Below are 53177 nucleotides of genomic sequence, written 5' to 3' on the forward strand. Positions count from 1 at the left end.
AAAGTAGGCTTAAAGCCTTGTACTATAAGGCTTTAAGCCTACTTTTAGCAACAAATTTGTCTATTACACCTTTTTGTTTGTCTGGATAAGTCAGTGAGAAAGGCTTCGATTGGTAAGGCAGTTCGTCATAACTTTGTTGTGTTTTTTGAATGTTAGTTTCGGTATTCATAAAAAATCCTTGTAATAATGATAGTTATGTTTTGTTACTTACGATCATCCACTCCAATTAATAAATAATGACCATTAATATCGCTCAAACTACGGAAACCAATATTGAAAATCTGATATGGACGAACTCTCCCTTTAAGTTGGCTATAATCGAAATTATCATGATGATGGCCGTGAAAGATTTTTTGTACTCCCATACTTTCTGCTAATTGATTAATCACTGCAAAACCAGAGGGATGTGGCTTAGGTGCTTCATGGCAGATCAAAATATCGGCTTGTTGTGTAGCAAGCGTATCGAAGTCAGATGGGAAAATTGAAGTACGATGGCGCAATGGTAAACCACCTCGCCAAATTTTATCTTGTGTGCAATATTGGCAGTAATGAATAGGATCTAGGAATAATGGTTTGTTTGGCGGCATCCAAATTTGTCCACGGAAAACACCTCCTAAACCAGCAATTTTTACCCCTTCAATTTCAACTACACGACTATGCAAATTTCGTTGCTGCCATTCGCTACCCCATATTGCTTCAAATGCAGCAACGGTTTTACTATCATGATTACCATGGATAAACCAAAGATCACAATATTGCGCCAGTTTATCAAGTTCTTTGCAGTCAGTGAGTTGTAAATCCCCAAGAATAATCAATGATATGGATTGATTATTCTGGATAAAGGGATACAGATGTTCAAAGTATCCGTGAGGATCTCCAGCAAAAAGCAGCATGAATTATTTATTTCTCCTTATCCTTATCGTCAATTATTGCTTCATGAACGGATTCATCATTCAATACTCGTTCTACAATTTTCTTCACTTGAATATAACGTTCTAAATAGCTTGGTGATTCAATTTCAATATAAGGAATATTGTATTTCTCTAATAATTTCTTGAGGAGTTGCTGAAAACGCTGGCGTTGTTGTTGTGAACTTAAGCTGCGTAAACCATCATCCACCCAAGCAGTATTGTTGTTTAATAAGATTGTGACATCAAAAGGATATTCTTTGATCATAGAATCCAAGAAAGGATGTGCTTTCCCTTCATATTGAATACAGAATGCTTGTGTTGTAATAAAATCAGTATCAATAAATGCGACTTTATGAGCGTGACGTAAAGCATAATCAACATAACGTTGATGACCTAACGCCATTAATGGGTAGTCAGAATATTGCATAGCTTGCTCATTACCACCCAATTTTTCAAATACAAATTCGCGACCATATTCCCAAGCAGAAGTCGTATTAAATACTGCAGAGAGTTTGTTTACCAACATAGTTTTACCACTACTTTCTCCGCCAAGAATAGCAATGGTTTTGGCAAAGAATGGACGAACTTCTTTTGGAATAAATTTCCAATATTGGAAAGGATGATTACGAATTTTGGTAGCAGATACATTAAAGAATGCACGTTCAGGATCGACGAGAACTACATCAAGATGTAAATATTTTTCGTATGGTTCTTTATCTTGTGGTTCACTTGAAAATACCACACTTGGTGAGAAATGTTTCTCTTTAAAGAGGTTTTTGACTCGATCTGACCAATCCACCCAACCATTTGGATAAGCAGCAATTCCATCCTCAACTAAATGATGGATAAAAATTTGTTTTTGTTGATATTTAAAAATTTGCTGCATCCAACGTAAGCGATCTTGTACGGTTGGCATTTTTTTCATTTTACTGTCATAAAACAGTTTTAAATCACGTTCTGTGTCAGTACAAACAATCACATGCAACTCATCTACTTTACTAAAGGCTTCATAAATCATATTGATATGCCCAGTATGTACTGGATAGAATTTGCCAAAAATGACACCGACTTGCTTATTTGGCATATTAGAAATTTGCAAAGCATGATGGATGGCATTGAGCTTTTTCGCACTTGGATTCTGAATTTTACCGCCCACAAGCTGGTTGTAATAAGCACGAGTGATTTGAGCTCTTTCGCAGACTTCTGCAACCTTCATACCTAATTGTTTACGTTTTTGCTGTAAATAAAGAAAATCAGTCATATTATGCTCCTTTGATGGGGAGCATAATACGCAACAATTTAGATATTGTCATTAGTCTTATGTTATCTATATAAGCTATATTGGAAATTAATTTTGAAATGAACGTCTTTTATATGCTACGTTTTTGGCGATTCATCTTTTTGTTGTAATAACGCATCAACACGCGCTTCTAATGCAGTGAGTTTTTCACGAGTACGTAATAAAACTTGTGTTTGTACATCAAATTCTTCACGTGTTACCACATCTAATTTAGTGAGTTGAGCTTGTAAAACTTGTTTAATTTTGTTTTCAACATCACTACCAAGATCTTGTAATCCTTTTGGCAGATTATTTTGTACTTGTTGAATAATTTCTTCGATTTTTTTCGGATTTAACATAAGCACCTCATTATTTTTCGCGACCACATTGTATGAGAAAAACCTGAAATTTACTAGGCAACAGAAACTTTTTCTTTTATACTGCACAACGCATTCTCAGGGCGGGGTGAAATTCCCCACCGGTGGTAAGCGTCAGTAAGCCCACGAGCGTTCGTATTTGATACGAAGTCAGCAGATTTGGTGAAAATCCAAAGCCGACAGTGATAGTCTGGATGGTAGAGAATCGCGGTATCTCTAAGATAGAAAACATGATTTATTTTGGTTGAGTGATCAGATAAGCCAGATATAAATCGTGCCATAATGCATTCCTAAATGATAGAAAATGCGTTATCAATATTCTCAGCCTATATTGATTGCATTGGTCGTAATCGCAGGGAATTCATTATATTTTCTTGTCTGCCGTATTTCCCTTAATCGCCCTGATTCTGGTACTAACAATTAACTAAGGATAAATTACCATGAGTCAGTCAATTCTTTCTCAATTTGGCAATGCCGAACAACGAGTGCTTAATGCGATTGCAGCATTACAGCAAGGCAAAGGTGTATTAGTATTGGACGATGAGGATCGCGAAAATGAAGGCGATTTAATCTATCCAGCAGAAACCATTACCCCAACACAAATGGCAAAACTTATTCGTTATGGTAGCGGAATTGTTTGCCTCTGCATTACTGATGAGCTTTGTCAAAAATTAGAACTCCCTCCAATGGTAGAAAATAATACCAGTGTCAATCGTACTGCCTTTACTGTGACGATTGAAGCGGCACAAGGTGTATCTACTGGGGTATCAGCACAAGATCGTGTTACGACTGTTAAAGCAGCAGTTGCAGATAATGCGAAACCAAGTGATTTACACCGTCCGGGGCATATTTTCCCTCTACGTGCTAATGATAGAGGTGTATTAGGTCGTCGTGGACATACAGAGGCATCTGTGGATTTAGCGGAATTAGCTGGTTTTAAACGTGCAGGTGTGATTTGTGAAATTACCAATGATGATGGCTCGATGGCACGAGCACCAGAAATCGTAAAATTCGCTTTAGCACAAGGCTATCCAGTCGTTACTATTGAGGATTTAGTGGCGTATAAGTTATCGCATTGATAAAAAAGCCTGCTTTAATATCATTGTTTTAAAGCAGGTTTTTTTGGTAATTAGTTTAATAATCTCTCTATTTCACAACTGTTTCCATTTTGGAAAATTAATTTATTGTCATAAGAATACCTATCATAAGATAAAATTGCTTCTTCTCCATAAGCATATTCATAACAATATTTAGTTTTAATATAAAAGCCTTCTCTTGTCTTATATAAATTCGATTGCTCTCGTCTGATTTCAATTTTATAAAAATCAGCGTTTACTAAAAGAGGGAGACTTAAACCAAAAATGCATAAGATAATACTGTTGTATATTTTATAATTCATCAATTAAATCCTAATATTATATTAGTTGACCCAAGTTCCAAAACGATTGATAAATCCTGTATGACCTTGATAGGTTACTTTGGCTTTACCCTTACTGAATCGTTCAGCATAATCTAATACAGGATTGATCACCCAGTTTCCATATATATCCATGTAACCCCATTTCCCTCCTTCGCAAATATTATTGGATAAATCTCCTCCGTAATAAACACCAGCTAGAGCTTCTTCTTCACTGAACATTCCTACGCATTTATAAAGTGGATATACAATGTAGTTACCAGTCAAATCTATAAATCCCCAGAGATTGTTTGTTGCTGACTGAACTGCTGCCCTACCATGAGAAAAACGTCCTGCATAGCTAAATTTGGCTGGTATAACAATTTGCCCTTGTTGATTAATGTAGCCATATAGATTACCATCTTGAAATACAGCTAACCCATTGTAAAAATTTGAATGCTTAATTTTTTTTTGGTTAGATTCTTTAACGATTGTTACTTCATTATCTTTTTCCTGTGTAAGTTGTCTTTTTTCATTTTCAATATTATTTTGTTGTTTTTGTAGTTCTCCTTTAAATTTAACTAATTCTTTTTTTTCTTTTTCAATATTTTCTAGCTGTTCGAATTTTCTTAATTCCTCAGCTTTTTGACAAGATTGAATATAATCATGTTTACAACTTTCATTATAGTAAAAGGATGCTTTTTCTAGATCTTGCTTAACATATTTTCCAGAACTATATAATTCTGCAATCTTAAAAGAGGCTTCGGGATTTTTTTGATTCCCTGCTTTATACAAATAATTCAATGCTTCCTCAGTTTTATTATCTGCAAGCAGTAAATCTGCAAAAATAATTTGTGATTCAGAGTCTCCTTGTTGGGCTGCTTTTTCACAAAAAGAAAATGCTAACGATTTCTTATTGTTATCTTGGAATAAATTTTTACATTCTTTTGCATTATTATCAAAGCAAGCATTGAGCAAAGTTAATGTTATTGTAATTTGAATAATGTTAATTATTATTTTTTTATTTATGATCATTTTTTAATTCCCTGTCTGTTATTTTTATCTTTAATTAATTTTTTTATTTCATTTATCTGATCATTTAAATCTTCAGTGTTTTTTTCAATAGTATTTTCAATAGAATTTTTCATCTTGCTAATATTTTCATTTTCATCACTAGAGTATGAAAAGTATTGTAATATTAATATTATTATTAATAAAAGTAATGTTAATAATATTGATATATGAGAAAATAAAGAAGTTTTTGGCGGCAATATGATAGGTGAGTGTAAGTTTTTTATAATCTCTTGGAGATTATTAATTTTATTTTCTATCTCATTATTTGCTGTTTGTATACCTGTGATATCTACTCTTTTTAGTAGATCCTGTAGAGTTGCTTGCTTAATACCCTCTTTATTACTTATTGTGTTAATCTTATCTTGTATGTTTAGAGTAACTTCTTTCCCAATCCAGGAAAATATTTCTTCCTGTGCAAGGTATGTTTCTTTTTGCTTTATAAGAGCTTCTTTTTCTGCTAATCTTTCTTTTTCTTGAGAAATCCCTTTTTGAATTTTACTATCCATATCCTTTTTTAATTTTTCAATAATTTCTTTCAGATAATTGATGTTTTGTGTTAAATCGCTACATTTTTTTCTTAAAAAATCGGATTCTTTTTCATAAACTTTTGTAAATATTTTTCTTGAATATAGTTGTTCTGAATTGATAATGGTATAATTTTTATTATTCATTTTATTGATAATATTTTGACTAAATGAAAAATAAATATGGGGGTAATTAAAATAGAGCTTATGTTGTAGAATATTCTTGATAACAGTAATAGTTTCTGTTGGATTTATTATGTGAATGAAGATAACATTTTCATTATTTCTACTTTGAGAAAATGGATTGTTGTTTAATGGTGTTAAACCTTTCCCAATTATTTTTAGCTCATCTAATGGATAGTTAAAATCTTTATTTGTTATTATTTCTTTATAGGATTTAGTATTTTTATCAATAAAATTATTGATTTGAAAGTTATTTAATTCAATTAATCCAGAAAGAATAGCTTTTATTTCTTCATCACCTGCACTAAATTGATAGCCAGAGGTTTCAATAAATGCCCCAAAGTAGCTACCTTGTCGTGTTTGTCCTTGTTCGAAGATAGAACGATATTCTGCAATACCAATAATTTTCTTATCTTGCCGATAGGTAAAATAGTATAATTGGCAATCCCTTGCTGTCTCTTCTCGTGGATCAGGTAAGCAGCTACCAAATTCTTGTGGTAGGTCAAAAATATTATCTAATTCTAGTTGATCATGAATTCCTTGTGCAGAATATTGTCTCCCTTTTGGTGTGCCAACAATTCCCCAGCCTAAATTTAATAATTCATTATTATTCATTTTATTGCCCCTTAAACCATTTGATAAATTTATCCCAACAAGTTTGTTCTTTAATTGGGGATATACCATTTGTTCCAGACATATATAACCATCTAAATAGTTTTTCAGGACTTTCTTTATCAAATTTTGTTAAAATATCTGAGTTTATTGAGAATTCTCCCATATGATAAAAAATAGTTTTATTTTGTTCTGATTCATTAAAAAAACTATTGGCAAAATCTGGAATCTTATTAATGGCATATGTCATTGGATCAAAACCATACTTTTCAACACTAGATATATCATTAGCATAAATAAGATCTGCTTTAGAAAGAAGTAATGCTTTTGGAAAGAACTTTTTATGTAAATTTTGAATATTTTGAATATGTGTAAAAATAGAACTAAGAACATTACTTTGTGGAATGGAGCCTTTTTCGTCAACTAGTGATTGATCATAAACAAAGATTAGTTTCGTTTTTACATTGGATTCTAAAATAGCTGTCAAATAATTAGGTAGTTTACCAGATTTTTTATTCTCTTTTTTCATAAAAGAAAGTTCTGAATGTTCACCTGAAGCATCAATAAATACAATATTTATTGGTGGTTTAGCCGAATCTTTTGGTACAAAAACAATATGAAATTCAAAATACTGTTTAGTATCAGTACTTGTTATTCTTTCAGCATGAACAACATTATTGAAACGATCTTGTAGAATATAAAATAACTCCTCTTCATTTTCCGTCGATTTATTTATATCTAAATATACCGTTCCCTCTAAATAGTTTTTCATATAATGTAAGATACTACCAATTATCCATGTTTTCCCAGAAGCGGGCTGTCCAAAAAGTAAAACATAGTGTTTATTTTCTGAATCTGTATTTAATTCGATTAAACGTTTATGATATTCTTCATCTGTTAACTCTTTTTCAACACTACGTTTTAAAAGTTTATTTGACTTATTTCTAAGATTATACTTTTCTTCATTGCTTGACGTTACTTCTACTTCAGTGTCCATTGTATATGAAGCCTCTAAATAATCTTGTTCCGTAAGTTTTTCTTTTGTTACTGTTGATGAATTTTGATCATTATAAGAAGAAATTGAATTAATTTCTGGTTCTTTATCTTTTTTATATGGATTATGTAGCATATTACGCCTCTATTTACATTTGATGTTTTGATTTAGTAATTTTTTGTGGCTCTTTTTCATTTTTACCAAAAAATACTAATAAACTTAGCACTACTGCCCAATCAATAAAGAAACAGAGAATAGTAAATAATATACCAACTAATAAATGTGTCCCGAATGCAGATTTAAATGAGAATGCAATTTTACCAATTTCTTGGCTTTCAAAAGGTACTTTCGTAAATTTAAAAATAGAGTCTTCATTAATAAACTCTTGGATACTTGAGCCAATTTCATTAATCGTATTTACAGCTTTTAAATTAGTTTCAAAGCCATATTGTTTAACTAATACTGTAGTTTGCAAAATATTATCAATAAGACGATTTGTTTCTTTTGCTTTTTTATGAATATTTTCTCGAATATCCTCTACTTTATCATAATCATTACTGGTCAATTTTCTTTTTGCAATTTGTTCAATATTCTCTTGATAACGTTGTGCAAGAGTATTCCAATCATTACCCTTAACACCAAAATCTGTCAGTTTTTCACCCAACACAGTTTCAATTTCTCTAATCAGTTCCTGTGCTCTTTGGCCAACTCCAGGTCTAGCAGGATCTGTAATTTGACGTACTAATTGCTGAGTTAAAGTTTCAATACGAGTACGTTTTTCTGTAATATCTGGACTAAAATTATTTAATACTTTATCTGCTGCATTGATAACATCGTGTAATTGTTGTTTATGTTTTAGTAATTCATCTCTAAATAATTGTTCTTTTTGATAAGAAGTATAAATAGCATTAAAATTTCCAGTAAAGGAGAATAATGAGAAGAAAAAATAAGTGATTAAAAATCCGCTTATAGGGAGATGATTGAGTTGTCTAAAACCGATAAGAAGAGTGAATCCATACATTAATATTGTAATAGATAATGAAAATGCCCAAGCAAATTCTTTACCAAATAAATCTGAAAAACCTAATGCAGTTTGAATAAAACTAATTGACATGAAAACAAGTAAAGGAAGGTGTACCCAACCAGGTAGTTTACGGGATTGTATTTGCATTTGATATTCCTAAATAAAATATTAATTCAATAAGTTTTTAAATAATAAATATGTTTGAAAGATTAAACCAGCAACAAAAAAGCCAGAAAAATACCTAATTTGTTATGATAAAAAGCATAGTTTTTGACTAAATTTGTAGTGTTATTACTAACTTGATTTTATTGCAGCATCGTATTAAGACTACATAAAATAACTATGCTTTTATCATAAATAGGTGGTAGACTTTTCTCATTTGTTGAACGAATAACAAACAGGTTAGAAAAATAGCCTTTTTGTTACAATAAAAACACGAATAGGTTAAGTATGGAAATCTATGATAAAGTGAGAGTAATGAGAGAAATTCGCCAATGGTCACAAGAAGATATGGCTGAAAAAATGGGTATGTCAGTTACAGGGTATGCGAAGATAGAAAGAGGACAATCTAAGTTGCACTATGATAAATTAGAGAGAATTGCGCGAATTTTTAATATTAGTGTACTGGATCTAGTAACTGTTGATGAGAAGAAACCTATGTGGTATTTCTCAGAACACTCTAATCATAATACTGCAAATTATTATGCTTCAGATGATGCTTTAATTTTAGAAATTGAAAAATTAAAAGTTACTATTGATAGTTTACAAAATACAATTCAATTAAAGAATGAGTTGCTATTACAAAAAGATAAAGAAATTAATGCTTTAAAAGAAATTATTGATTTATTGAAGAAGTAATTTTTATTTTTCTTTCACAATACTTATACACCTATAATAGGTATATAGGACAAAAAATTAAACTTTTTGTCTTATATACCCAGAAATACCTATTCTATTTAGCAAAGTTGATAAGCTCAAATAAGAGACTTGTTTAAAATATTTTTAATAACAATCTTTATTGAGATTCACTGTTTAGTTTTAAGATTAAATCACATGCTTGTTGCATATCATCTTTACACGCTTGCTGTAAATATTGTGTAGCAACAGTAATATTTTTAGTTACACCTTCCCCAGAATAATACATTACACCAAGAATCGCTTTAGCATGGGGGCTACCTTGATTAGATGCTTTTTGAAACCATTGAAAAGCCTGTTGATAATCTTGTTTAAGACCTAATCCTAAATAATACATTTCTCCAAGAAATAATTGTGCAGACATAGATTTCTGTGCTGCAGCTTTTTGAAACCATTGAAAGGCTTGTTGATAATCTTGTTTAATGCTAGATCCTTCTTTATAGAGTATTCCAAGAGAGACTTGAGCGTCTGCTAGGCCTTGTTCTGCCGCTTTTTTATACCATTTGATTGCTTCTTTATAATTCTGTTTATCTAGGTAGAGATAACCTGTATAAAATTGGGCCAGTGCATTTCCCTTTTCAGCCTGATATTGCATCTCCGCTGGTGTTAAGGTAATTGTTTCTTCAGGAGACTTCGTACTTAATTTCAATTTAAATAAGAGAATACCTATTATGATAATAAGGATAAATAAATATTTTTTATTCATATATGTTATCGTTCTAAATGTATTTCTATACTTGCTTTACCGCCAAGTCCAGATCCGTTTATTGTAAGATTGATTAAAATGATCTTTAGCGGTAGATTTGTTTTTCCTTACGTCTAGCCTGTTATAATATAGATTGCCAGAAGCAAGATGTGTATCGCTAAGGTTTTTTCAGTCGCTTTTGTGAACCACAGTGTCGAGCTAACTTAATAAATTATTCATTTCCCTTTCTTAATCCAATATTGATAAGGTGTTGTTGCTGTTTCACTTTGCAATAAGGTATGTTCCATAAATTGGCAAAAACCAGGGATATCACGGGTGGTGGCAGGATCATCTGCTAAAATAAAAAGAATCTCACCATTTTGCATTTCACGAATTTTTTTTCGCACTAACATTACAGGTTCTGGGCAGCGTAATCCTTGAGTATCCAAGGTTTGATTAATTTTCCATTCAGTCATATGATTGTTGCTTATTATGAATAAAGTAGTAATGATACTGCATTTTGGAACAAGATGGGATAGTGAGGAAAAGATGAACCTATTATTTGCAACACATTTAGCTCATATTCAAGAATTGGTGCGTGAGGCATTATCTTGCTGTCGTTTAGATGGCGTTTGGATTCACGCAGGACAAGCGACTCACTATTTTTTAGATGATCAAACCAAACCTTTTCGTATTAATCCTTATTTCAATTATGTTGTACCTATGCCACAGGCCGAGGGGAGTTGGGTCTTTTTAGATGGTTATAGCAAGCCACAACTCTATTTTTATCAACCAAAAGATTATTGGTATTTTGTTGAGGCATTACCAGATGATTTTTGGTGTGATCAGTTTGATTGGCATATTTTTACTAATACAGAGCAAGTAGCTACCTTTATTAATAATCGTAAAAATTGTGCCTTTATTGGGGAAGATGAAGCATTAGCAAAAGCGTTAGGCTTTTTCGCTATTAATGATCGTAAGTTATTGAATATTCTTAATTATTATCGAGCATATAAAACTGAATATGAAATCACTTGCATCTTTCAGGCACAAAAGCCTGCTTTATTGGGGCATCAAGCAGCGAAACAGGCTTTTGATGAGGGAAAAAGTGAGTTTGCGATTAATGCTGCTTACTTACAAGCTAGTGAACAATCAGATTTAAATGTACCTTATGGCAATATCGTGGCATTAAATCAACACGGATCCGTATTACATTACAATCGTTTAGATAAACAGGCTCCGACTGAAACCAAGAGTTTTCTGATTGATGCAGGGGCAACTTATTATGGTTATGCGTCTGATATTACTCGTACTTATCAACGTGCGGAACATTCACTATTTAGTCAGTTATTGCAAGGAATGGAAAAAATTAAGCAAGATATTATTACTGATTTGCAAATTGGCTATAACTATTTAACTTATCATACGCAAATGCAACAACGTGTGGCACAACTGCTGCACGATACTGAATTAGTGAAATTGCCAGCAGAACACATTTTTGATCTTGGGATTAATCGGGCGTTTTTACCACACGGTTTAGGGCATTTTTTAGGTTTACAGGTTCATGATATTGGTGGTTGGCAACAAAATAAACGAGGTGCGATTAAGCGTCCACCAGAAGTGTATCCGAGTTTACGTTGTACTCGTGAATTAGCCGAAGGTATGGTGTTAACCGTTGAGCCAGGACTTTATTTTATTGAACTATTATTAGCGCCATGGCGTACTCACGAATGTGCGAATAAAATTGATTGGCAAGCGATTGAATCCTTAAAAGCATTTGGGGGGATTCGAACCGAAGATAACATTGTGATGCGTGCTAATGGAGCAGAAAATCTTACCGTGAAAATGCAGCAACAACTGCAACAATCATAAGGAACGTTATGCAGTATCCTGTATTACAGCAAGCGGTGAATTTTAGTGAAGAGATTAAAAAAAGCCGCTTTATTACTTATCTCCAGCCAGTAGCAAATTTAGACGAAGCAAAGCAGTTTTGGCAACAGATCAAAGCAGAACATCCTGATGCCCGTCATCATTGTTGGGCAACAGTGGCTGGTGCACCGACTGACTCGCAGCAGTATGGTTTTTCTGATGATGGTGAGCCATCAGGAACGGCAGGTAAACCAATGTTAAATGTCTTGTTAGGTAGTGGAATTGGTGAAATTTGTGCCGTGGTTGTGCGTTATTATGGGGGAATTTTGTTAGGTACGGGCGGGTTAGTGCGAGCTTATGGTAATGGGGTACAACAAGCCTTAAAATTAGCAACCACCATAATCAAAGTAGAGCGACAACAATATCAATTAGTCTGTCAGTATGCACAATGGGCGTGGCTGGAGACGTTGTTGAAACAGTATGATGTGGAAATTGTGCAACAAACTTATACTGATCAAGTTTGTTTAATCCTAGCGATTGCTCCTGAGCAGGTTAGTGAACTGAATACCCAGTTAAATGAACGTTCTGCGGGACAACTTGAATTACAACAATTAGAAACTTGAGAATAACTATGAAAACATTGATTTTATATTTAACCCATGATGGACAGACACGAAAAATTGCGGAAGCTATTTCAGCACAACTTACGGGACAATGTGCGATGGCAAATTTGGCCGAGAATATGGATATTGATCTTACACCGTATGATCGTGTGGTTTTGGGGGCTTCTATTCGTTATGGCAAGTTTAATCCTAAGTTATACGTCTTTATTCGTGAGCATAAACAACAGTTAAAAGCCAAAAAAGGGGCATTATATACGGTGAATCTAACCGCACGTAAAGCGGATAAAAATACGCCACAAACCAATGTTTATACGCGTAAATTATTAGCGAAGATTGCATGGCAACCTCAAGTGGTTCAAGTATTTGCTGGGGCGTTATTTTATCCACGTTATACTTGGTTTGACCGCACAATGATTCGTTTTATTATGAAGTTGACAGGGGGAGAAACTGATCCTCGAAAAGAAGTGGAATATACGGATTGGAAACAGGTTGCAAACTTTGCCCAACAGATTGATCAGTTATAAGAGAGATAATAAAAAAACCGCCAATTTTTGATGGCGGTTTTCTTTTAATTATGTCAAAAAAATCATTAAGCTAATTTTTTGATATGTGCAGATAATTTAGATTTGTGATTTGCTGCTTTGTTTTTGTGGATTAAGCCTTTAGAAGCCATTCTATCCACAACTTTTTGCATTTCAACGAAAGCTGTTTCTGCAACTGCTTTATCGCCAGCGGCTACTGCTGCATAAACTTTTTTGATATAAGTACGCATCATAGAGCGTTGGCTTGCGTTATGTTGACGGCGTTTTTCAGATTGAACCGCACGTTTTTTTGCTGACTTGATATTAGCCAAGGTCAAACTCCCAAAATTTCTAATTAATTACACTAAAAACGAAAGGCGTAAAATATGCCTATTTTTTAAGCCCTTGTCAATCGATTTATTGCCTGATGCCGAAATTTGCTTCGAGAGTAAGCAGTGGCAATGGTGTGCTTGCCTCAGTGAGACACAACCGAAGTAAGCCAAATAAAAGGCGGGCGAAATTTTACCAGTTTTTTCTGGGAGAATATAGCGTAAAAAGTAAAAATCTATACAATGAGCCGTAATTTTTACCACATTAAATAGAAAATGGCAGGTTATTTTGAGTAAAGGATTATTAAAATCGGGCATTGTCGTTAGCAGTATGACGCTGTTATCTCGTATCTTAGGGTTAGTGCGTGATGTTGTGATTGCTAATCTATTAGGTGCAGGCGTAGCGGCAGATGTCTTTTTATTTGCAAACCGTATTCCTAATTTTTTACGCCGTTTATTTGCTGAGGGGGCTTTTTCTCAGGCATTTGTTCCCGTATTAGCCGAATATCAAAAAGATGGTGATTTAGATAAAACAAGAGCATTTATTGCCAAAGTATCAGGAACATTGGGAGGATTGGTAACCATAGTAACGTTATTAGCAATGATTGGCTCACCAGTCGTTACTGCTATTTTTGGTACGGGTTGGTTCTTAGATTGGTTAAATGATGGTGCAGAAGCAGAAAAATTTACGCAAGCCTCACTGTTGCTAAAAATCACTTTTCCTTATTTATGGTTTATTACGTTAGTGGCGTTATCTGGGGCAATTCTGAATTCGATTGGTAAATTTGGTGTGATGTCATTTTCACCCGTGCTGTTGAATATTGCGATGATTGGTTCTGCACTGTTTCTGGCTCCACATTTAGATAATCCCAATCTTGGTTTAGCGATAGGGATTTTTCTTGGTGGATTATTACAGTTCCTGTTTCAAATTCCATTTTTAAAACAAGCAGGACTATTGGTACGACCTCGTTGGGCATGGCATGATGCAGGGGTCAAAAAAATTCGTACTTTAATGATCCCAGCACTTTTCGGCGTTTCTGTTAGTCAGATTAATCTGTTGCTAGATACGTTTATTGCCAGTTTCTTGATGACAGGATCAATTAGCTGGTTATATTATTCTGATCGTTTATTAGAGTTTCCGCTTGGTCTATTTGGTATCGCAATTTCGACTGTGATTTTGCCAACGCTTTCACGCCATCATGTACAAAATAATGATATGCAAAGTAATTTAGCCTTTCGCCAAACTTTGGATTGGGGCGTGCGAATGATTTTATTACTCGGTATTCCTGCTATGGTAGGGATTGCGTTGTTAGCTCAGCCAATGTTATTAGTGTTCTTTATGCGTGGGCATTTTTCTTTAAGTGATGTACAAGCGACATCTTATTCATTATGGGCGTTTAATGCAGGGTTGTTGAGTTATATGTTAATTAAAATCTTGGCAAATGGTTATTATGCTCGTCAGGATACGAAAACCCCTGTGCGTTATGGGATTATTGCAATGGTGAGTAATATGGGCTTTAATTTATTAGCGATCCCATTTAGTTATGTTGGCTTAGCGATTGCTTCGGCGATGTCAGCAACATTAAACGCCTTTTTGTTGTATCGAGGATTAACGAAGCAAGAGGTTTACCATTTTTCCACTAAAAGCCTGCTCTTTTTTGGTAAAGTGGTGTTAGCAGCGGGAATGATGGGGGGCGTATTATTTTATTTCACACCGAGTTTGTCTGAATGGTATGCAATGACCTTTGCTTGGCGCGTGATTTGGCTTGCTGGATTAATTGCCGTTGCTGCGGTTTGTTATTTATGTGTATTACTGATACTAGGTGTGAGAAAGAAAGATTTATTGGCACACTAATATGAATATTTTACAGTCATTGTGGATGGTTTTTGCCAGTGCCACTTTTGCAATTATGGCAGCGTTTATTAAGCTCGCTGCTGAAGATGGAGCAAGCCTAGGAGCAATTATTTTTACTCGAGGATTGCCGTCAGTATTATTAATCTGGCTTTGGGTACTATTCGCTCGCCAACACCGAAGTTTTAAAACACCTCGACTACGTTCTCATCTTACTCGCAGTATCTTTGGGGTACTCTCAATTTGGTGTGGCTTTTATGCGTATGCTCATCTTCCACTGGCGACTGCTGCTAGTTTGAACTATACCACAACCTTGTTTATTACTTTCTGGACAGTGTTAACTACGGTGATGGCACATCGGACAATACAGATTTTAGCAGTTGCTTTAGGATTTTTGGGCGTATTAATCGTTTTAAGGCCAAGTATTAATGCACAAGATTGGTTTGCTATTTTAGTTGGTGTACTTTCTGGATTAAGTGCAACGGGTGCAGTGCTTACAGTAAAACGTCTGGGGCAAGCGGGTGAACCAGTTTGGCGAACAGTGTTCTATTTTTCTGTTTCTGTCACAGTGATTGGCTTTGTTGGGTTTTTGCTCGCCGATAACTATCTCGCGGATATTCACTCCATTTGGTATTTATTAGGGATAGGTATTTTTGGATTGTTAGGACAATTAGGATTAACACGATCATTTAGCTATGGTGCAACGGTACTTACAGCAACATTACAATATACAGCGATTATTTTCTCTGCCTTGTTAAGTTTGTGGCTATGGGATACTTCAATTGATTTACTGAGTTGGTTGGGAATGTTTGTCATCGTAGCATCTGGTGGATTATGTGCCTATGGAACAAGGAAAGAATAATCTTTTTCAAGCGGGTTCAAGTTTTACACCTTTTGACAATCTGCGTATAATACCCGCATTTTTTGTAACCTTTTTGATGAGCTAATAGCAATAATGCAATTAATTCGAGGTCTTTATAATTTACCAACCTTTCCACAAGGTTGTGCGCTGACGATTGGTAATTTTGATGGCGTACATTTAGGGCATCAAACTATCTTACAGCACTTGAAGCAAAAAGCAGACGAATTGTCGTTACCGACTGTGGTGATGTTATTTGAACCTCAAGCAAAAGAATTTTTTCTCAAGGAAAAAGCACCAGCTCGTTTAATGCGCTTACGAGATAAATTGACATATCTTGCTCATTTTGGGGTGGATTATGTTTTTTGTGTTCCTTTTAATGCTACATTCGCCCAACAAACTACAATGGAATTTATCCAACATTATTTAATTGATAAATTGAAAGTTAAATTTCTCAGTGTGGGTGATGATTTTCGCTTTGGTGTTAATCGCAGTGGTAATTTTGCTACATTAAAACAAGCAGGGGAAAAATATGGCTTTCAAGTCGAAAATAATAGCAGTTATTGCTTAGATGACTTGAGAGTAAGTAGTACAGCAATTCGCCAAGCACTTGCTGAAGATAAACTGGATCAGGTCGAACAAATGTTAGGACGACCTTATAGTATTTTAGGGCGAGTGGTACATGGTAATGAATTGGGTAGAACGATTGGTTTCCCAACGGCAAATATTGGATTACATCGTAATGTTAATCCTATCCAAGGAGTATATGCAGTAGAGGTTAGCGATCGGATAGGACATCATTATTATGGCGTTGCGAATGTGGGAAATCGCCCAACTATCAATGGGGTAAAACCATTATTAGAAGTTCATCTATTTGATTTCAATGGTGATCTTTACGGGAAAACCTTAGAAATTTTCTTTAAAGCAAAATTGCGTTCAGAAATTAAATTTCCATCATTTGAGGCTTTACGTGAACAGATTGCACGTGATGCACAAAATGCAAAAACTTACTTTCAACAAAATGATGAAAAATAGTCAATTTTTTTGATAAGTTTATTTGCATAGCGATCCAAAAAAGGCTATAAAAGAACGTTTTCAGGCGAAACTTTTGGTAATAGTCACCTAAAGTTAGCCAATCTAAATTTGATTTAACTTTTATTATTACGGAATAAACTCATGTCTAAAGAAACAACTGATTACAAAAGCACGTTAAACCTGCCTGAAACAGGTTTCCCAATGCGTGGCGACTTGGCAAAACGTGAGCCAGCGATGCTAAAAAATTGGTATGATAAACAGCTTTATCAAAAAATCCGTCAAGCAAGTAAAGGCAAGAAAACATTTATTTTGCATGATGGTCCTCCATATGCGAATGGAACAATTCACATTGGGCATGCCGTAAACAAAATTTTAAAAGATATTATTGTTAAATCAAAAACAGCACTTGGTTATGACTCTCCATATATTCCAGGTTGGGACTGTCATGGCTTACCGATTGAACTAAAAGTAGAGGGCTTGGTTGGTAAACCAAATGAGAAAGTTTCTGCTGCGGAATTCCGTGAAGCGTGTCGTGCGTATGCAAAAGAGCAAGTTGAAGGACAGAAAAAAGATTTTATTCGTTTAGGGGTAATTGGGGATTGGGATAATCCATATCTCACTATGAATTTTGCCACAGAAGCCAATATTATCCGTACCTTAGGCAATGTGATCAAAAATGGTCATCTCTATAAAGGATCTAAACCTGTACATTGGTGTTTAGATTGTGGTTCTGCTTTAGCGGAAGCGGAAGTTGAATATTATGATAAAACTTCCCCATCAATTTATGTGCGTTTTGCTGCAGCAGATGAAGCAGCGGTGTTAGCAAAATTTACTTTAGAAAAGGCTGGAACTGGGAAACTTTCAGCGGTGATTTGGACAACAACTCCTTGGACATTACCGTCTAACCGTGCAATTGCTCTACATCCAGAATTAGAATATCAATTAATTCAAGTGAATGGAGAACGTTTAATCCTCAATACTGAGTTAGTTGAAAGTGTGATGAAAGCGATTGGTGCAGAAGATTATCAAGTGTTAGGTGTAGCGAAAGGGAAAGACCTTGAGTTATTGCAATTCAAACACCCATTCTATGATTACACCGTACCATTTATCCTTGGCGAACACGTAGGTAATGATGCAGGTACTGGTTTAGTCCATACTGCGCCAGATCACGGTCATGACGACTTTGTTGTAGGACAACAATACAATTTACCAATGGCTGGATTAATTGGAAATGATGGTAAATTTAATAGCCAAGCACAATTCTTTGCGGGTGAAAATGTATTTGATGCAAATCCTTTAGTGGTGAAAAAATTGGAGGAAGTGGGGGCATTATTAAAAGTTGAGAAAATTACCCACAGCTATCCACATTGTTGGCGACATAAAACTCCGATTATTTTCCGTGCAACACCACAATGGTTTATCGGTATGGATGTACAGGGATTACGTGCACAAGCATCAAAAGAGATTAAAAGTGTGCGCTGGATTCCAGACTGGGGACAAGCTCGTATTGAATCAATGGTAGCGAATCGTCCAGACTGGTGTATTTCTCGTCAACGTACTTGGGGCGTGCCATTAACTTTATTTATTCATAAAGAAACGGAAGTGTTACACCCACGTACTTTAGAGTTAATTGAAGAAGTTGCGAAACGTGTTGAAGAAAAAGGTATTCAAGCGTGGTGGGATCTCGATATTAATGAAGTATTAGGGGAAGACGCTAAAGAGTACCAAAAAGTACCAGATACCTTAGATGTGTGGTTCGATTCAGGATCAACTTATTCTGCGGTAGCAAAACATCGTCCAGAATTTGGTGGTAATGAAGTAGATATGTATCTCGAAGGATCTGACCAACATCGTGGTTGGTTTATGTCTTCATTAATGTTATCAACAGCCACAGATAATAAATCACCATATAAACAAGTTCTTACTCACGGATTTACCGTTGATGGACAAGGCCGCAAGATGTCAAAATCAATCGGTAATATCGTTACACCACAAGAAGTAATGGATAAATTTGGTGGTGATATTTTACGTTTATGGGTTGGTTCTGCAGACTATACAGGTGAAATTGCGGTATCTGATGAAATTTTCAAACGTGCAGCAGATTCTTATCGCCGTATTCGTAATACCGCACGTTTCTTATTAGCAAACCTTAATGGCTTTGATCCAAAACGTGATATGGTGCCAGCAGATGAAATGATCGTATTAGATCGTTGGGCAGTTGCTTGTGCATTACAGGCACAAGAAGAGATCAAACACGCCTATGATAATTATCAATTCCACGAAGTGGTACAACGTATTATGCGTTTCTGCTCAATCGAAATGGGATCATTCTATTTAGATATTATCAAAGACCGTCAATATACGACCAAAGCGAATAGCCTTGCACGTCGTAGTTGTCAAACAGCGTTGTATCATATTGCAGAAGCGTTAGTACGCTGGATTGCACCAATTCTCTCGTTCACTGCGGATGAAATTTGGCAATATTTACCAGGCGAACGTAGTGAGTTTGTCTTTATGGAAGAGTTCTATAACGGCTTATTTGCATTAGCAGATAATGAAGAGATGAATGATGCGTATTGGCAAGAAGTATTAAAAGTCAGAGCAGAAGTTAACCGTGTATTAGAACAAGCTCGTAATGATAAAGTGATTGGTGCTGCACTTGCTGCAGAAGTAACCTTATACGCAAACCAACATTATGCAGATTTATTAGCAAAATTAGGTGATGAATTGCGTTTTGTATTGATTACCTCAAAAGCAGAAGTGAAAGCATTAGCGGATGCAGATGTGGTAGAAGGTGAATTAAGCGGTTTAGCTGTGAAAGTGGTTGCTTCACAAGCAGAAAAATGCCCTCGTTGTTGGCATTATTCTGCAACTGTTGGACAAAATAGCGAACATCCACACCTCTGTTCTCGTTGTGTTGAGAATGTTGTCGGTGAGGGTGAAAGTCGTCAATTTGCTTAATTAGTGATAGCAATTCTTGAACAATTAATCGTGATCACTGCTAGGTTGATAACTTAGCAGTGATCCTTTTTTATTGTGAATAGGGTAAATAGCTTTTTAACAATGAGTATCGTGATGAAACAAAAGCAAACAAACGGATTAATTTTTCTTTGGTTAAGTGTACTGGCATTTGTAGTTGATTTAGGGACAAAATGGCTAGTAGTAACCCGTTTTGAATTGTACGAAAGTATCAATATTTTACCGATTTTCAATTTAACGTATGTCAGAAATTATGGCGCAGCGTTTAGCTTTTTAGCTGATCATAGTGGTTGGCAAAAATACTTTTTTGTCTTAATTGCATTGGTGATTTCTGGATTGCTGCTGTTTTGGTTATGGCGTTCGCCACGTACAAAAACGTTAGTCAATAGTGCTTATGCGTTGATTATTGGTGGGGCGTTAGCCAATATGGTTGATCGTTTATATCACGGATTTGTGGTGGATTTTCTCGATTTCTATTGGCAGATTTATCATTATCCAGTATTTAATGTGGCAGATATATCAATCTGTGTGGGAGCAGGATTAATGATCCTCGATTATGTAAAGAATGAAAGAAAAGAAACAAAGGAAAGTGAGTGATGAAAATTATTTTAGCCAATCCACGAGGTTTCTGTGCAGGTGTTGATCGAGCGATTAGTATTGTTGAATTAGCGTTAGAGATTCATGGTGCGCCAATTTATGTGCGTCATGAAGTTGTGCATAATCGTTTTGTGGTTGAGGGATTACGTCAACGTGGGGCGATTTTTGTAGAAGAACTTAGTGAAGTACCCGATGGGGCAATTGTGATTTTCTCTGCCCATGGCGTTTCACAAGCTGTTCGTCAGGAAGCCAAAGATCGTAATTTAAAAGTGTTTGATGCTACTTGTCCATTAGTAACAAAAGTCCATATGCAGGTTGCTCGTGCGAGTCGTAAAGGAACAAAAGCGATTTTGATTGGGCATAAAGGGCACCCAGAAGTGGAAGGAACGATGGGGCAATATGATAATCAAGATGGTGGAATTTATTTGATTGAGAATGTGGAAGATATTTTAAAACTCCCTGTATCGAATCAAGATGATTTAACCTTTATGACACAAACAACGTTGTCGATTGATGATACTGTAGAGGTGATTGCAGCACTGAAACAAAAATATCCTGCGATTCAAGGCCCACGCAAAAATGATATTTGCTATGCAACTACTAATCGGCAACACGCCGTGAAAGAGTTAGCTACGCAATCTGATTTAGTCATTGTAGTGGGTTCAAAAAATTCCTCGAATTCCAATCGTTTAGCAGAGTTAGCTTCACGTATGGGCGTAGCAGCAAAATTAATTGATGATGCGGCAGATATTGACCCAACTTGGTTAGAGAATGTGAACGTGATTGGGATTACTGCGGGGGCTTCTGCACCAGAGGTGTTAGTACAATCTGTGGTAAGCCGTTTGTTAGAACTTGGTGCAACAACCGTTGAAGAGTTGGAAGGTTGTGAAGAGAATACTGTTTTTGAAGTACCGAAAGAACTTCGAATTACCGAAGTAGAATAACAAAATCGCACAGCATAGGCTGTGCGATTGTATTTTAGAGGTTTTAAAAAAGGTTAGACATCATAAGTGGTTGATGCGGTATTACCACCATGACCAGTCCAGTTAGTATGGAAATATTCACCACGTGCTTTATCAGTACGTTCATAAGTATGTGCACCAAAGTAATCACGTTGAGCTTGTAATAGATTTGCTGGTAAGCGAGCTGTCGTATAACCATCTAGGAAGGTCAACGCAGACGCCATACAAGGCATTGGTAAACCAATTTCCACTGCTTTAGCAACCACTTTACGCCAAGCCGCTAAACAAACTTTTAAGATGCCATTAAAGTATGGATCTGAACCTAAGAAGATTAAGTCTGGGTTTGCAGTATAAGCATCACGGATATTACCTAAGAATGCACTGCGGATAATACAACCTTCACGCCATAATAGTGCGGTATTACCATAGTTTAGATCCCATTGATAGGTTTCAGATGCTTCACGAATTAACATAAAGCCTTGCGCATAAGAAATGATTTTTGAGGCAAGTAATGCTTTACGCACTGCTTCAATCCACTCTTTTTTATCGCCACTCACAGGTTGAATGGTATTATCAAAGAGTTTTGCTGCCGCTAAACGTTGTTCTTTAAATGAAGAAACACAACGTGCAAATACCGCTTCACTGATTAAGGTTAATGGAATACCAAGATCTAACGCATTAATTCCTGTCCATTTACCTGTCCCTTTTTGTCCAGCAGTATCGAGGATTTTTTCTACTAATGGTTCCCCATCTTCATCTTTATATGCCAAAATATCAGCAGTAATATCAATCAGATAGCTACTTAATTCAGTTTTTTTCCATTCACTGAAAATCTCATGCATTTCATCATAACTTAATCCTAAGCCCTCTTTTAAGAAATGGTAGGCTTCACAGATTAATTGCATATCGCCATATTCGATACCGTTATGTACCATTTTCACGAAATGACCAGCACCATCTTTACCAACCCAATCACAGCAAGGTTCGCCAGCAGGTGTTTTTGCAGAAATGGCTTGTAGAATTGGTTTGACATATGGCCATGCTTCTTCATTACCACCTGGCATAATAGATGGACCACGTCTAGCCCCTTCTTCACCACCAGATACACCAGTTCCGACAAAGCGAATACCTTTTTCTTTTAACGCAGCAACACGGCGATTAGTATCTGGATAATTTGAGTTACCACCATCAATAATGATATCGCCCTCTTCAAGATACGGCACTAAGTTATCAATAAATTGATCAACCACATTTCCCGCACGCACCATTAACATAATTTTGCGAGGTTTTTCGAGTTTATCGACAAGATCTTGTAAAGAATACGCACCAATAATATTGGTACCTTTGGCGGCACCTTGTAAAAATTCATCTACTTTTGCAGTAGTACGGTTATAAGCGACCACTTTGAAACCGTGATCATTCATATTTAAAATTAAATTTTGTCCCATTACCGCTAAACCGATAACGCCAATATCGCCTTTTTGGCTCATATTTTGCTCCTGTATTTTTCCAATATTTAAGTTAACTATATTTGTTGTATAGCTGTGAAACGCTTTATTTTATCCATGCACTTGGATGTTGTGTGAAACCAATATGCGGATAATAATTTATTGCTTGTGGTGCAGAGAGTAAAATAATTTTACATTCTGCATCAACTTTCTCTTGTAGAGTTTGAATTAGTTGTTTGCCAATGCCTTGTTTTTGCCATTGCTCACTTACCGCTAAGTCGCTTAGATAACAACAATATGCAAAATCAGTCACTGCACGGGCAACACCTACTAAATGCTCGCCATTCCAAGCCGTAATTAATAGATCTGAATTTTGTAACATCTTAGTAATTCTATCAATGTCATGAATTGGTCTGCGAGCACCAAGAGTCGTTTGTTTTAATAATTCAATATATTGTTGAGCTGTGAGTTGGATATCTGTTTTATAAACAATCATTGCTTTTATCTCCTAAGTAATAGCGTTTATGGTTGTGAGATATTCTTTTTTCCAGAACATATACCATCATTATTTTTCTCACAATAGGTCACCATTTTAATAATATTACTGCTTGGATAAATCACTAAAGCTCTAAATTGATCATTACCTAAACTGTTAATAAAAATTCTTGCATTGCTTGCTTTCCAGCTTGCTAATTCAATGTTTTTCATTGTTCCGCTAATTAATAAAGACTGATTATTAATATAATGGAATGGCGGTATAAAATATTCTGTACTCTCTATTTTATTAATATAATGATTATCTATGCAATCATACAAATAGTATTGTTTTTCATATTTGTCACGAATTTTTTCAAAAGGTATTTCTGTATAAGTTTCCTTGATTTTATCAAAATTTATCCAGCTCTCTTTTTGATAATAATGGTTATAACATAGGTATTGTTTTTCCCATTTTTGAAATCTAGTTTGTAAAATCAAATCATTTTTACCATATAATATTTTCTGTAATATTATTTGATTTTTTTGATGAATATTCTCAAAAGATCTTGCTGTGGTAATATAAGCATTAATATAAAAAATAACAGCACTTACACCAAAAATTAATAATAAACCAAGAATAAATATGATAAAGGGAATAAATATAATAATTAAAAGTCTAAATATAATTTTACTTGTTTTGTATATTATATTTTTTATCATAAATTAAGATCTTTTGGTTTGAATAACGACACATTTTTTCCCAATAATTTCTTGAAATTTTTGTGATGTAGTTGCCCAATCCACTATATCTACCGTATAAGGTAAATCACTCTCTGAAAATGCCATTTCAACTTGACAGAGGGTCCTTAAATCAAGCGGCTGTTCACTCATCACTACTAAATCTAAATCAGAAAATGTAGTCGCTGTCCCTTTTACTCTTGAACCAAATGCACGCACCTCATAGGTGGGCAAATAAGTTTGTAAAATCTGCTGTACAATCGCTAAGTGTTGAGGCTGAATATCTATCATACTAATTTCGTTGTTTTAGTTGTGTTAGTAATGTTTCTGCAGATTGCAGAAATGTCGAAATATCTTGATAGACTTGTTGTGCTTTATTGTGATCATAGGTATGTGAAGTAATATTACGCATTTTACGATACAGCAACCAATCTTCAACATTCATAATTAATCCTGCTTTTGCACCGAAACGCAAAATATCTCGAAAATCGCTACTATCAATTTCTTCAGGTGTTTCAACTATTTGTTTTAATTGACGTTTGAGCATTTTGATACTTAATTCATAAACAAATTCAAATTTTTGAATAGTTCCTGCAATTAACGTATCTTGAACAATGCTTTCTTGTTGGCTAAACCATTGCTCATCTGCTAATTTTGTAACAGTATCTTGAAGAGAGATAAATGCATTTTCCAATACGGATAGATCGAGTTTTTCCATTGGTTGCTCCTCGCCTAGCTTACAATAACGCAGCTGCCTCTTGATCCAAATACCACTCAGTTATGCCTTGTTGAGATTGAATTTTGGCAGCTGGATACGGTAATGCTTCCGCAGCCGTAGATTGAATCTCTTGCAGAATTTTCGCTTTGCCTGCTCCCGTAACTAAATAAGTAACGCGTTTTGCCTTTTCAATTAAGCAAGCAGTTTTAGAAATACGATACTGCCCACTTTCAGGGTGTTGAGCAATGACTGCTAAATTTGGATTAGCAAAATCAGTATGATGAGGAAATAGTGAAGCGGTATGCCCATCGGCTCCCATACCTAAAATAATCCAATCAAATACAGGCAAGTTATCTTGTTTGCTTGGAATAGTTTGTAAATCTTGTTCGAAGCGTACAAGTGCTTGCTCTGGTGGTAGTTCCCCATAAATGCGATGGATATTTTCACTAGGAATCACAATATGATCGAATAATAAACGTTGCACTTCACCATAATTGCTTTCTGTATCTGTTGGTGGAACACAACGTTCATCTCCCCACCAGAAGTGGAGATTTTGCCATTGAATAGCCGTGTTATACGGTGGCTTAGCTAAGGTTTGGAACAGTAGTTTTGGTGTACTGCCACCAGATAAAGAAATATGAATAGCTTGTCCTAGTTGGCTATAACGTTTAAATTCTTCGGCAATATGATTGACCGCTGCTTGAGCGGTCGCAAAAACTTGATAATTCATTTTATAGCTCACAATAGTTGGTATCAGTTAAGTTTTTACATGGAAAACGCCATTCACGCTGACTCTGGCTCATTAATTTATCTGCTGCTTCAGGTCCCCAAGTACCGCACGCATACCCATGAATTTTTGGTGTGCCAGCTTTGTAATCTAAAATTGGTTGTACAAATTTCCAAGCAGCTTGTACCGCATCACTACGGGTGAATAAGGTAGCATCGCCATTTAATGCATCTAATAACAAGCGTTCATAGGCAGAGAAAAGGTGTCCTTCTGCAATGGAGTCGTAGTGGAAATCCATCGCAACTTCTTTTGCTTTAAAACCTGAACCTGGTTGTTTAAGCCCAAAACTCATCACGATACCCTCATCAGGTTGAATGCGAATAATAAGTTTATTTTCAGGGGCATTCATATTGAATACAGGATGTGGAGTTTTCTTAAAGTGAATAACAATTTCGGTGACTCGTGTCGGCATCCTTTTACCACTGCGGACATAGAAAGGTACACCACTCCAACGCCAGTTATCTATTTTTAAACGTAATGCGACATAAGTTTCAGTTCGAGATTGTGGATCAACTCCTTTCTCCTCACGGTAACCTGGTAACTCTACACCACGTACCATTGAACGAGTATATTGTCCTAAAACAAGATTTTCTTCTAAGGTATCTGGGGTAAGTGGGTGCAGACTTTGTAATACTTTCACCACTTCATCCCGCATTGATTTTGCATTGATCACTGCTGGACTTTCCATTGCCACTAATGCTAATACTTGTAATAAGTGGTTTTGGAACATATCACGCATTGCACCAGAACCATCATAATAACCACCACGCTCTTCAACACCGAGTGCTTCAGCGCCAGTAATTTCAACATAATCAATATAGTTTCTATTCCAAAGTGGTTCAAATAAACCGTTAGAGAAACGTAATACTAATAAATTTTGTACAGTTTCTTTACCTAGATAGTGGTCAATACGATAAATTTGGTGTTCTTCAAATGATTGGTGAATTTTATTATCTAAATCAATAGAAGATTGCAAATCATAACCAAATGGTTTTTCAACAATTAATCGTTTCCACCCCTCAGATTCATCATTTAAGTTATGAGCAGCCAAACACTCAGGAATGACACCATATAAACTTGGTGGCGTAGATAAGTAATAAAGTACATTGTGTTGGCAATTATGGCGGAAATTGAGTTCCGTTAAGCGATTTTTAATTTTGGCATAATCATTGACATTTTGGGTATCAATCGCTTGATAATAGATATGTTGTAAAAAAGCCTCCAAGATACCTTCATTCACTTTTTCATTTTCAATTAAACTTTGGCGAAGTTTATCTCGGAAAGCATTATCGCTGTATTCAGTACGGCTCACGCCTAAAATAGCGAAATCATCTGAAAGTTGTTCATTTTCAAAGAGTTGGTACAATGCAGGGATTAATTTACGATGAGTAAGATCGCCTGACGCACCAAAAATAACAATACTATTATTTTCTGGTTTTTGCATATTTTTTGTTCCTACCTATAACGACATTGAACGTCCTTTTTTGTTATCTATCATCTTACGGATAAATTTCATTATGACTAATCGGTTTTACCTAAAGTAATGATAACTAGGGTCTGTGGATATTTTGTTGTAATAAAATTTGTTGCCAATCCCATTGACGATCACCAACCATAATAAAATGTGGATTGACGAAAGTTTCACGTTGGTTGTATGTAAGAGGTTGTTGTGTCAGAGTAAAAATATCACCACCACTCTCTTGTAAGATTAATTCTGCAGCAGCTGTATCCCATTCACCAGTATCACCTAAACGAATATAACAGTCACATTGCTGGCGTGCAACAAGGGTGCTTTTTAAGCCACTTGAGCCATAAGTGAAAAATTGATAATGAAATTTAGGATTGAGTTGAGCTAATACTTTAGTTTGATTAGTGCTTTTGCCAACAGCAATTGTAATTGGACGAGCGGGATCAAATGAGTGTTGGCTATTAAGTTGAGATACTTGTTGAGCATGACGGAAAAATGCACCATGCCCTTTTACCGCATAAAAAGTTTGTTCTAACACAGGTGCATGAATAATACCAATCACTGGTCGTTGTTGTTCTATTAAGGCAATCAAGACAGAAAATTGATCAGTACGATCAATAAATTGTTGCGTACCATCTAATGGATCTATTAACCAGTAACGTTGCCAATTTTGTCTTTTTACTAAAGGAATGGCACAGTTTTCTTCGGAGAGTACAGGAATACTTGGGTCAATATGAGTTAATGCTTGAGTTAGAAATCGACTCACAGCCAAATCGGCTTCGGTAACAGGTGTATCATCAGCTTTAATTTTAATATTGACCTTTTGTTGATAAAACATTTTTAATTGTTCGCCTGCTTGATAAGCGATTTGTAATGCCTGTTCAAGTAAGGTAGATAGTGGTTGCATATTTACCTCATTAACGTTGAGCCAAATGTTTTTTCAACAAGAATAATGCAGAGAGATTACGAGCTTCATTAAATTTAGGATCATCTAATAGCTCATCAATTTTAGTGATTGGATAACGTACTAATTGTAACGCTTCTGGTTCATCACCTTCTAAACGGCTTGGATAAAGTGATTCTGCAAGCAGAATGTGCATAGGATTATTCATATAACCAGGTGAGCTAATTAATGTTCTTAATAATGTAAACTTTTCTGCACCAAAACCGACTTCTTCTTGTAACTCTCGATTAGCACTTTGTTCTGGTGTTTCTCCTATTTCCATCAAACCTTTTGGAAAGCCCAGTTCGTATTGTTCTGTACCCACTGCATATTCATAGGTTAAGAGTAAATTTTGTTGATCATCCAGTGCTAAGATCATTACTGCACTACGAGAAGCGGGTTTGAAACGTTCATAGGTACGTAATGTTCCATTCGAAAAACGTAAATCAACTGATTGAATTTCAAATAGGCGTGATTTTGCGGCTAATCGGATCGCTAAAATATCGGGTTTTTGCATAAAAAATAACTCCTGCACGATTTTTTGTTGTGATAATTAATGTGCTTTGTTTTACAAAAAACGAGAGTAACGATACCATAATTATTCCAATTATTCGAACGCTTAGTCGGCAAATTTGTGAGAGAGCGGATGAGAAAAGATAAACAACAAGAAGAACAGGAAGCCTATCGCTTGGATAAATGGCTGTGGGCAGCACGATTTTATAAAACACGCACCTTAGCCAGAGAAATGGTTGATGGTGGTAAAGTTCACTATAACGGTCAGCGGACAAAGCCGAGCAAAGAAGTAGAAATTGGTGCGATGATCAAGTTAAGACAAGGTAATGATGAAAAAGAGATAGAAGTATTAGCGTTATCGAATCAACGTAAAGCAGCACCATTAGCTCAACAGCTGTATCGAGAAACAGAAGAGAGTATTAAAAAACGAGAGCAGCTTGCGTGGGCGAGAAAAGCGAATGCGTTATCGATGCCAAATCCAGAAAGACGACCAAATAAAAAAGAACGTCGAGATCTTCTTAAATTTAAATATCAGCAGTAATTAGCTATGGCGAAATCAAATTATATTACTCGAGCTGGCTGGAACAGCTTAGATCAAGAATTGAAATATTTATGGAAAGTAGAGCGTCCCCAAGTTACTCAGGCAGTGTCTGATGCGGCGGCACTAGGCGATCGTAGTGAGAATGCTGAATATATTTATGGTAAACGGCGTTTGCGTGAAATTGATCGGCGCGTACGTTTTTTAACAAAGCGTTTAGAAGTTTTGCAAATTGTGGATTATCATCCTCGCCAAGAGGGGAAAGTATTTTTTGGTGCTTGGGTTGAGTTAGAAACGGAAGAGGGTGAGAGTAAACAATATCGAATTGTGGGCTGTGATGAATTTGATCCTGCTAAAAATTGGATTTCGATTGATTCACCTGTGGCGAGAGCATTAATTGGCAAAAGCGTGGATGATGAAGTTAGCGTTGAAACCCCAGCTGGCAAAGTAATGTTATATGTGAGTAAAATTTGGTATGAGAAGAGTGGCGGATTATAAAATCCGCTCAATCAGATACGGTTGATATTTTTGTTGTTGCTGTAAACGGCGATTAATCAATTTTACGCCCACAAAGGCACAGGCAGTAGAAAAAACAGTAAATAGAATATTTTGCCATTCTTGGGTAAACCAATAATTTCCTACTAATACACTGATAATTAAGACCATTAATGGTAGTGTATAGCCGATCAAGGCCAGTTTTAATAGTGATTGTTCTGGTAAACCAATTTCTACAATTTCACCAATTTGCATTGGACGTGAACAAGAAAAAGTAAACTGGTATCTAGTGGATTTTCCTGTTAATTCAGTCAATGCAGCAGTACCACAACTTGCTTTGGAAGCGCAACCACCACAACCTTGATTAGCTTGGCATTCGACCGTAACCTTGCCATCTTGATAATCAATGACAATGGCTTGTTCTGTTATCATTGTGTCACTCCTTTAAATTTCACATCTTGTACAATGCGACGAGCGGTGGTGAGAGGGATTTGTCCTACAAGCACAACAGTTTTGCCATTAATGACCTCTGCATAAAGCGTATCGATACCTTGGCGCCAGGCTTGGTTAATTGGCATATCATTTTGATCAAGCAAATAAAGAGAAAAAGTAAATAAACCGTCACTATATAATTGGGTTTGTGTGGATGGTGATAAACCATCAGAATGGAATTTAATTAATTTAAATCCTTTGGGTACCCAAGAAGGTTGCCATTGGTAATTCGTTGTATTTGGGCTATAAATTGTAATTGCGGGTGGTTGTCTTAGTTGTTTTGCAGCGTCAATTAACGATTGTGGATTAGTGAGCTCATCTAATGTAATAACTTTAAATTGTGAAAGAATTTCTCCACTACGATCAGTGATTTCGCCTCGTAAAGGTAAATTAGTTTGTTCATCAACCCAAACAGTATATGAGTAACGAAGTTCATCTTTTGGCATCAATTTAATGATATTGGCAATACGATTAGCAATACGATCTTTACCAAAAGGAATAAAGTCATAATACTGGGCGAGTTGGTGGAAATCACTGTAAACAATATTCGGAAGTGAATCGATCATATTGTCACTACGAATACTAAAGGGGGCATAATTTGCCGAAAAGTAACTAATTGTCTCTCCTTTTTGCCAAACTTCTGTTCTAGGTCCATCTAAATAGAGTAATTGTGCATAGTGAGTGTGTTGTTGATCACTTGCGTGCCGATAGTTTAGTGCATAATTATCATTTTCTTCCCCATAGGTAAATGTCATAGAGTAGTTTTGTTGTTGGAATGCGTTTTTCATTTGAATTAAACGCTCCATTGGTTCTGTAATATCTGTATCAGCAAGCGTTGCTAATGAATAACTACTGCTTAGTAGGATAACAAGAGAAAGGAAAAACTTCTTAGACATATCAGAAAACCTATGTGGTTTGGCAACAATAGTGTTTATTAAAACAGATTGTATGATAAAAACAACATCACCACCAAAATAAGGTGGTGATGTTGTCAGAGGGCGAATAAATTATTCTGATTTAGTATCAGAATATAAACGGCGTTGTAATTGATAATTTTGTAAAATTTCATTTAACCGTTTATTTTGTTGTTCAAGCTGTTCTTTGCTTGGCACATTTTTATGCGAAACGTTATAACTTACTTCTTGAACAGATTGAGTAAATGGTAATGTTTGGAGTGCAGGAGAAATAGTGACATCACTATTTTTATCTTTATTTAAATTTTGAATACTAAATACAGCAATTAAACAAACACTTGCTGCCACAGCGGTTTGTAAAATTGGAGCAAAATATTTTTTCGTTTTAGCAAAAAGAGACGATTTAGGACGTTCCACTTTTTCAGGTAATGGTTGTTCTTGTAATTGAATTGTTGGTTCGGCTTCAATTAATTTAGCCATTTTTTCTGTAAAAGATGCATCCAAAATCACATTACTTTCATTACGCATTACCGCACGAGCAATATGTAATGTAGTCCATGTTTTTTGCAATTCTTGGTCTTGGCAAAGATTTTCAACGAAGTCACGTCTGACTTCCTCACCATCCATATAAGCTGAAAGTTGTTCTTTGTGTTGCATAATTTTCCGCCCTTTCATTCAAATCCTAATGTTTCATTAATGGAGCTAATTGGTTTTCAATGAATTCTCGTGCTCTAAAAATTCTAGATCGCACAGTTCCAACAGGACAATCCATTATTTCGGCAATTTCTTCGTAACTCATGCCTTCAAGTTCACGTAATGTAATTGCTGTTTTTAACTCATCAGGGAGAGAATCAATAGTATTAAATACAATATCTTTTAATTCATCTGATAATGTTAAATTTTCAGGGGTATCAATATTACGTAATCTTGAACCTATTTCGTAACTTTCCGCATCTTCCGCTAAAAGATCTTCTGTCGGAGGACGTCTTCCTTGCGACATCAAATAATTTTTAGCGGTATTTACTGCAATGCGATAAACCCATGTATAAAAAGCGCTTTCTCCACGAAACGATTCTAAAGATCGATAGACTTTAATAAACGTTTCTTGAACAACATCAGGAATATCATTTGCTGATACATAACGCGTTAACAAGCCTGCGACTTTATTTTGATAACGAGCGACCAACAAATTAAACGCCTTTTTATCACCTTGCTGTGCTTTCTCAACTAAAATTTGGTCTGTTAGTTCTTCACTCATGTAAGTGAAATCTCCATTAATTCATTTATCTAACAGCTTCCTTGTTGTTACAGCAAGAAGTGCACCGAAGCGTTAGAGTTCGATTTTTTCTAAAAGTTCAAAAAATTTTAATAAATTTTAGCTTATCAAAATGAGGATAATTTTTGTTTTATCAAGTCAACCATTGCTTGTAATGGTTGAGTTGGCGCTTTTTCTTGATTCATTAACCAACGAAAGAGCTGGGGATCAGTATAGGTTAACAGTTCAATAAAGGTGTCTTTTTGTTCATCAGATAAGTGATCAAAAACATTTTTATAAAATGGCATAATCATTTTATCTAACTCTAACATGCCACGCCGACAGTCCCACTCAATTCGTAATTTATTATATTGTTTCATTTTTCATTCTGTTTATTGTTTGAATTACTTGAGCGTTATCTTATCAATTTTTGCTAATAATAATGAAGAAGAATTAGTAGAGAATTATGATTGTTTGTTAAAATAATCTAGTATTTTCAGTGGTTTTAGATAATTAGAGGTGATTTATCGAGAATTGGCAGCGTGGATTTGTATTGCACCGTCGTGAATATAGCGAAACAAGTTTGTTAGTGGATGTATTTACTGAAAATTATGGCTATATTACTTTACTTGCTAAAGGTGCACGAGCAAAACGTTCTCCGTTAAAAAGTTTATTACAACCATTCACACCATTATTATTACGTTGGAGTGGTCGTGGACAATTAAAAATTTTAACCAAAGCCGAAGCAATTTCTGTCACATTACCAATGAAAACAATTGCTTTGTATAGCGGTTTTTATGTGAATGAATTAGTCACGAGAACTTTAGAACACGAAACAGCTTATCCTGAACTATTTGAAGAGTATCTTCGCTGTTTGACTGGCTTAGCTGCTTATGGCGATAACGTTGAAGTGATTTTGCGTCGTTTTGAATTTATGTTACTGAAGTCGCTTGGATATGGGGTTGATTTTGAGCATTGTGCAGGGAGTGGTGAACAAGTAACTGCTCAGATGACCTATCAATATCGTGAAGAAAAAGGCTTTATTGCGTCATTATTACATAATAATTTAACCTTCTATGGTCGAGATTTACTCGCTTTTGCCAAATTAGAATTTACCGACAAAGAAACGCTACAAGCTGCAAAGCGTTTTACTCGTTTGGCATTAAAACCTTATTTAGGTAGTAAACCATTGAAAAGCCGAGAATTATTCCAACAACATTTAACTATTTTATATCCTAATGAATGAATTATGGTTCTGTTTTATAGCACGCCAACAAAGACAACAGTAAAAAGAAAAAAGCACATTGCTACCATTGAGGCACTTGATTATCAAGGGCTTGGTATAGCTAAACTGAATGGTAAAACGTGGTTTATTGAGAATGCGTTACCAGATGAAAATGTACAGTTTGAGATAAAAGAAGAGAAACGCCAATATGGGATCGGCAAAGCAGTAAACTGGCAAAACCGTTCTTCACTTAGACAAGATCCATCTTGTCCGTGGTATGCACAATGTGGTGGTTGTCAGATGCAACATATTCATATTGATACCCAACGTACCGCAAAACAAGAGGCATTATTGCGACAACTACATAAAATTGCCCCAGATTTGCAAATTGAACCAATGATTGCTGATAGTGAATGGGCATATCGCCGTCGTGCAAGAATAAGTTTGGATTTTTCTCGTGAGAGAAAACGCATTCAACTTGGCTTTCGCCAGCAGCAAAGCAATCAATTAGTCGAAATTGATCACTGTGCTGTGTTATTGCCACAATTATCCCAGCTTTTATCGCCATTACGGCAGTTATTTCAACAATGGCAACAACCGAAACAGTTAGGGCATATTGAATTAGTTGCTGCCGATAATGGGGTTGCAATGTTATTGCGTCATTTAGGGGAACTTTCTGCACAGGATATGGCTCAGTTAACGGCGTTTGCAGAAGAATATGAGGTAATGCTGTTTATTAGTACAACAGAAAATGAAGTTACCGCAAAGACAACGCAATTACCTTATTACAAACTGGGTGAAATCAAGCTCTATTTTGATGTGCGAGATTTTATTCAAGTCAATCCAACAATAAATCAACATATGGTTGCAACAGCATTAGAATGGTTGGAATTAACCGCAGCAGATCGGGTATTGGATCTGTTCTGTGGTATGGGCAATTTTAGTTTGCCTTTAGCCAAGCGAGCAGCCTATGTTGTTGGTATTGAAGGTGTGACGGAAATGGTTGCAAAAGCAACGGCCAACGCAGTACAAAATGGTATGCAAAATGTGAGTTTTTACCAAACAGATTTAGCTACATCTTTTGCGGATAAAGCATGGGCAAAAGAAAAATTTAATAAAGTGTTACTCGACCCGCCTCGTGCAGGGGCATTATTTGCCTTAGATCATATCATTGAATTACAACCTGAAAAAATTCTTTATGTTTCTTGCAATCCAGCAACGTTAGTACGGGATGCGACAATTTTGGTTGAAAATGGCTATCGTTTAGTGAAAAGTGCCATGATTGATATGTTTCCACAAACAGGGCATTTGGAATCTATCAGTTTATTTGAAAAAGTGTAGTTACACGATTTGGCGTAACGTAAAAAATTTTTCTCAGCGAAAACATAGATTCAAACCAAGAATTGATATATTTTAGGAAAATAATTTAATCGAATTTTGAGTGATTGAATTAAGACTGTATCAGGGTACAGCAATGCTTTCCGATAAATGAGAGTAGTGTTTTGCTGAAAATTTAGACAGATAATCAAATACAGGAACAGGAAGATGGTTGCAGTAAGAGAAACACATTTAAAAGATTTAAACGGTTTTGTTTTTGATGAATGGCTAAATACATTGGCAATCACGCCGCGTGCTAAAACAGCCTTGACGGAAGCTTGGCAGTACCTCCAGCCGAAAGTCGAACATACAGAATACGCTAAAGATATTCTTTCTAGCAGTGTCGAAATGGTTTCTATCCTGACAGAATTAAATATGGATGATAGTACCTTAGTTGCTGCCTTTTTCTTCCCCTTTGTTGAAAATGAAATTCTCTCCTTAGCAGAACTTGGTGAAACGTTTAATAAAACGATTGAACGTTTAGTGCGGGGCGTATTTGAGATGGACAATATCCGCCAACTGAATACTAATCGAGGGGCGGATAGTGTGCAAATTGATAACATTCGCCGTATGTTGTTGGCGATGGTGGAAGATTTCCGTTGTGTTGTAATTAAGTTAGCTGAGCGAATTACTTTCTTGCGTACCGCTGATAGTCGGGTAAGCGAGGAAGATAAAGTTCTTGCTGCGAAAGAGTGTTCCAATATTTATGCACCGTTGGCAAATCGTTTAGGTATCGGGCAATTAAAATGGGAGCTTGAAGATTACTGTTTCCGTTACTTACACCCAGCACAATACCGTCATATCGCTAATCAATTACATGAACGTCGTTTAGAACGCGAACAATATATCCAAGACTTTGTAAAAGAACTCACAGGTTATTTAAAAGAGAGTATCAGTGAGGTAGAAGTTTATGGGCGACCAAAGCATATTTATAGCATTTGGCGCAAAATGCAGAAGAAAAATTTAGCCTTTGGTGATCTTTATGATATTCGTGCGGTGCGGGTTATTGTTCAGAAATTGCAAGATTGTTATGCCGCATTGGGTATTGTGCATACACATTTTAAACACCTACCTAAAGAATTTGATGATTACATTGCTAATCCAAAACCTAATGGCTATCAATCTATTCATACTGTTGTATTAGGGCAAGGTGGAAAGCCAATTGAAGTACAAATTCGTACGCAAAAAATGCACGATGATGCGGAGTTAGGTGTTGCAGCACACTGGAAATATAAAGAAGGTGCTGCTGCAGGGCGAAGCGGATATGAAGAGAAAATAGCGTGGCTGCGTAAATTGTTAGCGTGGCAAGATGACTTGGCGGATTCAGGTGAAGTATTGGCAGAAATGCGCAGTCAGGTCTTTGATGATCGGGTTTATGTGTTTACACCAAAAGGTGAGGTGATTGACTTGCCAACAGGTTCAACACCATTGGATTTTGCTTATTCGATTCATAGTGAAATTGGGCATCGCTGCATTGGAGCCAAAGTAGCAGGAAGAATTGTGCCATTTACTTATCAATTACAGATGGGTGATCAGATTGAAGTCATTACGCAAAAAAATCCAAATCCAAGTCGAGATTGGCTCAATCCGAATTTAGGCTTTGTGCATACGGCACGGGCAAGAGCGAAGATTCATGCGTGGTTTAAAAAATTAGATCGAGATAAAAATATCCCTGCTGGGCGAGAAATGCTCGAAAGTGAGATGAATCGTATTGGTTTGACACAAAAGCAAATTGAACAATATGCCCTACCTCGTTATAACTTACGTAATTTAGAGGATCTCTATGCGGGGATTGGTGGTGGAGATATTAAGTTAAATCAACTGATTAATTTTCTACAAAGTAAGTTATTAAAACCATCGGTAGAAGAGATTGATGAAGAAATACTAAAACACATCTCGAATAAATCAGCAAATAACAGCCAACAACAAAAAGAGAAGAAAAAAGGGCATGTGGTCGTTGAAGGTGTGGGGAATTTAATGCATCATATCGCGCGTTGTTGTCAGCCAATTCCTGGCGATGATATTGTCGGTTACATTACACAAGGGCGAGGTATTTCTATTCACCGTTCCGATTGTGAACAATTAGCAGATTTACAAGCGGCGAATCCAGAGCGTGTGGTGGAAGCGTTATGGGGTGATAGTTATTCTTGTGGCGTACATGTAGGTATTCGGATTATTTCTAGTGATCGCAATGGCTTATTGCGTGATATTACGACAGTCTTAGCCAATGAAAAAGTGAGTGTCTTAGGGGTAAGTAGTCGCAGTGATACTAAACGACAAATTGCAACAATTGATATGCAGATTGAACTAAACAATGTGCAAATGTTAAGTAAGATTCTCTCAAGATTAGCAAAATTAGATGATGTGATCGAAGCAAAACGGATCACCAATTAAAGGATAGATATGCAGAAATATACTGGGTTAACGCACTTCTTCAAAGCAGCTAAATATTCAATGCAAGGTTTGCGTGCTGCGTTTAAATACGAAGCCGCATTTCGCCATGAAGTTGGTGCGGCAATTATTTTAATTCCGCTCGCATTTTTTCTAGGTAAAAGCAAAATTGAGATTGCCTTAATGGTTGCTTCCGTGCTGATGGTATTTGCGATTGAACTATTGAATAGTGGTTTAGAGGCTATCGTTGATCGTGTGGGCAAGGAGTACCACGAGCTTTCTGGGCGAGCGAAAGATCTGGGGTCTGCGGCAGTGTTTGTGGCGATGGTAACTTGTGGATTAGTCTGGTTGATTATTTTACTTGGATAAGCTATGCGAGATCTTGGTATTAATTTACAGCCGTATCATACTTTTGGCATTGCAGCACAAGCGCAACAAATTCTGCAAATCGATCAAGTTGAGGAACTTTGTCAGGTTTGGCAAGAGAAGAAACAACAGCAAATTCCGCTCTTATTGTTAGGTGAAGGCAGTAACGTTCTCTTTGTTGAAGATTTTGCAGGAGTAGTGTTATTGAATCGTTTGCGAGGTATTGAATATCAACAAGATGATAAATATCACTATTTTCACGTCAAAGCAGGGGAAAATTGGCATCAATTTGTGCAATTTTGTGTTGAACAAAATATTGGTGGACTTGAAAATTTGGCATTAATTCCAGGTTGCGTGGGTTCAGCTCCCGTACAAAATATCGGCGCTTATGGTGTTGAATTAAAAGATATTTGCCAATCTGTTGAGGTGGTGGAATTGGCAACAGGTAAACAGTTTACTTTAAGTCATTCGCAATGTGAGTTTGGGTACCGAGAAAGCATTTTTAAACATCGTTATGCCGAAGGATATGCTGTTGTTGCGGTGAATTTCAGATTTGCTAAGCAGTGGCAACCTGTATTGAGTTATGGCAATTTGTCCCAGCTTGCAGCAGATACTGTTACACCACGGGAAGTTTTTCAAGCAGTATGCCAAACTCGCCAAAGTAAATTACCTGATCCAAAAGAGATTGGTAGTGCAGGCAGTTTCTTTAAAAATCCTGTGATTTCAGCAACAGAGTTTCAATCGTTATTAGCACAATACCCAACGATTTCTCATTATCCACAACCAGATGGCAGTATAAAACTGGCGGCAGGTTGGTTAATCGATCAATGTGGTTTGAAAGGTTATCAGATCGGCGGTGCAGCCGTACACGAAAAACAAGCTTTAGTCATCATTAATAAACAGAATGCCACAGGTAAAGATGTGGTGGCATTAGCACAGTATATTTGTCAATGTGTAGCGGAGAAATTTGCGGTGCAGTTATCTCCAGAAGTCCGTTTTATTGGCAAATATGGGGAAGTAGAATTCAAGAGGGGATGAGGGTTAGGGAATAGCGAACGCTCACAAAAACCTAACTGTATAAATGAATTTTCTATAATTTTGTGAGTAAATCAGAAATGAGAGATTGCAGTGGTTTATATTGTTTGTGAGCTAGAATAGCCTTATTTTCGTCTTGTAATCTTTCAACTAAAGTAGGATCGGTTGATTTTGTAATAGCCATATTGTTTACTTCATAATCTCGACCTAGATAGAGTTCGTTCTGCTTGGCTTTTGACCAGTCTAGTTTGTAGCCGCACTCTTCAGATAATAGACGGGTAAATTCCCTTAATGTTCTGCTATTACCATCAGGAAATGGGTGAATATAATCTAGTTGCTGATATAAGTTAGTAATTTCTTTTGCAAAATCCGCTTTATTTAATCTTTTTAACTTATTTATATCAATACTGTTTAACAGTTTTTCTAATGCGAGAATATCTTCTGTAGTCATTCTGCTGTAAGAAACCAATATTTTCCCAAACCCTTTATAATTACGTTCTTTTTGCCAATGTTTTCCGTGAATGACTTCATCTCTGAATTTTCCCGCAATATCGGAACTATCTTGAAAAATATATGCATTAATCTTTATCAAATGCGTTAAATTAAATTTACCTTTAATCGGAGTATTAGACAATTCACGGATTCTTACAAAAGATCTTATTTCTTTCTTTTTGTGATCAGTATCATATGAATTCATAAATTTAATTACTATCAATGGTTTTTAATAGTTTATTTGTATATTCTTGGCTTGTTAGTTTTCCTTGAATATACTCTTCAGAAATAGCTAAGAGTTGATCAGATAAATAAATTCCCTCTAATTCAACACTTGCTTTCGCATACTCAACCTCGTTACGTCTTTTGATTTTTTCTTGCTCAGTAATCATATTTACTCCAATTATTATTAAAATGATGGCATGACTATCTTTAATATTAATGCGATAACTAGAAAGAATACAGTAAAAGTAGATGATTATCTCTAACTAATCTGCCTTTCGCCTAACAACTCAAGTAAATTTTGCATTAATAGCGATATTTCCCCAGTCATTAACACAAAATCGGCATCAAAACGCTGGGCGACATCTTCTTTCAAAATGTCATCATTTTTTTCTTTGACAACATCAGCAAATTTAACCCGTTTAAATGAGGCATCTTCATTTAGTACAAATGAGAAATGATTTTCCCACTCCAGCGCTAATTTTGTTACTACTTTGCCAGCAGTTAAATGCCCTTGAATATCCTGCTCATAGAGATCCTGATTTTTACAGCGGATACTTGAGCCTGTATCTAAATCTTTAAACTCGCCCTCTTCTAAACAGGTCAGCCATTGTGGCAATTCATCGTTAAGTAACCAGTTGGTCATGGTGATAGGCAACTCTTCTGCAAAAGCAAATGGGATCACAGGCAGCGAACTAAGCGATTTTCTTAATAATGCTAAAACATCTTCTGCTCGCTTGCTGGAAGCGGCATCGACATAAATTAAGTTATTGACAGTATCAATCCATAATGCGGTGCGTTGATGACGACTAAATGCACGGGTTAATAAGGTTGCCACGACATCATCTTTTAACGCTTGTTTTTCGGTTTTCTTGAGTTTGCGTTGTTGTGCGGCTTCTAATTCTTGTACGCGATTATCTAATGCTTCTTTCACCACATTGCTGGGTAAAATTTTCTCTTCCCGATGGGCAACTAACAGAATTTGCCCGCCAACACTAAAATGCAGTAACTCACTTTCGTTCAATGGGGCTTGCCAGCCAAATTTGCTTTGATCACTTGAACCACAAGGCGTAAATTGATGTTGCGCTAGATTATTTTGTAAAGCGTCTAATGACCAATCTAGCTTTTTGGTTAAACGGTAAACCAGAATATTTTTGAACCAGTACATAGGCGTTTCCTTTTGTTTGTATTATTATACGCTGCGGACAGCGGAAGCTATTGTAACTTGATTAAGAGAGAAATCCTATGCAACAGAAAAAGATTGCGTTTATTGGTGGCGGTAATATGGCGAGTGCCATTGTATTCGGTTTATTAGCAAAAGGTTATGTGGCAGAAAATATTCGAGTTTGTGAACATAATCCAGATAAACATCATGCATTTAATGAACGGGGAGTTTTTACCACGTTAACAGCGACAGAAGCGGTACAACATGCAGATGTGATTTTGTTGGCAGTAAAACCACAAAATATGCAGGAAGCTTGCCAAGCATTTAGTCAGCTTGATTTAAATAACAAATGGATTATTTCGATTGCGGCAGGAATTTCGGTAAGTGCGTTGCAGCGTTTTTTACCAACCGCAATCCAATTTGTGCGTGTGATGCCTAATACGCCAGCGTTAATTTCTAAAGGGATGTCAGGATTATTTGCGACAAGTAGCGTAACTGCTGAATTTAAACGCTATGCGTCAGATCTATTTGAAGCAGTTGGGCAAGTATGTTGGGTAGAAGATGAGGCGGATATTAATACGATTATTGCCGCATCAGGCAGTAGTCCAGCCTATTTCTTTTTATTTATGGAAAGTATGCAAAAAGCCTTACTTGATATGGGTTTAACTGAGCAGCAGGCACGTTTATTAGTGCAACAATCTGCTTTAGGTGCAGCCGAAATGGTGATTGCGAATCCACAAACTGAAATTGAAACCTTAAGGCAACAAGTGACTTCAAAAGGTGGTACAACGGCCGCGGCGATTAATGTGTTCCAACAACAAAACCTCGAAGAAACCGTGAAGCAAGCAATGCAAGCAGCGATTAACCGTGCGGAAGAAATGGAGAAATTATTTTGATTAAAATCCGTTCAGAGTATTGGTTGGTTCTGAATTATCTTGGTTATTTTTGTGCTTATGGTGTGTTTATGCCACTGATTCCAGTATGGTTACAAGCACAATCGTATTCTGATGAAAATATTGCCTTATTATTAGCATTTGCTTATTTATTTCGCTTTTTTGGTGGGATCTTTTTTTCGAGTCGTATCAAAGATACTGCCTATCTGCCAACATTATTGCGACATTTGGCCTTTGGTTCAGCGGTAATTATTTTAGCAATGGGAATGAGTGCGACACAGTGGCATTCATTCTTATTAATTTTTATCTTGTTTAGCCTATTTAGTGTACTAAATGGGGCAGGAATGCCTTTACAAGATAGTCTAGCGAGTATTTGGAATCAGCAAATTGGTTTAGATTATGGGCGAGTTAGGCTAACAGGATCATTAGGGTTTGTTGTTGGGGTTGTTTGTTTTGGTAGCCTTATCAGTTACTTAGGGAACCATTCTATTATCTGGGTGTTAGCCGTTTTGCTCGTTGTTTATACATTGTTGCATTTACCTACACCTGCGATTATGCCTAAATCAATAACTTCCCAGACAGAACAACATACGGTTAGTTATCGCACTTTATTAAAAGAATCTAATACTTTGCGTTTATTGGTTTCAGCTTCATTGATTCAGGGATCGCATGGAGCATATTATGCTTATAGTACGATTTATTGGCTCTCACAAGGAATAACCATTCAAACCACTAGTTGGTTATGGGGCATTTCGGTGGTAGCAGAAGTCGCATTATTTTTCTTTGCTTCTAAGTTATTTAAACATTGGAATATTACATCCTTATTTTTATTCAGTACTACTGCAGCCATTATTCGTTGGTGCTGTTTTCCGTTAATGACAGGATTTGTACAACTTGCTATTTTACAGACGTTTCATGCGTTAACTTATGCGGTCGCCCATTTTGCAACAGTGCGTTATATTGCGTCACAACCAGATAGCCATATTGCGAAATTACAAGCCTTATATAATGGGTTAAGCAGTTGTATTGCGGTGGCTTTATTTACCGCTTTATCTGGCACGTTATATGCCTATTCACCAAGTTATGCTTTCTGGGGAATGGCTATTATTGTGGCGTTTGCTCTTCTATTTTTACCGAAATCTCTACCTCGAATTGAGCAAATTGCCCGTTAAAGCGGGTAATTTGCTTGTATCCATATTCAGATTTATCTACCATATAAATGTGTATTTAATATATTTCTTTTATATAGACTTGATTGGAGCCATTTATGTTAGATCAACAGACAATCGATTTGATTAAAGCAACTGTACCTGCATTAGAAATGCACGGCACTACCATTACTAAAACTTTTTATAAAAATATGTTCAATGATCATCCTGAATTATTGAATATTTTTAATAAAACAAACCAAAAACAAGGTAAACAGCCAACAGCATTAGCAACAACAGTGTTAGCTGCGGCGAAACATATTGATAATCTTGGTGCAATTCTTGATCATGTGATTCAAATTGGACATAAACATAGAGCATTACAAATCAAACCAGAACACTATGCGATTGTTGGTAAACATTTATTAATTGCAATCAAAGAAGTATTACAAGATGCGGCTACACCTGAAATTATTGATGCGTGGGCAAAAGCTTATCAAGTGATTGCGGATGCGTTCATTCAAGTAGAGCAAAAAATGTATGATGAGGCAGCTTGGCAAGATTTCCAACCGTTTGAGGTTGTGGCTAAACGCCAAGTAAGTAACGATATCATTGAGTTTACTGTAAAAAATGATGCGATCTTGAATGGTTTAACTGTGCAAGCAGGACAATATATTACTGTTCAAGTACAACCTAAAGCAGATGATAATTTAGCATTAAGACACTATTCAATCTGTTCGGTTGATCTAAGTAATGGATTAAAGTTTGCAGTAAAACGTGAAACAACAGATGGTATTCCAGGTGCGGTATCAAATTATTTACATGATGTTGTTAATGTTGGTGATCAAATTAATTTATCTGCCCCAGCAGGTGATTTCTTATTAGAACAGAATGACCGTCCATTAGTCTTATTGAGTGGTGGTGTTGGTATTACCCCAATCCTTGCGATGTTAGATGCACAAGTTTCGATTAATGCAAAACGTCCGTTAATTTGGATTAATGCAACGAAGAATAGTGAAACAGAAGCATTTAAAGCAGAAGTTGCACAATATTTGGCAAAAGCGAATGTTGTTCATGCAGCAACATTATATAGTGCAGATCAACAACGTATTACTGCAGAATATTTAGCCCAACATTTACCAGAAAATGCAGATGTTTATTTGTGTGGATCGGTGAGATTTATGGAGTCTGTTATTGGCTTATTAGAAGGATTAAATCGTCCGCAGCAAACGATTCATTTTGAGCCATTTGGTCCGAAAATGAGCTTAATTAAAGTTTGATGTTGCTGCAGATGAGGGTGATAGAAATATCACCCTTATTTTTATCCACGAGGATGATAGCGAGCGTGTAATTTTTTCAATCTCTCTTTCGCAACATGAGTATAAATTTGCGTAGTGGAAAGATCGCTATGTCCTAACAACATTTGTACTACCCGTAAATCTGCACCGTGATTAACAAGATGAGTGGCAAAAGCGTGGCGTAATACGTGTGGTGATAATTTGTCGGTATCAATATTGGCACGAATAGCATAATGTTTAATTCGATGCCAAAACGTTTGTCGAGTCATTAATGTGCCACGTCGACTAGGAAATAAAATATCGCTACTTTGTCCAGATAAAAGTGTTGTGCGAGCATACAAAATAAATTGTTGTATCCAATAATTGGCTTCTTCTCCCATTGGGACTAACCGTTCTTTATCTGCTTTCCCAATAATTCTCACCACGCCTTGTTGTAAATTAATATTATCTGTCGTTAAGGTGACTAATTCTGTTACGCGTAATCCTGTTGCATAAAGTAATTCCAACATTGCTTTATCTCGTAATTCTAATGGGTCCTCTGTCGCAGGCGTATTTAATAAATCCGTTACTTGGCTTTCTGTTAAATATTTTGGTAAACGTGCAGGAAGTTTAGGGGAAGAAAGCAAAGCACAAGGATTATCTGCACGATATTTTTCCTGATAAAGATATTGGAATAATTTACGCAATGAACTTAGCATTCGAGCGTAACTGGTCGCTTTATAACCCTGTTCTAAACGTTCACCAAGAAATGATTGAATATCAAGATATTGTACCTGTTGTAAATTGGATTGCTGCTGTTCCAGCCATTGGCTAAAAAATTTTAAATCAGAGCGATAACTCGCAATAGTGTTTTGCGATAAATTCTTGCTTAACCAGAGGTCATCAAGAAAAAGGTTGATCAAAGTACTGTCTTTCATTGTTATTTATTTTAATTCAAGAGTGATCGGGTATAATGTGCCGCAATTTTTTTGGCAAATTCAAAACTCTACTGTTTTTAAAGCATTGCTGCAAGTAAACGCTAATGAAAAAGAGTATATATCACGATTTGTCAGATAAGCATTTTTTTAAAATTTTAAATTTATAATTTTGAGGATTATTTTATGGCGCGTTCACAATGGGGATCTCGCTTGGGCTTTATTTTGGCTTCAGCAGGGTCGGCAATTGGTCTTGGGGCAGTGTGGAAATTTCCCTATGTCACTGCAACTCAAGGTGGTGGAGCATTTTTATTAATTTATCTGTTTATTTGTTTAACATTAGGATTGATCTTGATGTCCACTGAAATGGCGATTGGTCGAGCAACTCATTTGGGGCCGATTGGTGCATTCCGAAAATTAGGTAATAACAAGTGGGCAATTATCGGCATTATGGGCGTATTGGTCGCCTTTTTGATTCTCTCTTTTTATAGTGTGGTAGGCGGATGGACAGTGGCGTATTTAGTAAAATCATTAACAGGGAGTATCGCTAATTCAACTGATCCAACAACCAATGGAAGTTTATTTACTGATTTTATTACCAATCCGTGGCAACCATTAATTTATCATTTTATTTTTGGTTTTCTTACTTTGTTTACTGTCGTTTCTGGCGTTGAGAAAGGGATTGAGCGTATTTCAAAATATTTAATGCCAATTTTATTAATTTTAATGTTGATTTTGATTGCTCGAGCGGTGTCTTTACCTGGTGCGATTGATGGGATTAAATTTTTCCTCTTACCAGATTTTAGTAAAATTACAGGGACAACTTGGTTAGAGGCCTTAGGCTTAGCCTTTTTCTCATTATCATTAGGTATTGGGATTATGATCACCTACGGATCATATGTGGGACCAGAAGCGAAGTTAGTGAGTTCTTCAGTATGGGTAATTTTATTGACGCTATTAACCTGTATTTTATCTGGCTTAATGGTATTACCTGCTGTATTTGCGTTTGGTTTTGAACCTGGTGCAGGACCAGGACTAACGTTCATCACTATGCCAGCTGTATTTGCAAGTATGCCATTTGGGCATTTGTTGGCGAGTTTATTTTTTGCATTATTACTTGTTGCCGCATTAACCTCTTCCATTTCGTTACTTGAAGTATTAGTCAGTTTCTTGATTGATGAGTTTAAACTACATCGTGTGCAAGCTGGAGTGATTTCATTTATTTTATTTTTCTTATTAGGAATCGCAGCATCATTATCTTTGGGAGATTGGAGTAACTATACAATTTTTAGTTATAACATCTTTGATGCGTTAGATAAGTTAACACAAAATATTTTAATGCCATTAGGAGAAATATTCTTAACGTTGTTTGTTGCTTGGTGGCGTTGGGATAAAATCAAATTACAGTTAGGCAGAGAAAACGCAATTTGGCTGACGGGATTGCGTTTCGTGCTAGGTATTGTGATCCCATTGATTATTTTTGCAATCTTTATACAAGGGCTAATGGGATAAAATAATTCCGCTAAAACGGTTGAGTTTTATAGGAATACTCTTTATACTGCCCCTCCAGTGCTTACACTGGAAAGATAAAACATGCAAAGTTATTCAACAAACAGTTTGGAACAAGCAAATTACTCACAGGGAGTAAAATTTAGCCCATTATTGTTTGTTATTTATTTTGAAAATCCTCATTATTGAGGATTTTTTTTTTGCCTACAATTTACCTTCCAGCGTCTGTTGTTACGTGAATTAACTCAAAACTGGAGCAAACTTGATGAACCATATTCGTACGTTTAAAGCCTATGTGCGTGATGAAATTATTAAAAAAGGTGGTTGGGTAAATTCTCATGCACATGCGGATCGTGCATTTACTATGACACCTGAAAAAATGCACATTTATCACAATAGTAATTTGCAGCAAAAATGGGATTTGGTAGATGAAGTGAAACGGAATTCTTCTGTCGAGGATTATTATGCACGTTTTAGCCAAGCGATTGAGTTAATGATTTCACAAGGGGTAACTGCATTCGGTACTTTTGTCGATATTGATCCAATTTGTGAAGATCGAGCGATTATTGCTGCGCATAAAGCACGAGAAGTCTATAAGAATGATATTGTCTTAAAATTTGCTAACCAAACTCTGAAAGGTGTTATTGATCCAGTGGCAAAATATTGGTTTGATCTTGGTTCAGAAATGGTGGATATCATTGGTGGATTGCCATATCGAGATGAATTAGATTATGGCAAAGGATTAGAAGCAATGGATATCTTAATGGATAAGGCGAAATCACTAGGCAAAATGCTACACGTTCATGTCGATCAATTTAATACACCACGCGAAAAAGAAACAGAACAGCTTTGTGATAAATCGATTGAACACGGAATGCAGGGGCGTGTTGTAGCGATTCATGGTATTTCGATTGGTGCCCATTCAAGAGAATATCGTTATCAGCTCTATGAAAAAATGCGACAAGCTAAAATGATGATGATTGCTTGTCCAATGGCGTGGATCGACAGTAATCGTAAAGAAGATTTAATGCCATTCCACAATGCACTTACCCCAGCAGATGAGATGATCCCCGAGGGAATTACTGTTGCGATTGGTACGGATAATATCTGTGATTATATGGTGCCATTATGTGAGGGAGATATGTGGCAAGAGTTGAGTCTATTATCCGCAGGCTGTCGTTTCCCACATTTAGAAGCGATGGTCGATATTGCCAGCGTGAATGGTAGAAAGGTATTAGGATTGGATCCTTATTAAGATTTGGTGGATTAGAAGAGGTTTCTCACAGAAACCTCTCAAACACTCCTCACCTTCCATAAACAAAACAACGCAATTAACGTTAAAATCGAACAAAAATAAAACGTATCATAATAGCTATAAATATCACCAATTAATCCAGCAATAGGCCCACCTAAAATCCAACTACTTTTCGCACTATTAGTAAATAATGTGGTTGCTGAACCGAGTTGTGTTGGCATGAGATCTTGAAAGTAAGTCATTCCGATTGAGGCCAAAATACCAATTAAAATCGCATTGAGCAGTTGTAAACAGAGTAGTCCCCAAGTTGAAGTAACCACTAATAATAGCGGGTAAAATAAAATGCCACAGAGTAATGCGAAGATCATTAACTGTTTTTTCGCAATATAGTTACTTAACCAACCAGCAAGTAGCATAACGGGAATTTCTAATCCAGCAGCTGTTCCCATTAAAAATCCCGCTAAATTTTCAGGTAAGTGGAGTTGAGTCGTAATGTACAGCGGCATATTGATCAAATACATACTGTTGCAACTAAAAATAAACACTAATGTTAAAGAAAGATAAATGACCGATCTTTTATTTTGTTGTGGTGCTTGTGGTAGCGTAGTGGTTTTAATCGTTTTCTTTTGTTCACTGAGTTGCGGTAATAAAAAACGAGCGCAAGCACCACTTAGCAAAAATGTCGCTGCCCCTAGCAAAAATAGAAAGGTAAATCCCTTATTGATAGCTAACCAAAACGCTAATGGCGGACCAATAATCCAAGCTAAGGAAATTTGTGCTCGCATAATGGACATAAACATCACGGTTTGCCGTTGTTTACGGTCGGCATATTCACGTGCAAAAGCAAAAATTTGTGGATTTGAAGCAGAACCTAAACCAAATAGTGTCACTGCTAATGTGATTAATACCCAATAATTACGGCTATATGCAAAAATTACATAACCTCCTGCAGCTAAAAGACAACAGAGTAAAATCAGTAAACGCCGATCAGTTAAACGATCAGAGAAATAACCTAGCGCCTGTCCAAGAACAATTCCAACTAAAGCGTTGGCTGCAAAAAAGATCCCGACTAAGAAAGAAGATACTTGGACTTCCTTAGCTAAAAATAGACTCATTACGGGTAATTGAAATGCAGAGCCAATTCCAGTTAAGAACGCCATAAAGAGAAAGGCAAAGGTAATTCTTTTTAATGAAACTGACGTATTTTTTGCCGTTGAGGACGTATTAATGAATTGCATAATAGGTGAAATAGTAATGATGAAAAAGCCCCTGAAAAACAGGGGCATTCAGATAAACAGAAAGAAGAATTATAGAACGTCTTTACAATTTAAGTCTTTATATGCTTCTTCTAAACGAGCCACCATTGATTCTTCACCTTTACGTAACCAAACGCGTGGGTCATAATATTTTTTATTTGGTGCATCAGGACCTTCAGGGTTACCTAATTGACCTTGTAAGTAGGCTTCGTTTTTCTTGTAGTATTGTAAAATACCATTCCAAGTTGCCCATTGGGTATCAGTATCAATATTCATTTTTACTACACCGTAAGAAACAGCTTCTTGAATTTCTTCGTGAGTTGAACCTGAACCACCGTGGAATACATAAGATACTGGTTTGTCAGTTGTTAAACCGTGTTTTGCTTTGATGTAGTCTTGACCACGTTTAAGGATAACTGGAGTAAGTTTTACATTACCTGGTTTATAAACACCGTGGACGTTACCGAATGCAGCTGCAATGGTGAAACGTGAACTAATTTTTGATAATTCAGTATAAACTAAATCGATCTCTTCTGGTTTTGAGTAAAGATCCATTGGGTCACGATCAGAGTTATCTACACCATCTTCTTCACCACCAGTAATACCTAATTCCATTTCTAAGGTCATACCGATTTTGTCCATACGTGCAAGATATTGCTTACAAATTTCGATATTTTCTTCTAATGGTTCTTCTGAAAGGTCAAGCATATGAGATGAGAATAATGGTTTACCAGTTTCTGCAAAGTGTTTTTCACCTGCTGCAAGTAAGCCATCAATCCAAGGAAGTAATTTTTTCGCTGCATGGTCAGTATGTAGAATAACTGGCACACCGTAATGTTCAGCTAATGCGTGAACGTGTTTTGCACCTGCGATTGCACCAAGTACATCAGCACGTTGTCCTTCAGGTAATTTAATACCTTTACCTGCATAGAAAGAAGCCCCACCGTTTGAGAATTGAATGATAACAGGTGCTTTAACGCGTGCTGCTGTTTCTAATACTGCATTGACAGAGTCTGAGTTTACGCAGTTTACAGCTGGAATCGCAAAATTATTTTCTTTTGCAATAGCGAAAACTTTTTGTACTTCATCACCAGTTAACACGCCTGGTTTTACGAAATCGAAAATTTTAGACATAGTATTTTCCTATTTTAAGTGGAGAAGAAGGGATTGCTCCCTTCTATAAAAAAATGATTAACCTTTCGCTCTTTGTTCAAGAATTTCTACTGCTGGTAATACTTTACCTTCAACAAATTCAAGGAACGCACCACCACCAGTTGAGATGTAAGAAATTTTATCTGCAATACCGAAAAGATCGATAGCAGCTAATGTATCACCACCACCTGCGATAGAGAACGCATCACTTTCTGCAATAGCACGCGCCACGATTTCAGTACCTTTACGGAAGTTAGGGAATTCAAACACACCAACTGGACCATTCCAAAGAATAGTTTTTGCACCACGGATGATTTCAGCAATCGCTTCTGCAGATTCATCACCTAAATCCATAATTTCTTCATCATCTAATACTTCGGTAGCTTTTTTCACAGTTGCTGCTGCAGTTTCTGAGAACTCTTTACCAACACGAACATCAGTTGCAACAGGAATATCGCAAGTTGCCATTAAACGTTGTGCTTCAGGGATTAAATCTTTTTCATAAAGAGAAAGACCAACATTGTTACCTTGTGCAGCAACGAAAGTATTAGAAATACCACCACCAACAACAAGTTTATCAGCGATTTTTGCAAGAGAATCTAATACGGTTAATTTAGTAGAAACTTTTGAACCACCAACTACTGCAACCATTGGACGTTGTGGGTTCTTTAATGCTTTACCTAATGCTTCTAATTCATTAGAGAGTAACGGACCAGCACAAGCAACAGTAGCAAATTTCGCTACACCATGAGTTGAGGCTTGCGCACGATGTGCAGTACCGAAAGCATCCATAACAAATACATCACAAAGTGCTGCATATTTTTGTGCTAAATCATCAGCGTCTTTCTTTTCACCTTTGTTGAAACGCACGTTTTCTAATACCACTAATTCATTTGGAGCAACTTCAACACCATCAAGGTAATCTTTTGCTAAACGCACTGGTACATCAAGAAGGTTATTTAGATAGTCAACAACAGGTTGTAATGAAAACTCTTCGTTGTATTCACCTTCAGTAGGACGACCAAAGTGAGAAGTTACCATCACTTTTGCACCTTGTTGTAATGCTAATTGAATTGTTGGGAGAGATGCTTTGATACGTGCATCGGAGGTGATTTTGCCATCTTTAACAGGAACATTAAGGTCTGCGCGAATAAGAACACGTTTACCTGCAAGATCAAGATCGGTCATTTTAATTACTGACATTTTAAGCCCTCTTCAAAAGTTATAGTAAATTCAAGTCAAACCACTACAGCGTTACACACTTTATATCAGAATGAACACTATGTTTAGCTTGTTGCGTTGTATTGTTCTGAATTTAATTCACTATAAAGGTAGGAATGTGTTTAGATTCAAAAAACGCTCTCATTATAACAGCTCATTTCAATAAATGTGTGGTCTAGATCAAAATTATTTTGAGTAGTTTCTGATTTATTTTAATAGATAAAATAAATTAGCAAAAAAAGCAATTAGAAAAATGTGATGAAGTATGTAAAATAAGCGCTCTTTTGTTTAGCGATTTATGATGAAATTATGGCGTTATTGATTACTGATAAATGTACCAACTGTGATATGTGCGAACCAGAATGCCCTAATCAGGCCATTTCAATGGGGGAGGAGATCTATGTGATCGATCCTGCATTATGCACAGAATGTGTGGGGCATTATGAAACGCCAACTTGCCAAAAAGTTTGCCCAATCACGAATTGCATTACCAAAGATCCTCAACATAATGAAACGCAAGATGAATTATGGGAAAAATTTGTTCTGATTCATCATGCTGAACAGCTCTAATTAGAAAAAATCTAAAAATGTTGTTTATTTTTAGATAAAATCTAACAATCATACTGATAATCCGAAAAAGTATTTTAAAAAAAGAGGCTTTATTGAATAATAAGCGCCGTTACTTTTTTGAAGAGAATTTATTATGAAAAAATCATTTATTTTACAACAACAAGAAATTAGCTTTGTTAAGAATACATTTACTGCAAAATTAGCAGAACATTTGGGATTGGTTGAGGTACAAGGCCCAATCCTTAGCCAAGTAGGCAATGGCATTCAAGATAACCTTTCTGGTAAAGAAAAAGCAGTACAAGTTAAAGTTAAACAAATTGAAGGCGAAGTCTTTGAAGTAGTACATTCTTTAGCAAAATGGAAACGCCACACCTTAGGCCGTTTTGATTTTAAACCGGGTGAAGGTTTATTTGTACATATGAAAGCGTTACGTCCAGATGAAGACTCATTAGATCGTACTCATTCAGTGTATGTCGATCAATGGGACTGGGAACGTGTGATGCCAGAAGGCTTACGTACTTTAGATTATTTAAAAGATACCGTGCGTTCAATTTATCGTACGATTCGTGAAACAGAAGCATTAGTGGAAAAACATTATCATATTCCAGCAACGTTACCGAAAGAGATTACCTTTGTTCACTCAGAAGAGTTAGTACAACGTTTTCCAGGGATGACCGACAAAGAGCGTGAAAATGCGATTTGTAAAGAATATGGTGCGGTCTTTTTAATTGGAATTGGCGGTAAATTATCAGATGGTAAACCGCACGATGTGCGTGCACCAGATTATGACGACTGGACAACTGTATCAGAAGGCGACTACAAAGGCTTAAATGGCGATATTCTGGTGTGGAATGAACAACTTGGTACTGCATTTGAGTTGTCTTCAATGGGAATTCGTGTTAACGAAGAAGCGCTTCGCCGTCAATTAGCGATTACAGGTGATGAAGACCGTTTACAATTTACTTGGCACCAAGATTTAATCAACGGCAAATTGCCACAAACCATTGGTGGTGGAATCGGGCAATCTCGTATGGTGATGTTCTTATTACATAAACAACATATTGGTGAAGTGCAATCCAGTGTATGGCCAAAACACGTGTTAGATGAGTTTGACAATATTCTATAACTTAATTTAGTTATTATTTTTCGTGAAAACCGCTTAATATCTTGTATGATTAAGCGGTTTTTTTCTTGCCTATTGAATAGCAGATTAATATATATTCTGAATATGATCTGACCCCGAAAAGTTGGACGATTATTTTAAGGACTGAATTCTGTATTGAACAGGACTCAGTCCATTTA

At 36.2% G+C, this 53177-nt stretch carries 58 protein-coding genes and 1 riboswitch; of the genes, 25 read left to right on the top strand and 33 right to left on the bottom strand.

Annotated elements, in window-relative coordinates; translation table 11 throughout:
- Positions 1-22: 22 nt before the first annotated feature.
- From ACFFHT_RS07200 to ubiK, 4 genes are all read right to left on the bottom strand, one after another.
- On the bottom strand, positions 23-169 hold the full coding sequence (locus ACFFHT_RS07200; protein ID WP_382374848.1) for a hypothetical protein: 147 nt from the start codon (positions 167-169) through the stop codon (positions 23-25).
- Positions 170-203: 34 nt separating this feature from the next.
- Positions 204-893, bottom strand: coding sequence for a metallophosphoesterase family protein (locus ACFFHT_RS07205; protein ID WP_382374850.1), 690 nt, complete (start codon positions 891-893; stop codon positions 204-206).
- 7 nt (positions 894-900) lie between these two features.
- The gene (gene nadR / locus ACFFHT_RS07210) at positions 901-2172 is read right to left on the bottom strand and encodes a multifunctional transcriptional regulator/nicotinamide-nucleotide adenylyltransferase/ribosylnicotinamide kinase NadR (RefSeq protein WP_382374852.1); all 1272 of its coding nucleotides are present in this window, start codon (positions 2170-2172) and stop codon (positions 901-903) included.
- 116 nt (positions 2173-2288) lie between these two features.
- Complete coding sequence (gene ubiK, locus ACFFHT_RS07215; RefSeq protein WP_382374854.1) at positions 2289-2549, bottom strand: ubiquinone biosynthesis accessory factor UbiK; 261 nt, start codon at positions 2547-2549, stop codon at positions 2289-2291.
- An 88-nt stretch (positions 2550-2637) separates the two neighbouring features.
- A riboswitch (FMN riboswitch) is annotated at positions 2638-2777 on the top strand.
- Positions 2778-3007: 230 nt separating this feature from the next.
- Here ubiK and ribB point away from each other — a divergent pair.
- On the top strand, positions 3008-3646 hold the full coding sequence (ribB, locus tag ACFFHT_RS07220; RefSeq protein ID WP_382374856.1) for a 3,4-dihydroxy-2-butanone-4-phosphate synthase: 639 nt from the start codon (positions 3008-3010) through the stop codon (positions 3644-3646).
- Positions 3647-3696: 50 nt separating this feature from the next.
- On the opposite strand, the gene ACFFHT_RS07225 is transcribed toward ribB, so the two are convergent.
- From ACFFHT_RS07225 to ACFFHT_RS07245, 5 genes are read right to left on the bottom strand one after another with little or no spacing between them, the layout of a single operon-like run.
- Positions 3697-3966 (bottom strand): hypothetical protein, encoded by a 270-nt coding sequence (locus tag ACFFHT_RS07225; protein WP_382374858.1) that lies wholly within the window; start codon positions 3964-3966, stop codon positions 3697-3699.
- 21 nt (positions 3967-3987) lie between these two features.
- Positions 3988-4998, bottom strand: a complete 1011-nt coding sequence (locus tag ACFFHT_RS07230; protein WP_382374860.1) for a WG repeat-containing protein — start codon at positions 4996-4998, stop codon at positions 3988-3990.
- On the bottom strand, positions 4995-6359 hold the full coding sequence (locus ACFFHT_RS07235; protein WP_382374862.1) for a hypothetical protein: 1365 nt from the start codon (positions 6357-6359) through the stop codon (positions 4995-4997). The genes ACFFHT_RS07230 and ACFFHT_RS07235 overlap by 4 nt, the downstream gene beginning before the upstream one ends.
- Position 6360: 1 nt before the next feature.
- The gene (locus tag ACFFHT_RS07240) at positions 6361-7485 is read right to left on the bottom strand and encodes a ribonucleoside-triphosphate reductase (protein WP_382374864.1); all 1125 of its coding nucleotides are present in this window, start codon (positions 7483-7485) and stop codon (positions 6361-6363) included.
- A 13-nt stretch (positions 7486-7498) separates the two neighbouring features.
- Positions 7499-8521, bottom strand: a complete 1023-nt coding sequence (locus tag ACFFHT_RS07245; protein ID WP_382374866.1) for a peptidylprolyl isomerase PrsA family protein — start codon at positions 8519-8521, stop codon at positions 7499-7501.
- A 303-nt stretch (positions 8522-8824) separates the two neighbouring features.
- On the opposite strand from ACFFHT_RS07245, the gene ACFFHT_RS07250 reads away from it, so the two are divergent.
- Complete coding sequence (locus ACFFHT_RS07250) at positions 8825-9232, top strand: helix-turn-helix domain-containing protein (RefSeq protein ID WP_382374868.1); 408 nt, start codon at positions 8825-8827, stop codon at positions 9230-9232.
- Positions 9233-9389: 157 nt separating this feature from the next.
- Here ACFFHT_RS07250 and ACFFHT_RS07255 read toward each other — a convergent pair whose 3' ends face one another.
- Complete coding sequence (locus ACFFHT_RS07255; protein ID WP_382374870.1) at positions 9390-9995, bottom strand: tetratricopeptide repeat protein; 606 nt, start codon at positions 9993-9995, stop codon at positions 9390-9392.
- Positions 9996-10210: 215 nt separating this feature from the next.
- Entirely contained in the window at positions 10211-10450 is a 240-nt protein-coding gene (gene tusA / locus ACFFHT_RS07260) for a sulfurtransferase TusA (protein WP_382374872.1), read from the bottom strand.
- Between the two features lie 73 nt (positions 10451-10523).
- On the opposite strand from tusA, the gene pepQ reads away from it, so the two are divergent.
- The 3 genes from pepQ to hemG are packed head-to-tail and all read left to right on the top strand — an operon-like array spanning position 10524 to position 12990.
- Positions 10524-11846 carry a Xaa-Pro dipeptidase gene (pepQ, locus tag ACFFHT_RS07265; protein WP_382374874.1) on the top strand — a complete coding sequence of 441 codons (1323 nt, stop codon included), beginning with the start codon at positions 10524-10526 and terminating at the stop codon, positions 11844-11846.
- 8 nt (positions 11847-11854) lie between these two features.
- Positions 11855-12466, top strand: a complete 612-nt coding sequence (locus ACFFHT_RS07270; protein WP_382374876.1) for a YigZ family protein — start codon at positions 11855-11857, stop codon at positions 12464-12466.
- Positions 12467-12474: 8 nt separating this feature from the next.
- Positions 12475-12990 carry a menaquinone-dependent protoporphyrinogen IX dehydrogenase gene (hemG, locus tag ACFFHT_RS07275; protein WP_382374877.1) on the top strand — a complete coding sequence of 172 codons (516 nt, stop codon included), beginning with the start codon at positions 12475-12477 and terminating at the stop codon, positions 12988-12990.
- A 65-nt stretch (positions 12991-13055) separates the two neighbouring features.
- On the opposite strand, the gene rpsT is transcribed toward hemG, so the two are convergent.
- Complete coding sequence (gene rpsT, locus ACFFHT_RS07280) at positions 13056-13319, bottom strand: 30S ribosomal protein S20 (protein WP_066107914.1); 264 nt, start codon at positions 13317-13319, stop codon at positions 13056-13058.
- Positions 13320-13605: 286 nt separating this feature from the next.
- On the opposite strand from rpsT, the gene murJ reads away from it, so the two are divergent.
- The 6 genes from murJ (at position 13606) to ispH (ending at position 21582) form a co-directional block, all read left to right on the top strand.
- Positions 13606-15171 (top strand): murein biosynthesis integral membrane protein MurJ, encoded by a 1566-nt coding sequence (gene murJ, locus ACFFHT_RS07285; protein WP_382374879.1) that lies wholly within the window; start codon positions 13606-13608, stop codon positions 15169-15171.
- Between the two features lies 1 nt (position 15172).
- Positions 15173-16030, top strand: coding sequence for a DMT family transporter (locus ACFFHT_RS07290; RefSeq protein ID WP_382374881.1), 858 nt, complete (start codon positions 15173-15175; stop codon positions 16028-16030).
- A gap of 93 nt (positions 16031-16123) precedes the next feature.
- Complete coding sequence (gene ribF / locus ACFFHT_RS07295; protein ID WP_382374883.1) at positions 16124-17062, top strand: bifunctional riboflavin kinase/FAD synthetase; 939 nt, start codon at positions 16124-16126, stop codon at positions 17060-17062.
- A 141-nt stretch (positions 17063-17203) separates the two neighbouring features.
- Positions 17204-20023 carry an isoleucine--tRNA ligase gene (gene ileS, locus ACFFHT_RS07300; protein ID WP_382374885.1) on the top strand — a complete coding sequence of 940 codons (2820 nt, stop codon included), beginning with the start codon at positions 17204-17206 and terminating at the stop codon, positions 20021-20023.
- Positions 20024-20137: 114 nt separating this feature from the next.
- A complete protein-coding gene (gene lspA, locus ACFFHT_RS07305; RefSeq protein ID WP_382374887.1) occupies positions 20138-20638 on the top strand; it encodes a signal peptidase II in 501 nt (166 codons plus the stop codon).
- Entirely contained in the window at positions 20638-21582 is a 945-nt protein-coding gene (ispH, locus tag ACFFHT_RS07310) for a 4-hydroxy-3-methylbut-2-enyl diphosphate reductase (RefSeq protein WP_382374952.1), read from the top strand. The genes lspA and ispH overlap by 1 nt, the downstream gene beginning before the upstream one ends.
- A 53-nt stretch (positions 21583-21635) precedes the next feature.
- Here the strand turns inward: ispH and gnd are convergent, their stop codons facing one another.
- The 9 genes from gnd to nudE all read right to left on the bottom strand — a co-directional run bounded on the left by gnd (position 21636) and on the right by nudE (position 28696).
- Positions 21636-23090, bottom strand: coding sequence for a decarboxylating NADP(+)-dependent phosphogluconate dehydrogenase (gene gnd, locus ACFFHT_RS07315; protein ID WP_382374889.1), 1455 nt, complete (start codon positions 23088-23090; stop codon positions 21636-21638).
- A 64-nt stretch (positions 23091-23154) separates the two neighbouring features.
- Positions 23155-23544: a GNAT family N-acetyltransferase gene (locus tag ACFFHT_RS07320; RefSeq protein ID WP_382374891.1), complete on the bottom strand. Its 390-nt coding sequence runs from the start codon at positions 23542-23544 to the stop codon at positions 23155-23157.
- Between the two features lie 26 nt (positions 23545-23570).
- Positions 23571-24245 (bottom strand): hypothetical protein, encoded by a 675-nt coding sequence (locus ACFFHT_RS07325; RefSeq protein WP_382374893.1) that lies wholly within the window; start codon positions 24243-24245, stop codon positions 23571-23573.
- 3 nt (positions 24246-24248) lie between these two features.
- A complete protein-coding gene (locus ACFFHT_RS07330) occupies positions 24249-24554 on the bottom strand; it encodes a nucleotidyltransferase family protein (protein ID WP_382374895.1) in 306 nt (101 codons plus the stop codon).
- A 1-nt stretch (position 24555) separates the two neighbouring features.
- Positions 24556-24981, bottom strand: coding sequence for a nucleotidyltransferase substrate binding protein (locus tag ACFFHT_RS07335; protein WP_382374897.1), 426 nt, complete (start codon positions 24979-24981; stop codon positions 24556-24558).
- Positions 24982-25000: 19 nt separating this feature from the next.
- Complete coding sequence (pgl, locus tag ACFFHT_RS07340; protein WP_382374899.1) at positions 25001-25711, bottom strand: 6-phosphogluconolactonase; 711 nt, start codon at positions 25709-25711, stop codon at positions 25001-25003.
- A gap of 1 nt (position 25712) precedes the next feature.
- Positions 25713-27212: a glucose-6-phosphate dehydrogenase gene (gene zwf / locus ACFFHT_RS07345; protein ID WP_382374901.1), complete on the bottom strand. Its 1500-nt coding sequence runs from the start codon at positions 27210-27212 to the stop codon at positions 25713-25715.
- Between the two features lie 106 nt (positions 27213-27318).
- Positions 27319-28143 (bottom strand): 3'(2'),5'-bisphosphate nucleotidase CysQ, encoded by an 825-nt coding sequence (cysQ, locus tag ACFFHT_RS07350; RefSeq protein WP_382374903.1) that lies wholly within the window; start codon positions 28141-28143, stop codon positions 27319-27321.
- 10 nt (positions 28144-28153) lie between these two features.
- Positions 28154-28696, bottom strand: coding sequence for an ADP compounds hydrolase NudE (nudE, locus tag ACFFHT_RS07355; RefSeq protein WP_382374905.1), 543 nt, complete (start codon positions 28694-28696; stop codon positions 28154-28156).
- Positions 28697-28825: 129 nt separating this feature from the next.
- On the opposite strand from nudE, the gene hslR reads away from it, so the two are divergent.
- Together hslR and greB are read left to right on the top strand one after the other, a co-directional pair.
- Complete coding sequence (gene hslR, locus ACFFHT_RS07360; RefSeq protein WP_382374907.1) at positions 28826-29233, top strand: ribosome-associated heat shock protein Hsp15; 408 nt, start codon at positions 28826-28828, stop codon at positions 29231-29233.
- A 6-nt stretch (positions 29234-29239) separates the two neighbouring features.
- Positions 29240-29728, top strand: a complete 489-nt coding sequence (gene greB / locus ACFFHT_RS07365) for a transcription elongation factor GreB (RefSeq protein WP_382374909.1) — start codon at positions 29240-29242, stop codon at positions 29726-29728.
- Here greB and ACFFHT_RS07370 read toward each other — a convergent pair.
- The 5 genes from ACFFHT_RS07370 to ACFFHT_RS07390 form a co-directional block, all read right to left on the bottom strand.
- Entirely contained in the window at positions 29723-30157 is a 435-nt protein-coding gene (locus tag ACFFHT_RS07370; protein WP_382374911.1) for a SoxR reducing system RseC family protein, read from the bottom strand. The genes greB and ACFFHT_RS07370 overlap by 6 nt on opposite strands.
- On the bottom strand, positions 30154-31113 hold the full coding sequence (locus ACFFHT_RS07375) for a MucB/RseB C-terminal domain-containing protein (RefSeq protein ID WP_382374913.1): 960 nt from the start codon (positions 31111-31113) through the stop codon (positions 30154-30156). The genes ACFFHT_RS07370 and ACFFHT_RS07375 overlap by 4 nt, the downstream gene beginning before the upstream one ends.
- Before the next feature lie 111 nt (positions 31114-31224).
- Complete coding sequence (locus ACFFHT_RS07380; protein WP_382374915.1) at positions 31225-31788, bottom strand: sigma-E factor negative regulatory protein; 564 nt, start codon at positions 31786-31788, stop codon at positions 31225-31227.
- A gap of 25 nt (positions 31789-31813) precedes the next feature.
- A complete protein-coding gene (rpoE, locus tag ACFFHT_RS07385) occupies positions 31814-32389 on the bottom strand; it encodes an RNA polymerase sigma factor RpoE (RefSeq protein WP_382374916.1) in 576 nt (191 codons plus the stop codon).
- A gap of 125 nt (positions 32390-32514) precedes the next feature.
- Positions 32515-32766 carry an FAD assembly factor SdhE gene (locus tag ACFFHT_RS07390; protein ID WP_382374918.1) on the bottom strand — a complete coding sequence of 84 codons (252 nt, stop codon included), beginning with the start codon at positions 32764-32766 and terminating at the stop codon, positions 32515-32517.
- 146 nt (positions 32767-32912) lie between these two features.
- On the opposite strand from ACFFHT_RS07390, the gene recO reads away from it, so the two are divergent.
- The 5 genes from recO (at position 32913) to murB (ending at position 38783) form a co-directional block, all read left to right on the top strand.
- Positions 32913-33632: a DNA repair protein RecO gene (gene recO / locus ACFFHT_RS07395; protein WP_382374954.1), complete on the top strand. Its 720-nt coding sequence runs from the start codon at positions 32913-32915 to the stop codon at positions 33630-33632.
- Positions 33633-33635: 3 nt separating this feature from the next.
- On the top strand, positions 33636-34952 hold the full coding sequence (gene rlmD / locus ACFFHT_RS07400) for a 23S rRNA (uracil(1939)-C(5))-methyltransferase RlmD (RefSeq protein ID WP_382374920.1): 1317 nt from the start codon (positions 33636-33638) through the stop codon (positions 34950-34952).
- 204 nt (positions 34953-35156) lie between these two features.
- Positions 35157-37382, top strand: a complete 2226-nt coding sequence (gene relA / locus ACFFHT_RS07405; RefSeq protein ID WP_382374922.1) for a GTP diphosphokinase — start codon at positions 35157-35159, stop codon at positions 37380-37382.
- 9 nt (positions 37383-37391) lie between these two features.
- Entirely contained in the window at positions 37392-37748 is a 357-nt protein-coding gene (locus ACFFHT_RS07410; RefSeq protein ID WP_382374924.1) for a diacylglycerol kinase, read from the top strand.
- A 3-nt stretch (positions 37749-37751) separates the two neighbouring features.
- Positions 37752-38783 (top strand): UDP-N-acetylmuramate dehydrogenase, encoded by a 1032-nt coding sequence (gene murB / locus ACFFHT_RS07415; RefSeq protein WP_382374925.1) that lies wholly within the window; start codon positions 37752-37754, stop codon positions 38781-38783.
- 52 nt (positions 38784-38835) lie between these two features.
- Here murB and ACFFHT_RS07420 read toward each other — a convergent pair whose 3' ends face one another.
- From ACFFHT_RS07420 to rdgC, 3 genes are all read right to left on the bottom strand, one after another.
- Positions 38836-39477 (bottom strand): Fic family protein, encoded by a 642-nt coding sequence (locus ACFFHT_RS07420; protein ID WP_382374927.1) that lies wholly within the window; start codon positions 39475-39477, stop codon positions 38836-38838.
- A 4-nt stretch (positions 39478-39481) separates the two neighbouring features.
- Complete coding sequence (locus ACFFHT_RS07425) at positions 39482-39664, bottom strand: antitoxin VbhA family protein (protein ID WP_382374928.1); 183 nt, start codon at positions 39662-39664, stop codon at positions 39482-39484.
- A 92-nt stretch (positions 39665-39756) separates the two neighbouring features.
- Positions 39757-40662 carry a recombination-associated protein RdgC gene (rdgC, locus tag ACFFHT_RS07430; protein ID WP_382374930.1) on the bottom strand — a complete coding sequence of 302 codons (906 nt, stop codon included), beginning with the start codon at positions 40660-40662 and terminating at the stop codon, positions 39757-39759.
- Positions 40663-40739: 77 nt separating this feature from the next.
- Here rdgC and proC point away from each other — a divergent pair, with 77 nt between their 5' ends.
- The 3 genes from proC (at position 40740) to ACFFHT_RS07445 (ending at position 43980) form a co-directional block, all read left to right on the top strand.
- Positions 40740-41555, top strand: coding sequence for a pyrroline-5-carboxylate reductase (gene proC, locus ACFFHT_RS07435; RefSeq protein ID WP_382374932.1), 816 nt, complete (start codon positions 40740-40742; stop codon positions 41553-41555).
- The gene (locus tag ACFFHT_RS07440; protein ID WP_382374956.1) at positions 41555-42724 is read left to right on the top strand and encodes a 3-phenylpropionate MFS transporter; all 1170 of its coding nucleotides are present in this window, start codon (positions 41555-41557) and stop codon (positions 42722-42724) included. The genes proC and ACFFHT_RS07440 overlap by 1 nt, the downstream gene beginning before the upstream one ends.
- A gap of 95 nt (positions 42725-42819) precedes the next feature.
- Entirely contained in the window at positions 42820-43980 is a 1161-nt protein-coding gene (locus ACFFHT_RS07445; RefSeq protein ID WP_382374934.1) for a globin domain-containing protein, read from the top strand.
- 41 nt (positions 43981-44021) lie between these two features.
- On the opposite strand, the gene xerD is transcribed toward ACFFHT_RS07445, so the two are convergent.
- Positions 44022-44915: a site-specific tyrosine recombinase XerD gene (gene xerD, locus ACFFHT_RS07450; protein ID WP_382374936.1), complete on the bottom strand. Its 894-nt coding sequence runs from the start codon at positions 44913-44915 to the stop codon at positions 44022-44024.
- Between the two features lie 183 nt (positions 44916-45098).
- Here xerD and ACFFHT_RS07455 point away from each other — a divergent pair, with 183 nt between their 5' ends.
- Both ACFFHT_RS07455 and ACFFHT_RS07460 read left to right on the top strand, forming a co-directional pair.
- Positions 45099-46424 (top strand): sodium-dependent transporter, encoded by a 1326-nt coding sequence (locus tag ACFFHT_RS07455; protein ID WP_382374938.1) that lies wholly within the window; start codon positions 45099-45101, stop codon positions 46422-46424.
- A gap of 262 nt (positions 46425-46686) precedes the next feature.
- Positions 46687-47676, top strand: a complete 990-nt coding sequence (locus ACFFHT_RS07460) for an amidohydrolase family protein (RefSeq protein ID WP_382374940.1) — start codon at positions 46687-46689, stop codon at positions 47674-47676.
- 38 nt (positions 47677-47714) lie between these two features.
- Here ACFFHT_RS07460 and ACFFHT_RS07465 read toward each other — a convergent pair whose 3' ends face one another.
- From ACFFHT_RS07465 to pgk, 3 genes are all read right to left on the bottom strand, one after another.
- Positions 47715-48914 (bottom strand): sugar efflux transporter, encoded by a 1200-nt coding sequence (locus ACFFHT_RS07465; RefSeq protein ID WP_382374942.1) that lies wholly within the window; start codon positions 48912-48914, stop codon positions 47715-47717.
- Between the two features lie 69 nt (positions 48915-48983).
- Entirely contained in the window at positions 48984-50066 is a 1083-nt protein-coding gene (gene fbaA, locus ACFFHT_RS07470; protein WP_382374944.1) for a class II fructose-bisphosphate aldolase, read from the bottom strand.
- Positions 50067-50123: 57 nt separating this feature from the next.
- Positions 50124-51287: a phosphoglycerate kinase gene (gene pgk / locus ACFFHT_RS07475; protein ID WP_382374946.1), complete on the bottom strand. Its 1164-nt coding sequence runs from the start codon at positions 51285-51287 to the stop codon at positions 50124-50126.
- A gap of 327 nt (positions 51288-51614) precedes the next feature.
- Here pgk and ACFFHT_RS07480 point away from each other — a divergent pair, with 327 nt between their 5' ends.
- Positions 51615-51875 carry a YfhL family 4Fe-4S dicluster ferredoxin gene (locus ACFFHT_RS07480; RefSeq protein WP_382374948.1) on the top strand — a complete coding sequence of 87 codons (261 nt, stop codon included), beginning with the start codon at positions 51615-51617 and terminating at the stop codon, positions 51873-51875.
- 133 nt (positions 51876-52008) lie between these two features.
- Complete coding sequence (gene asnA, locus ACFFHT_RS07485) at positions 52009-53001, top strand: aspartate--ammonia ligase (protein ID WP_382374950.1); 993 nt, start codon at positions 52009-52011, stop codon at positions 52999-53001.
- Positions 53002-53177: the final 176 nt, after the last annotated feature.

It is taken from the genome of Gallibacterium melopsittaci (assembly GCF_042433085.1).
In the GTDB taxonomy this organism is placed as follows: Bacteria; Pseudomonadota; Gammaproteobacteria; order Enterobacterales; family Pasteurellaceae; genus Gallibacterium; species Gallibacterium melopsittaci.

Coding starts and splice junctions, on each gene's coding strand:
- ACFFHT_RS07200 (WP_382374848.1), bottom strand. CDS start 169: ATGAATACCGAAACTAACATTCAAAAAACACAACAAAGTTATGACGAA.
- ACFFHT_RS07205 (WP_382374850.1), bottom strand. CDS start 893: ATGCTGCTTTTTGCTGGAGATCCTCACGGATACTTTGAACATCTGTAT.
- nadR (WP_382374852.1), bottom strand. CDS start 2,172: ATGACTGATTTTCTTTATTTACAGCAAAAACGTAAACAATTAGGTATG.
- ubiK (WP_382374854.1), bottom strand. CDS start 2,549: ATGTTAAATCCGAAAAAAATCGAAGAAATTATTCAACAAGTACAAAAT.
- ribB (WP_382374856.1), top strand. CDS start 3,008: ATGAGTCAGTCAATTCTTTCTCAATTTGGCAATGCCGAACAACGAGTG.
- ACFFHT_RS07225 (WP_382374858.1), bottom strand. CDS start 3,966: ATGAATTATAAAATATACAACAGTATTATCTTATGCATTTTTGGTTTA.
- ACFFHT_RS07230 (WP_382374860.1), bottom strand. CDS start 4,998: ATGATCATAAATAAAAAAATAATAATTAACATTATTCAAATTACAATA.
- ACFFHT_RS07235 (WP_382374862.1), bottom strand. CDS start 6,359: ATGAATAATAATGAATTATTAAATTTAGGCTGGGGAATTGTTGGCACA.
- ACFFHT_RS07240 (WP_382374864.1), bottom strand. CDS start 7,485: ATGCTACATAATCCATATAAAAAAGATAAAGAACCAGAAATTAATTCA.
- ACFFHT_RS07245 (WP_382374866.1), bottom strand. CDS start 8,521: ATGCAAATACAATCCCGTAAACTACCTGGTTGGGTACACCTTCCTTTA.
- ACFFHT_RS07250 (WP_382374868.1), top strand. CDS start 8,825: ATGGAAATCTATGATAAAGTGAGAGTAATGAGAGAAATTCGCCAATGG.
- ACFFHT_RS07255 (WP_382374870.1), bottom strand. CDS start 9,995: ATGAATAAAAAATATTTATTTATCCTTATTATCATAATAGGTATTCTC.
- tusA (WP_382374872.1), bottom strand. CDS start 10,450: ATGACTGAATGGAAAATTAATCAAACCTTGGATACTCAAGGATTACGC.
- pepQ (WP_382374874.1), top strand. CDS start 10,524: ATGAACCTATTATTTGCAACACATTTAGCTCATATTCAAGAATTGGTG.
- ACFFHT_RS07270 (WP_382374876.1), top strand. CDS start 11,855: ATGCAGTATCCTGTATTACAGCAAGCGGTGAATTTTAGTGAAGAGATT.
- hemG (WP_382374877.1), top strand. CDS start 12,475: ATGAAAACATTGATTTTATATTTAACCCATGATGGACAGACACGAAAA.
- ACFFHT_RS07290 (WP_382374881.1), top strand. CDS start 15,173: ATGAATATTTTACAGTCATTGTGGATGGTTTTTGCCAGTGCCACTTTT.
- ribF (WP_382374883.1), top strand. CDS start 16,124: ATGCAATTAATTCGAGGTCTTTATAATTTACCAACCTTTCCACAAGGT.
- ileS (WP_382374885.1), top strand. CDS start 17,204: ATGTCTAAAGAAACAACTGATTACAAAAGCACGTTAAACCTGCCTGAA.
- lspA (WP_382374887.1), top strand. CDS start 20,138: ATGAAACAAAAGCAAACAAACGGATTAATTTTTCTTTGGTTAAGTGTA.
- ispH (WP_382374952.1), top strand. CDS start 20,638: ATGAAAATTATTTTAGCCAATCCACGAGGTTTCTGTGCAGGTGTTGAT.
- gnd (WP_382374889.1), bottom strand. CDS start 23,090: ATGAGCCAAAAAGGCGATATTGGCGTTATCGGTTTAGCGGTAATGGGA.
- ACFFHT_RS07320 (WP_382374891.1), bottom strand. CDS start 23,544: ATGATTGTTTATAAAACAGATATCCAACTCACAGCTCAACAATATATT.
- ACFFHT_RS07325 (WP_382374893.1), bottom strand. CDS start 24,245: ATGATAAAAAATATAATATACAAAACAAGTAAAATTATATTTAGACTT.
- ACFFHT_RS07330 (WP_382374895.1), bottom strand. CDS start 24,554: ATGATAGATATTCAGCCTCAACACTTAGCGATTGTACAGCAGATTTTA.
- ACFFHT_RS07335 (WP_382374897.1), bottom strand. CDS start 24,981: ATGGAAAAACTCGATCTATCCGTATTGGAAAATGCATTTATCTCTCTT.
- pgl (WP_382374899.1), bottom strand. CDS start 25,711: ATGAATTATCAAGTTTTTGCGACCGCTCAAGCAGCGGTCAATCATATT.
- zwf (WP_382374901.1), bottom strand. CDS start 27,212: ATGCAAAAACCAGAAAATAATAGTATTGTTATTTTTGGTGCGTCAGGC.
- cysQ (WP_382374903.1), bottom strand. CDS start 28,143: ATGCAACCACTATCTACCTTACTTGAACAGGCATTACAAATCGCTTAT.
- nudE (WP_382374905.1), bottom strand. CDS start 28,696: ATGCAAAAACCCGATATTTTAGCGATCCGATTAGCCGCAAAATCACGC.
- hslR (WP_382374907.1), top strand. CDS start 28,826: ATGAGAAAAGATAAACAACAAGAAGAACAGGAAGCCTATCGCTTGGAT.
- greB (WP_382374909.1), top strand. CDS start 29,240: ATGGCGAAATCAAATTATATTACTCGAGCTGGCTGGAACAGCTTAGAT.
- ACFFHT_RS07370 (WP_382374911.1), bottom strand. CDS start 30,157: ATGATAACAGAACAAGCCATTGTCATTGATTATCAAGATGGCAAGGTT.
- ACFFHT_RS07375 (WP_382374913.1), bottom strand. CDS start 31,113: ATGTCTAAGAAGTTTTTCCTTTCTCTTGTTATCCTACTAAGCAGTAGT.
- ACFFHT_RS07380 (WP_382374915.1), bottom strand. CDS start 31,788: ATGCAACACAAAGAACAACTTTCAGCTTATATGGATGGTGAGGAAGTC.
- rpoE (WP_382374916.1), bottom strand. CDS start 32,389: ATGAGTGAAGAACTAACAGACCAAATTTTAGTTGAGAAAGCACAGCAA.
- ACFFHT_RS07390 (WP_382374918.1), bottom strand. CDS start 32,766: ATGAAACAATATAATAAATTACGAATTGAGTGGGACTGTCGGCGTGGC.
- rlmD (WP_382374920.1), top strand. CDS start 33,636: ATGGTTCTGTTTTATAGCACGCCAACAAAGACAACAGTAAAAAGAAAA.
- relA (WP_382374922.1), top strand. CDS start 35,157: ATGGTTGCAGTAAGAGAAACACATTTAAAAGATTTAAACGGTTTTGTT.
- ACFFHT_RS07410 (WP_382374924.1), top strand. CDS start 37,392: ATGCAGAAATATACTGGGTTAACGCACTTCTTCAAAGCAGCTAAATAT.
- murB (WP_382374925.1), top strand. CDS start 37,752: ATGCGAGATCTTGGTATTAATTTACAGCCGTATCATACTTTTGGCATT.
- ACFFHT_RS07420 (WP_382374927.1), bottom strand. CDS start 39,477: ATGAATTCATATGATACTGATCACAAAAAGAAAGAAATAAGATCTTTT.
- ACFFHT_RS07425 (WP_382374928.1), bottom strand. CDS start 39,664: ATGATTACTGAGCAAGAAAAAATCAAAAGACGTAACGAGGTTGAGTAT.
- rdgC (WP_382374930.1), bottom strand. CDS start 40,662: ATGTACTGGTTCAAAAATATTCTGGTTTACCGTTTAACCAAAAAGCTA.
- proC (WP_382374932.1), top strand. CDS start 40,740: ATGCAACAGAAAAAGATTGCGTTTATTGGTGGCGGTAATATGGCGAGT.
- ACFFHT_RS07445 (WP_382374934.1), top strand. CDS start 42,820: ATGTTAGATCAACAGACAATCGATTTGATTAAAGCAACTGTACCTGCA.
- xerD (WP_382374936.1), bottom strand. CDS start 44,915: ATGAAAGACAGTACTTTGATCAACCTTTTTCTTGATGACCTCTGGTTA.
- ACFFHT_RS07455 (WP_382374938.1), top strand. CDS start 45,099: ATGGCGCGTTCACAATGGGGATCTCGCTTGGGCTTTATTTTGGCTTCA.
- ACFFHT_RS07460 (WP_382374940.1), top strand. CDS start 46,687: ATGAACCATATTCGTACGTTTAAAGCCTATGTGCGTGATGAAATTATT.
- ACFFHT_RS07465 (WP_382374942.1), bottom strand. CDS start 48,914: ATGCAATTCATTAATACGTCCTCAACGGCAAAAAATACGTCAGTTTCA.
- fbaA (WP_382374944.1), bottom strand. CDS start 50,066: ATGTCTAAAATTTTCGATTTCGTAAAACCAGGCGTGTTAACTGGTGAT.
- pgk (WP_382374946.1), bottom strand. CDS start 51,287: ATGTCAGTAATTAAAATGACCGATCTTGATCTTGCAGGTAAACGTGTT.
- ACFFHT_RS07480 (WP_382374948.1), top strand. CDS start 51,615: ATGGCGTTATTGATTACTGATAAATGTACCAACTGTGATATGTGCGAA.
- asnA (WP_382374950.1), top strand. CDS start 52,009: ATGAAAAAATCATTTATTTTACAACAACAAGAAATTAGCTTTGTTAAG.